General features: G+C 59.4%; 52 protein-coding genes and 9 pseudogenes (1 of these 61 cut by a window edge). 27 read left to right on the forward strand and 34 right to left on the reverse strand.

Translation table 11 applies throughout. The features are described from left to right. A partial coding sequence (locus G8O24_RS46995; RefSeq protein WP_497717859.1) for a transposase occupies positions 1–174 on the reverse strand: 174 nt, incomplete at its 3' end. Positions 175–410: 236 nt separating this feature from the next. Between G8O24_RS46995 and G8O24_RS28895 the strand changes: the two genes are divergently transcribed. From G8O24_RS28895 to G8O24_RS46390, 4 genes are all read left to right on the forward strand, one after another. Next, positions 411–1,301, forward strand: coding sequence for an IclR family transcriptional regulator (locus tag G8O24_RS28895; RefSeq protein WP_188105311.1), 891 nt, complete (start codon positions 411–413; stop codon positions 1,299–1,301). Between the two features lie 130 nt (positions 1,302–1,431). Then, positions 1,432–2,208, forward strand: a complete 777-nt coding sequence (locus G8O24_RS28900; protein WP_188105313.1) for an SDR family NAD(P)-dependent oxidoreductase — start codon at positions 1,432–1,434, stop codon at positions 2,206–2,208. Between the two features lie 152 nt (positions 2,209–2,360). Beyond that, on the forward strand, positions 2,361–3,086 hold the full coding sequence (locus G8O24_RS46385) for an IS66 family transposase (RefSeq protein ID WP_438503271.1): 726 nt from the start codon (positions 2,361–2,363) through the stop codon (positions 3,084–3,086). Between the two features lie 33 nt (positions 3,087–3,119). Beyond that, a complete protein-coding gene (locus tag G8O24_RS46390; RefSeq protein ID WP_438503272.1) occupies positions 3,120–3,452 on the forward strand; it encodes a hypothetical protein in 333 nt (110 codons plus the stop codon). 372 nt (positions 3,453–3,824) lie between these two features. On the opposite strand, the pseudogene G8O24_RS28915 reads toward G8O24_RS46390, so the two are convergent. Next, a pseudogene (locus tag G8O24_RS28915) lies at positions 3,825–4,701 on the reverse strand (IS256 family transposase); the annotation flags it as partial. Between the two features lie 122 nt (positions 4,702–4,823). Here G8O24_RS28915 and G8O24_RS28920 point away from each other — a divergent pair. After that, positions 4,824–5,912: an IS110 family RNA-guided transposase gene (locus tag G8O24_RS28920; protein WP_188105403.1), complete on the forward strand. Its 1,089-nt coding sequence runs from the start codon at positions 4,824–4,826 to the stop codon at positions 5,910–5,912. Positions 5,913–6,197: 285 nt separating this feature from the next. Here G8O24_RS28920 and G8O24_RS28925 read toward each other — a convergent pair. Next, positions 6,198–6,386 (reverse strand): annotated as a pseudogene (locus tag G8O24_RS28925) (transposase domain-containing protein); the annotation flags it as partial. 98 nt (positions 6,387–6,484) lie between these two features. Here G8O24_RS28925 and G8O24_RS45690 point away from each other — a divergent pair. Further along, positions 6,485–6,871, forward strand: coding sequence for a hypothetical protein (locus tag G8O24_RS45690; protein WP_368736622.1), 387 nt, complete (start codon positions 6,485–6,487; stop codon positions 6,869–6,871). Beyond that, on the forward strand, positions 6,868–8,835 hold the full coding sequence (locus tag G8O24_RS28935; RefSeq protein ID WP_188105315.1) for a recombinase family protein: 1,968 nt from the start codon (positions 6,868–6,870) through the stop codon (positions 8,833–8,835). The genes G8O24_RS45690 and G8O24_RS28935 overlap by 4 nt, the downstream gene beginning before the upstream one ends. An 86-nt stretch (positions 8,836–8,921) precedes the next feature. Here the strand turns inward: G8O24_RS28935 and tnpC are convergent. From tnpC to G8O24_RS28975, 8 genes and pseudogenes are all read right to left on the reverse strand, one after another. Then, positions 8,922–9,559, reverse strand: a pseudogene (gene tnpC / locus G8O24_RS28940) (IS66 family transposase); the annotation flags it as partial. 74 nt (positions 9,560–9,633) lie between these two features. Continuing rightward, positions 9,634–10,842 (reverse strand): ABC transporter substrate-binding protein, encoded by a 1,209-nt coding sequence (locus G8O24_RS28945; RefSeq protein ID WP_188105317.1) that lies wholly within the window; start codon positions 10,840–10,842, stop codon positions 9,634–9,636. Positions 10,843–11,262: 420 nt separating this feature from the next. Further along, the gene (locus G8O24_RS28950; protein ID WP_188105319.1) at positions 11,263–12,429 is read right to left on the reverse strand and encodes an acyl-CoA dehydrogenase family protein; all 1,167 of its coding nucleotides are present in this window, start codon (positions 12,427–12,429) and stop codon (positions 11,263–11,265) included. 276 nt (positions 12,430–12,705) lie between these two features. Then, positions 12,706–13,869, reverse strand: a complete 1,164-nt coding sequence (locus tag G8O24_RS28955; protein WP_188105321.1) for an acyl-CoA dehydrogenase family protein — start codon at positions 13,867–13,869, stop codon at positions 12,706–12,708. Between the two features lie 42 nt (positions 13,870–13,911). After that, complete coding sequence (locus tag G8O24_RS28960; protein WP_188105323.1) at positions 13,912–15,711, reverse strand: acyclic terpene utilization AtuA family protein; 1,800 nt, start codon at positions 15,709–15,711, stop codon at positions 13,912–13,914. Beyond that, a complete protein-coding gene (locus G8O24_RS28965; protein WP_188105325.1) occupies positions 15,708–16,535 on the reverse strand; it encodes an enoyl-CoA hydratase/isomerase family protein in 828 nt (275 codons plus the stop codon). Before G8O24_RS28965 ends, G8O24_RS28960 begins: the two co-directional genes overlap by 4 nt. 38 nt (positions 16,536–16,573) lie before the next feature. Beyond that, on the reverse strand, positions 16,574–18,565 hold the full coding sequence (locus G8O24_RS28970) for an acetyl/propionyl/methylcrotonyl-CoA carboxylase subunit alpha (RefSeq protein WP_188105327.1): 1,992 nt from the start codon (positions 18,563–18,565) through the stop codon (positions 16,574–16,576). Positions 18,566–18,575: 10 nt separating this feature from the next. Then, positions 18,576–20,198, reverse strand: coding sequence for an acyl-CoA carboxylase subunit beta (locus tag G8O24_RS28975; protein ID WP_188105406.1), 1,623 nt, complete (start codon positions 20,196–20,198; stop codon positions 18,576–18,578). A 289-nt stretch (positions 20,199–20,487) separates the two neighbouring features. Here G8O24_RS28975 and G8O24_RS28980 point away from each other — a divergent pair, with 289 nt between their 5' ends. The 8 genes from G8O24_RS28980 (at position 20,488) to G8O24_RS29015 (ending at position 27,927) form a co-directional block, all read left to right on the forward strand. After that, a complete protein-coding gene (locus G8O24_RS28980; protein WP_188105329.1) occupies positions 20,488–21,261 on the forward strand; it encodes an IclR family transcriptional regulator in 774 nt (257 codons plus the stop codon). A 107-nt stretch (positions 21,262–21,368) separates the two neighbouring features. Continuing rightward, a complete protein-coding gene (locus G8O24_RS28985) occupies positions 21,369–21,698 on the forward strand; it encodes a hypothetical protein (RefSeq protein WP_188105331.1) in 330 nt (109 codons plus the stop codon). Between the two features lie 511 nt (positions 21,699–22,209). Next, positions 22,210–23,031: a type IV secretion system DNA-binding domain-containing protein gene (locus G8O24_RS45695; protein ID WP_188105332.1), complete on the forward strand. Its 822-nt coding sequence runs from the start codon at positions 22,210–22,212 to the stop codon at positions 23,029–23,031. Positions 23,032–23,056: 25 nt separating this feature from the next. Then, positions 23,057–23,350: a hypothetical protein gene (locus G8O24_RS28995; protein WP_188105334.1), complete on the forward strand. Its 294-nt coding sequence runs from the start codon at positions 23,057–23,059 to the stop codon at positions 23,348–23,350. 227 nt (positions 23,351–23,577) lie between these two features. Further along, a complete protein-coding gene (locus tag G8O24_RS29000; protein WP_188105336.1) occupies positions 23,578–24,318 on the forward strand; it encodes a FadR/GntR family transcriptional regulator in 741 nt (246 codons plus the stop codon). Further along, on the forward strand, positions 24,305–25,456 hold the full coding sequence (locus G8O24_RS29005; protein ID WP_188105338.1) for an acyl-CoA dehydrogenase family protein: 1,152 nt from the start codon (positions 24,305–24,307) through the stop codon (positions 25,454–25,456). The genes G8O24_RS29000 and G8O24_RS29005 overlap by 14 nt, the downstream gene beginning before the upstream one ends. Then, positions 25,453–26,679 (forward strand): CaiB/BaiF CoA transferase family protein, encoded by a 1,227-nt coding sequence (locus G8O24_RS29010; protein ID WP_188105341.1) that lies wholly within the window; start codon positions 25,453–25,455, stop codon positions 26,677–26,679. The genes G8O24_RS29005 and G8O24_RS29010 overlap by 4 nt, the downstream gene beginning before the upstream one ends. Positions 26,680–26,712: 33 nt before the next feature. Further along, on the forward strand, positions 26,713–27,927 hold the full coding sequence (locus G8O24_RS29015) for an ABC transporter substrate-binding protein (protein ID WP_188105408.1): 1,215 nt from the start codon (positions 26,713–26,715) through the stop codon (positions 27,925–27,927). Between the two features lie 216 nt (positions 27,928–28,143). Here the strand turns inward: G8O24_RS29015 and G8O24_RS47000 are convergent, their stop codons facing one another. Beyond that, complete coding sequence (locus G8O24_RS47000) at positions 28,144–28,716, reverse strand: NAD(P)H-flavin reductase (RefSeq protein ID WP_497717860.1); 573 nt, start codon at positions 28,714–28,716, stop codon at positions 28,144–28,146. On the opposite strand from G8O24_RS47000, the gene G8O24_RS47005 reads away from it, so the two are divergent. Next, the gene (locus tag G8O24_RS47005) at positions 28,675–29,049 is read left to right on the forward strand and encodes a hypothetical protein (RefSeq protein ID WP_244646054.1); all 375 of its coding nucleotides are present in this window, start codon (positions 28,675–28,677) and stop codon (positions 29,047–29,049) included. The two genes, G8O24_RS47000 and G8O24_RS47005, sit on opposite strands and share 42 nt — an antisense overlap. On the opposite strand, the pseudogene G8O24_RS47010 reads toward G8O24_RS47005, so the two are convergent. The 4 genes and pseudogenes from G8O24_RS47010 to G8O24_RS29035 all read right to left on the reverse strand — a co-directional run. Then, positions 28,987–29,154, reverse strand: a pseudogene (locus G8O24_RS47010) (2Fe-2S iron-sulfur cluster-binding protein); the annotation flags it as partial. The gene G8O24_RS47005 and the pseudogene G8O24_RS47010 sit on opposite strands and share 63 nt — an antisense overlap. Further along, a complete protein-coding gene (locus G8O24_RS29025; protein WP_188105344.1) occupies positions 29,151–30,155 on the reverse strand; it encodes a PdxA family dehydrogenase in 1,005 nt (334 codons plus the stop codon). The gene G8O24_RS29025 and the pseudogene G8O24_RS47010, both read right to left, overlap by 4 nt. Next, positions 30,152–30,619: an aromatic-ring-hydroxylating dioxygenase subunit beta gene (locus G8O24_RS29030; protein ID WP_188105346.1), complete on the reverse strand. Its 468-nt coding sequence runs from the start codon at positions 30,617–30,619 to the stop codon at positions 30,152–30,154. Before G8O24_RS29030 ends, G8O24_RS29025 begins: the two co-directional genes overlap by 4 nt. Before the next feature lie 13 nt (positions 30,620–30,632). After that, complete coding sequence (locus G8O24_RS29035) at positions 30,633–31,892, reverse strand: aromatic ring-hydroxylating dioxygenase subunit alpha (RefSeq protein ID WP_188105348.1); 1,260 nt, start codon at positions 31,890–31,892, stop codon at positions 30,633–30,635. A gap of 113 nt (positions 31,893–32,005) precedes the next feature. Here G8O24_RS29035 and G8O24_RS29040 point away from each other — a divergent pair, with 113 nt between their 5' ends. Beyond that, positions 32,006–32,836, forward strand: a complete 831-nt coding sequence (locus tag G8O24_RS29040; RefSeq protein WP_202988781.1) for an IclR family transcriptional regulator domain-containing protein — start codon at positions 32,006–32,008, stop codon at positions 32,834–32,836. On the opposite strand, the gene G8O24_RS29045 is transcribed toward G8O24_RS29040, so the two are convergent. The 6 genes and pseudogenes from G8O24_RS29045 to G8O24_RS29070 form a co-directional block, all read right to left on the reverse strand. Next, positions 32,828–33,763: an electron transfer flavoprotein subunit alpha/FixB family protein gene (locus G8O24_RS29045; protein WP_188105350.1), complete on the reverse strand. Its 936-nt coding sequence runs from the start codon at positions 33,761–33,763 to the stop codon at positions 32,828–32,830. The genes G8O24_RS29040 and G8O24_RS29045 overlap by 9 nt on opposite strands. Beyond that, positions 33,763–34,512, reverse strand: coding sequence for an electron transfer flavoprotein subunit beta/FixA family protein (locus G8O24_RS29050; RefSeq protein WP_188105352.1), 750 nt, complete (start codon positions 34,510–34,512; stop codon positions 33,763–33,765). Before G8O24_RS29050 ends, G8O24_RS29045 begins: the two co-directional genes overlap by 1 nt. 35 nt (positions 34,513–34,547) lie before the next feature. Further along, positions 34,548–34,907, reverse strand: a complete 360-nt coding sequence (locus tag G8O24_RS29055; RefSeq protein WP_311972257.1) for an acyl-CoA dehydrogenase family protein — start codon at positions 34,905–34,907, stop codon at positions 34,548–34,550. Between the two features lie 17 nt (positions 34,908–34,924). Next, a pseudogene (locus G8O24_RS29060) lies at positions 34,925–35,068 on the reverse strand (ABC transporter substrate-binding protein); the annotation flags it as partial. A 283-nt stretch (positions 35,069–35,351) separates the two neighbouring features. Beyond that, positions 35,352–35,771 carry a hotdog fold thioesterase gene (locus tag G8O24_RS29065; RefSeq protein ID WP_188105354.1) on the reverse strand — a complete coding sequence of 140 codons (420 nt, stop codon included), beginning with the start codon at positions 35,769–35,771 and terminating at the stop codon, positions 35,352–35,354. Next, on the reverse strand, positions 35,768–36,646 hold the full coding sequence (locus G8O24_RS29070) for an alpha/beta fold hydrolase (protein ID WP_188105356.1): 879 nt from the start codon (positions 36,644–36,646) through the stop codon (positions 35,768–35,770). The genes G8O24_RS29065 and G8O24_RS29070 overlap by 4 nt, the downstream gene beginning before the upstream one ends. A 302-nt stretch (positions 36,647–36,948) precedes the next feature. Here G8O24_RS29070 and G8O24_RS44105 point away from each other — a divergent pair, with 302 nt between their 5' ends. The 6 genes from G8O24_RS44105 to G8O24_RS29095 all read left to right on the forward strand — a co-directional run bounded on the left by G8O24_RS44105 (position 36,949) and on the right by G8O24_RS29095 (position 41,999). Then, positions 36,949–37,107 carry a hypothetical protein gene (locus tag G8O24_RS44105; RefSeq protein ID WP_210324912.1) on the forward strand — a complete coding sequence of 53 codons (159 nt, stop codon included), beginning with the start codon at positions 36,949–36,951 and terminating at the stop codon, positions 37,105–37,107. A 137-nt stretch (positions 37,108–37,244) separates the two neighbouring features. After that, the gene (locus G8O24_RS29075; protein ID WP_188105358.1) at positions 37,245–37,844 is read left to right on the forward strand and encodes a PepSY domain-containing protein; all 600 of its coding nucleotides are present in this window, start codon (positions 37,245–37,247) and stop codon (positions 37,842–37,844) included. A gap of 258 nt (positions 37,845–38,102) precedes the next feature. Continuing rightward, the gene (locus G8O24_RS29080; RefSeq protein ID WP_376708081.1) at positions 38,103–38,342 is read left to right on the forward strand and encodes an acyl carrier protein; all 240 of its coding nucleotides are present in this window, start codon (positions 38,103–38,105) and stop codon (positions 38,340–38,342) included. Between the two features lie 463 nt (positions 38,343–38,805). After that, complete coding sequence (locus G8O24_RS29085; protein ID WP_188105360.1) at positions 38,806–39,288, forward strand: MarR family winged helix-turn-helix transcriptional regulator; 483 nt, start codon at positions 38,806–38,808, stop codon at positions 39,286–39,288. After that, on the forward strand, positions 39,281–40,450 hold the full coding sequence (locus G8O24_RS29090; RefSeq protein ID WP_188105361.1) for an HlyD family secretion protein: 1,170 nt from the start codon (positions 39,281–39,283) through the stop codon (positions 40,448–40,450). The genes G8O24_RS29085 and G8O24_RS29090 overlap by 8 nt, the downstream gene beginning before the upstream one ends. 4 nt (positions 40,451–40,454) lie before the next feature. Beyond that, the gene (locus G8O24_RS29095; RefSeq protein ID WP_188105363.1) at positions 40,455–41,999 is read left to right on the forward strand and encodes an MDR family MFS transporter; all 1,545 of its coding nucleotides are present in this window, start codon (positions 40,455–40,457) and stop codon (positions 41,997–41,999) included. Between the two features lie 226 nt (positions 42,000–42,225). Here the strand turns inward: G8O24_RS29095 and G8O24_RS29100 are convergent, their stop codons facing one another. The 4 genes and pseudogenes from G8O24_RS29100 to G8O24_RS29115 form a co-directional block, all read right to left on the reverse strand. Next, a complete protein-coding gene (locus G8O24_RS29100; RefSeq protein WP_188105365.1) occupies positions 42,226–42,756 on the reverse strand; it encodes an IS630 family transposase in 531 nt (176 codons plus the stop codon). A 61-nt stretch (positions 42,757–42,817) separates the two neighbouring features. Next, positions 42,818–43,093, reverse strand: a complete 276-nt coding sequence (locus tag G8O24_RS29105) for a hypothetical protein (protein ID WP_188105367.1) — start codon at positions 43,091–43,093, stop codon at positions 42,818–42,820. Positions 43,094–43,475: 382 nt separating this feature from the next. Beyond that, positions 43,476–43,787 (reverse strand): hypothetical protein, encoded by a 312-nt coding sequence (locus G8O24_RS29110; protein WP_188105369.1) that lies wholly within the window; start codon positions 43,785–43,787, stop codon positions 43,476–43,478. Continuing rightward, positions 43,765–43,971 (reverse strand): annotated as a pseudogene (locus G8O24_RS29115) (hypothetical protein); the annotation flags it as partial. The gene G8O24_RS29110 and the pseudogene G8O24_RS29115, both read right to left, overlap by 23 nt. Here G8O24_RS29115 and G8O24_RS29120 point away from each other — a divergent pair. Then, a pseudogene (locus G8O24_RS29120) lies at positions 43,971–44,420 on the forward strand (IS630 family transposase); the annotation flags it as partial. The pseudogenes G8O24_RS29115 and G8O24_RS29120 overlap by 1 nt on opposite strands. A gap of 106 nt (positions 44,421–44,526) precedes the next feature. On the opposite strand, the gene G8O24_RS29125 reads toward G8O24_RS29120, so the two are convergent. Next, on the reverse strand, positions 44,527–45,117 hold the full coding sequence (locus tag G8O24_RS29125; RefSeq protein WP_188105371.1) for a hypothetical protein: 591 nt from the start codon (positions 45,115–45,117) through the stop codon (positions 44,527–44,529). Between the two features lie 75 nt (positions 45,118–45,192). Continuing rightward, a pseudogene (locus tag G8O24_RS29130) lies at positions 45,193–46,512 on the reverse strand (efflux RND transporter permease subunit); the annotation flags it as partial. Between the two features lie 399 nt (positions 46,513–46,911). Between G8O24_RS29130 and G8O24_RS29135 the strand changes: the two are divergent. After that, positions 46,912–47,580, forward strand: coding sequence for a TetR family transcriptional regulator (locus G8O24_RS29135; RefSeq protein WP_188105373.1), 669 nt, complete (start codon positions 46,912–46,914; stop codon positions 47,578–47,580). 226 nt (positions 47,581–47,806) lie between these two features. On the opposite strand, the pseudogene G8O24_RS29140 reads toward G8O24_RS29135, so the two are convergent. From G8O24_RS29140 to G8O24_RS29170, 6 genes and pseudogenes are all read right to left on the reverse strand, one after another. Continuing rightward, positions 47,807–48,370 (reverse strand): annotated as a pseudogene (locus G8O24_RS29140) (class II aldolase/adducin family protein); the annotation flags it as partial. A 366-nt stretch (positions 48,371–48,736) separates the two neighbouring features. Next, complete coding sequence (locus tag G8O24_RS29150; protein WP_188105378.1) at positions 48,737–51,193, reverse strand: FAD-dependent oxidoreductase; 2,457 nt, start codon at positions 51,191–51,193, stop codon at positions 48,737–48,739. Positions 51,194–51,279: 86 nt separating this feature from the next. Beyond that, a complete protein-coding gene (locus G8O24_RS29155) occupies positions 51,280–52,551 on the reverse strand; it encodes an MFS transporter (RefSeq protein WP_188105380.1) in 1,272 nt (423 codons plus the stop codon). 50 nt (positions 52,552–52,601) lie between these two features. Next, positions 52,602–54,176: a DHA2 family efflux MFS transporter permease subunit gene (locus G8O24_RS29160; RefSeq protein ID WP_188105383.1), complete on the reverse strand. Its 1,575-nt coding sequence runs from the start codon at positions 54,174–54,176 to the stop codon at positions 52,602–52,604. After that, positions 54,163–55,341, reverse strand: coding sequence for an HlyD family secretion protein (locus tag G8O24_RS29165; RefSeq protein ID WP_202988782.1), 1,179 nt, complete (start codon positions 55,339–55,341; stop codon positions 54,163–54,165). Before G8O24_RS29165 ends, G8O24_RS29160 begins: the two co-directional genes overlap by 14 nt. Next, positions 55,338–55,790: a MarR family winged helix-turn-helix transcriptional regulator gene (locus G8O24_RS29170; protein WP_188105385.1), complete on the reverse strand. Its 453-nt coding sequence runs from the start codon at positions 55,788–55,790 to the stop codon at positions 55,338–55,340. The genes G8O24_RS29165 and G8O24_RS29170 overlap by 4 nt, the downstream gene beginning before the upstream one ends. Positions 55,791–55,910: 120 nt before the next feature. Here G8O24_RS29170 and G8O24_RS29175 point away from each other — a divergent pair, with 120 nt between their 5' ends. After that, positions 55,911–56,387, forward strand: coding sequence for a MarR family winged helix-turn-helix transcriptional regulator (locus tag G8O24_RS29175; protein ID WP_188105387.1), 477 nt, complete (start codon positions 55,911–55,913; stop codon positions 56,385–56,387). Next, on the forward strand, positions 56,384–56,887 hold the 5' portion of the coding sequence (locus G8O24_RS29180) for an FUSC family protein (RefSeq protein ID WP_188105389.1). The gene runs 1,581 nt beyond the window's last position; 504 of the gene's 2,085 nt are visible here — the first part of the coding sequence; the start codon lies at positions 56,384–56,386; its stop codon lies off the right edge, out of view. Before G8O24_RS29175 ends, G8O24_RS29180 begins: the two co-directional genes overlap by 4 nt.

Raw genomic sequence — 56,887 nt, forward strand, 5'->3', positions numbered from 1 at the left:
AGGGATCGAGGGACGTCCCTCGCTGGAGTAGAGCTTCCCAAGACTACGGTCCAAATCACTCAAAACATCCCGAACGAGTTCCCGCACCTTCCGGAGCGGATGGTTGGCTGGCACACGCTTATCCGGCGCAATATACGAAAACAGGCCGCCCTGATCCGCAAACCTGCCGCGCATGATCGCCTCCGCCGATTCGAGATGACAAAGTGAATCATCGAACCCGCTCCACGGCGAGGGTTTTTCAGCAGACTGCTAGACCGAAGGCCGGCAACCTCCGCGTGATATCGAGACCAAGCGCTCAAGCGCGCGCGGAACGGCTGATTTTGCTTGCGCGCCGGCCGATCTTCGTCCATTGCGTGCACGCTGCGTGCGAGCAAAGAGTTCACCTGCATGGGCAGCTCGGAGCGATTGAAATGGTCGAGCTGCAGTCGAGGATCACCGGTGGTGAAACGTCCAACGGGCGCCACAGAAAAATGCGAGATACAGGTGTGCGTGACAAAGCGGCAAACGCCGGACCGAGATCGCTAAAGCGCATGCTGGGGATTTTCGACGCGATCGCGCATTCCCCGGACGGACTGTCGCTCGCCGAACTTTCAAGCCGTCTTGGCTCGCCCAAAAGCAGTCTGCTGACATTGTTGCGTCCGATGGTGGCCGACAATTTCCTGACGCATACGAATAGCCGCTACACCCTCGGCAACGAGAGCTTTGCCCTCGCCACCAGCATTCTGTCGACCCGAAAATTCGGCACAGTGGTTCGAGGCCTGATGGTGGAGTTGCAGCAACAATGCCCCGAGACCATTATCCTGGCCGTCATCGACCGGGCGGCGCAGACAGTAGTCTACACCGATGTGCTCGAGAGTCCGCAACTCATCCGGTATTCGGTGCCGAGCGGTTCGGCGCGCCCGCTCTACACTTCGGCTGCGGCACAGGTCCTGCTCGCCCATCAAGACGAAGAATGGCGCGAGCAATATCTGAAGCGGACCAAGCTCAAGCCTCTGACAGCCCACACCATCACCGACGTTGCACAGTTGCGCAAAAAGCTGGCAACGGTGGCACGAACGGGGATCGCTGTCAGCGTCGCTGAGGCGATCGAAGGCGCGAGCGGTGTCGCCGCGCCGATATTCGGCGCCGATGGCAACGTTCTCGCAGCGCTGCTGATCGCCGGCCCCGTTACCCGTTACAATCGAGATGGGCAGGACTGGCGCAAGCTCGCCAAGGAATTCGCCTCGCGGGCTTCTCGCGCCATTGGTTACTCAGGCACCGGCAAGCTGGACGATCACCCGACCGACGACGACAAACTGTAGTCCAAACTGTAGTCCTGAATTCGGACGCGGCCGACAATTCGCATATATGTGAGATCAAGCCGCGTTCCCTTTGCCTTCGGGCAATTTCAGGGTTTTCTGCTGAACCTCGGGCAATGAAGGATAACGAGAGATGATGTTCGGGCAGGCTTTCAAATCACGCGTGGCGGTCGTTACAGCGTCGACTTCCGGCATCGGCAAGGAGACGGCGCGGTTACTTGCGCAAGGTGGTGCTGAGACCGTCGTCATCAACGGCCGCAATCGCGATACCGGCGCGAAGGTACTCAAGCAATTGAGCACGGCATTTCCCGCTACGAATTTTCGGTTCATCGCGGGCGATCTGAATATTCCGGAACAGTCGCATGCGCTGTTCGATCAGATTCAGCGCGAGATCGGGCGTCTCGACATTTTCGTTCATTGCGGCGGCTCTCAGGTCAGGCCGGAATTCTTCACCCGGATGGATCCCGGAACCTACCAGGAGCAGATTGACGGCCACTTCAAGAGCTTCGTCATATGTTGTCAGCGAACGATCCCGATGATGGCCCCCGGTGGATCGATCGTTGCGATCGCGTCGGACGCAGGAAAGGTCGCAACACCAGCTGAGACCATGATCGGCGCCATGAAAGCAGCCGTCATCATGTTTTCGCGCACCCTTGCCATGGAGGTTTCAAGGCAAGGTATCCGCGTGAACGTCGTCACACCGTCGCTGGTCGCAAACACCGTATCTTATGACCGCGTCATGTCGGGCGAAACGAGCAGCAAGATCTTCGGTAAAGCGACCTCGAAGGCCAAGCTTGGCCTTCCGACGCCTGAGGATGTCGCGCCGCTCGCCGTGTTCCTTTCGAGCCCCTATGCTTCGAAAATCACCGGACAGGCGGTAAGCGTGAATGGCGGGATTTCCGCGGCCTAATCTCCCAATTCACGAATTTTCAACCGAGGCTGGTTAGCCTAAGCGATAAGATTGTCACGGGGCGCATCAATGCGCTCGGGCATATCGCCGTTGATGCCTCGTTCAATCTCGAACATGAAATCGACTCCGCACACTGCTTTTGCGGACGCTTCCTGCAATGCGACGCCTATGACGGTTATGACCGGCTAACCGAAGTCGCTCGACCGCAAGGGCCGTGGACGCTCGTGCATTGCGGGAGCCATTTGCGCCGGCGCTTCGTCAAATTGGCCCGTAACAGCAAATCGCCGATCGCCGAGGCCGCCGTTCGGCACATCGCACGGCTTTACGCCATCGAAGCCACGGTACGCGGCTCATCGCCGGACATCCGGCTGGCCGCGCGCAGGGAGCACTCGCTACCCATGGTCGCCGCGTTAAAGCCATGGTTCGAGAAACAGCTGTCGATGATCTCCAGTGGTTCGACGCTCGCCGAAGACATCCGCTACGCGCTCAGTCACTGGCAAGGGCTGACCCGCTTCCTCGAAGACGGGCGCCTCGAGCTTGATACGAACCCGGTCGAGAACGCCATCCGGCCAGTCTGCCTGACCAGAAAAAATGCGCTCTTCGCCGGTCATGAAGTCGGCGCGGAAAACTGGGCCCTGCTACGTCGATCGTCGCCACCTGCAAGCTCGACGACGTCAACCCGGCCGCCTACATCGCCGAAACACTCGAGACGATCATCGACGGCCATACCCATAGCCGCATCGAAGACCTCATGCCGTGGCGATTCCGCAAAACGTCAAGCTAGCCTCAATAGGGTTGCGACTAAGCGCTTACGTTTCAACAGCCCGCAGAAGCTGGTGAGCTATTTCGGGCTGAACCCGCGGGTGCGGCAGTCCTGACTGGGAGCCGCCCATCACGGCCGCATCAGCAAGATCGGCCGCAGTCACGCGCGCGCCATGCTGGTCGAGGCGGCCTGGGCAGCGGCCAAGGCGCCTGGTCCACTGCATGCTTTTTTCGTGCGCATCCGCGCCCGGCGCGGCCATCAGATCGCCGCGGTGGCCGTGGCTCGCAAGCTCACTGTGCTCTGCTGGCATTTGTTAACCAAGGGCGAGGACTACCTGTGGGCGCGCCCGGCGCTGGTCGCCAACAAGACCCGCGCGATGCAACTTCAAGACTTCAAGCCGGACATCCGCAACAGAAAGGCAGCCGGCGTGGACCAGCCTATGCCTACAACATTAAGGCGCTGCGCGACCGCGAGATATTGATTGCCGCCCAGGCAGAGCGAAACTACGAACAGTTCGTGTCGCAATGGAAACCGCGGCGGCCAAAAACCGGCGCGCAGGCGCCTCAGGTCGGCAGGACAAAATAGGCAGTCCGGTGACGTTTGCAGCCGATGTCACGCTTCGCCACGAGGTATCCCGCGCTCCCAGAACCATAATCGCGGCTGACGGCAAGTGCCAGCCAGGAATGCAGTCCCGATCCACGCCAGCATGCCGTGCTTGGGCCGGGCAAGGCCAAGCCTTGCGGTGGCCGCAAACGCGGCCAGCCTTGACCGCCCCTGCGCGCGACGGCTGCGAGATCGGTGGCCGGGACGGAAGAATGGCCCGCAGCGCGACCGAACAAAAGAATGGACTACGGCGATCTCTGCAATCGTTGCTTCGGCCATGAAGAAATCGCTTGTCCATCTCATCCGTGGTGCGCAAGTGATCCAATGTTCGGCCGGGAAGTCGTAGAAGGCCAGCAGCGCGTCGCGATCCTTGACCAGGCATTCGACCGCTCCGCCGTATTTGGCGCGGTATTTCTCGGCGAAGACGTCGATCGCCGCTTCGGCGGACGCCCGGCTCGGCGCCCAATAGACCTCGCGCAAGTCTTTCTTCATGGTGGCCTGCACCGAGAGTGGGACCTTGTCCAGGACATTCACGGTCTTGTGCACCCAGCAGCGCTGGTGCCGTGTGCCGGGAAAGACGTCGCCGAGGGCCTTCCAGAAGCCGAGTGCACCGTCGCCGACGGCAATTTCGGACGCGATCTGCAATCCGCGCTGCTTGACGTCGATCAGGAGCTCGCGCCAGCTCTGCGCGCGCTCCCGCACGCCGACCTGAAAGCCGATCAGTTCCTTCCTGCCTCCGGCGTCGCGCCGATCAGCACCAGCATGCACTCGCCGTGATCCTCCATACGGTCTTGCAGGAAGACGCCGTCGGCCCACACGTAGACGTATCGCCGCGCCGACAGATCGCGCCTCTGCCAGCGCTCGTACTCGCCTTGCCACTCCCCGTCAGGCGGGAAATTACCGCGAGCGACAGGTTCGGCGCGCCCTTGCCCAGCAAGGCCGTCAGCGCCTCCTGGAAATCACCGGTCGAGATGCCGCGCAGATAGATCACCGGCAACAGCGCATCCAGACTTCGGGTGCGCCGTGCCCACAGCGGCAGGATCGCCGAGGAGAACCGGATCCGCTCGCGGTCACCGGCCGCCCCGCGGTTCGCGAATCTTCGCCCGCGCCACCTCGACCGGACGTAAGACCGTATGTCCGCCTCTGTTGATGAGGCGGCTCGCCCTACACTGCGAGTCCGAGGGTTACTCGGGCGTACCGAGCCGATCCTCATCACAGGAGGACGAGCCGTGGCAGATTATAGAGAAGCATTTGTCGGATCGACGTCGCGAAGCTGAAAAACGCGATCGCGATCGCGGAAACAGGCCGGGAGGGAGAGGTTCGCTTCTTCGGTGAGGTCGACGCGTCGGCGACCGGCATGCGCCGGGTCGTTGAACGGATCGCCAGCCGGTTTAATGGTGTGCATTTCTGTTACGAGGCCGGTCCGACTGGCTATGGCCTTTATCGCCTGATCCGGTCGCTCGGCCATGAATGCACCGTGGTAGCGCCGTCGCTGATCCCAAAGAAGCCGGGTGATCGGGTAAAGACAAACCGCCGGGACGCGGTTTCCCTCGCCCGGTTGCTACGCGCCGGCGAGCTGACGGCGGTATGGGTTCCAGATGAAGGCCACGAAGCGATACGCGATCTCGTCCGCGCCCGAGCGGCGGCGGTTGAGGCGCTGCGGGTCCACCGCCAACAGGTGAGCGCCTTCATGCTCAAGCATGGCCGCACCTATCCCCGCAAGAAGGGATGGACGATGCGCTATCTGCGTTGGCTTCAGGAACAGCGGTTCGATCATCCCGCGCATCAGATCGCGCTCCAGGAAATGGTCGAAGCGGTTCGCATCGCCAGGGAGCGGGTCGAACGTCTGGAGCGCACGATTGAAGAGTTCGTCTCAGCCTGGTCCTTGGAGCCGCTCGTGCGGGCGCTCCAAACACTGCGAGGTATCGATCTAATCGTCGCAGTGACATTTGCCACCGAGGTTGGTGACGTGAGCCGTTTTGAGACCTCACGTCAGCTCATGGGCTATCTCGGCCTGGTGCCGGGCGAGCGATCGACCGGGGAGACGGTCAGGCGTGGCGGCATCACCAAGGCCGGCAATGGCCGCGTTCGCCACATGTTGGTCGAGAGCGCCTGGACGTATCGGCACCCGCCGAAGATCGGAAAGGCAAAGCTATACCGGCTCGAGCAGGCACCGCCAGCGGTGCGAGAGATCGCATGGAAGGCGCAGACCCGCCTGACTGCTCGCTACCGAAAGCTCGCTTCGCGCGGCAAGCGAACGACGGTGGTCTGCACTGCTATCGCCCGGGAACTGGTCGGCTTCATGTGGGCGGTCGCCAGGCAAGTGCAGGCAGCCTGATCAGGCGCTCTCATCATCGCGCATTGGCGGAGGCGGGACCACGGTAGAGGGAATGCCTGTCAGACGCTTTGTGGCCGGCAAGAACACCGACGCCCGCAGTAAGATCGGAGCAGACCTCGGACGCACAATCGGGAATGCGGTAGCCAACCCGCGCATCAGAGCTTGATCACCGACGTCCTTCGGTTCCGCCTCCACCCATGCGCGATCATCAGTATCAACAGCCGATCAACGATCGGACGAACCTTTGCGTTCTGAGCCTTGACAACGGACATCAGAGCGTTGTTCTCAGGCCACGGCTTTGAAGGCTTGAGCGCGGTAGGCCCAGGGCAGTGCCTGGTCGATGTCGCGGTTTGGATGCCCGTTGACGATCCTGGTCAGGACGTCGGTGAGATAGGCGAGTGGATCTACGTCGTTGAGCTTGCAAGTCTCGACCAGGGACGCGACGACAGCCCAGTGTTCGGCGCCACCGTCCGACGCGACGCCATAATGCCCGGAGTCTGGGGCGTGAGATTGAAGTCTTCTACCCATTTCACCCTCTTTCCGGGCGGACCGCGACGATCGTCGGCGACCAGATCCATTTTGATCGTCGGCACTTTAACCTCCGATCGGAAGATGGTTCGTCGTTTCTCGTCCCGGCCTGGATGACGCAGGCAGAAGCAGCATCTGTCAAGATCGTTGATATTCCATGTCTTTTGTTGGCCTCGCTCCTTGAGCTGCGAGCACTGATCGACTCGGTTTTAGGCTCCCAGGCGGGGGAGATGCCCCCTGATCATGGAGGCTTGGATCGCGATGCGTCAGACCTTTCCACAACCAGATCTATTCGAGGCGCCGGCGCCTCGGACGAGGTTCACTCCGGCAGAACGGACAAAGTTGGTGGATCATCTGCTCTTGCTACTGATGGAGGCGATGACGCAGCCGCTCGCCGCACACAGCTTGGATCGGTCGGAGGTGGACGATGACAAAAATCACACCTGACCATCTCGCGCGCAGCGCCTTCGTTTACGTTCGTCAGTCGACAGCGATGCAGGTCACGCATAACTTAGAGAGCCAGCGCCGACAGTATAGCCTGGCGGACCGTGCCCGCCAGCTGGGTTGGGAGAACGTTGAGGTAATTGACGATGATCTCGGGCGATCTGGCGGCGGCGTCCGTCGTCGGGGATTTGAGAGACTGCTCGCCGCGATTTGTGAAGGCCGCGTCGGCGCTGTGCTTTCGGTCGAAGCCTCTCGCTTGGCCCGCAATGGGCGTGACTGGCACACACTGCTGGAGTTCTGCGGCCTCGTTGGCACGATTATTGTCGATGAGGACGGGGTTTATGATCCAGCCTCGCCTAACGATCGGCTTCTTCTTGGTATGAAGGGCACGATGAGCGAGATGGAGCTTTCGGTTTTTCGCCAGCGTTCCATCGAAGCCATGAAGCAGAAGGCGCGCCGGGGCGAGCTCTTTCTGACCGTGGCCGTGGGCTATGTTAAATCTGGGCTCGACAAAATCGAGAAGGACCCCGATCGGAGAGTTCAGGAAGCGATCGCACTTGTATTCCGGAAGTTCAACGAGTTGCAGACGATCCGGCAGGTTTTGGTGTGGCTCCGGCAGGAGAAGATTCCACTTCCCGCACTGACGGTTGGTGATGCGCCCGATCGGATCATTTGGCGAGCGCCGGTGTATCCAACCGTCCATCACATCTTGACCAACCCGGTCTACGCCGGCGCATATGCCTTTGGACGCCGCACCATGCGCGTCGTCATTGAGAATGGACGTAAGCGCGTAGTTCGCAGCATGCAGCGTGACTGGCGTTGCTGGAGTGTTTTGATCCAGGATCACCATGAGGGGTATATTCCCTGGGCCGATTTTGAGAGGAATCAGAACCTGATCGCCGATAACGCCAACGGCAAGCGATTCATGAGTCGCAGCTCCATTCGTCGCGGCGAGGCGCTGCTTGCCGGTCTTCTTCGCTGCGCACGCTGTGGGCGGAAGCTTCACGTTCGATACAGCGACGGAGCGGCCCGTTACCAATGTGTTGGCGCATTTAACCAAGTCGCCGCGGCAAAGTGCATAATTTTCAGTGGGAATCGCCCCGATCGAATGGTGTCCAGGGAGGTGGTCGACCGCCTCCAGCCCCTGGGCATAGAAGCCGCCCTCGCGGGTATCAAGGCGCGTAGCCAGAAGCGCTCAGAGAAGCGGGACCAGCTTGACTTCGCGCTCCGACAAGCCCGTTTCGAGGCGGCTCGGGCGCACCGGCAATATGACGCGATCGATCCTGACAACCGGCTTGTGGCCGAAGAGTTAGAGAGACGTTGGAACGAGCGACTCGCCGCCGTACGAAGTCTTGAGACCGAGATTAACCAGCTCGACGCCGGGACTGAGTTGCTTCTCACCAGCGTAGATCGGGAACGGCTCATGGCACTCGGGCGCGACGTGGCCGCGGCCTGGGATAGTCCTGGAGCCACGCCCGAGACGCGTAAAAAGATAATCCGGGCCGTTATTACGGAGATCGTCGTCGATGTGGTCGGCGACAAACTGGAGATGGTCGTTCACTGGCGGGGTGGCGATCATACCCGCCTGACGGTAAAGAAGAATCGCACTGGCCGAACCGACTGGTGCACGGAGGAGGATGTAATTGAGCTTGTGCGAGCCCTGGCGCGGCACATGCCAGACCAGACGATAGCGGCCGTTCTCAATCGCCTTGGCAAATCCACAAGCCACGGGCATAGCTGGACCCGCGGCAGGGTCTGCTCCTTGCGTCATCAATACGACATCGCCATTCATCGGCCAGGTGAGCGCGCGGAACGCCAAGAGACGACGATCAATGAAGCGGCGACGGTTTTATCCGTCAACACGACCACGATACGGCGTCTCATCGCTAACGGAACACTGCCGGCAACCCAACCATGCAGGGGAGCTCCTTGGATAATAAAGCAATGGTGACCTGATGGCCGACTCCGTCCGAGCTGGCGCTAATGCGCGCCGATCACGACGGCCGCAGCCTGACGATCGTCAACAAAATCTGCTGGATCTATAAGGGGATGATGAGATGAGCAGTATGAAGCGCCCTCGTCGGATCCGGCAAACAACGCGTTCTTGCGACTGAGCTTGATGCCACGGATCGATCGTTCGACCGTGTTATTGTCGAGTTCGATGCGGCCGTCATCGATGAAGCGCGTCAGCCCCTGCCAGCGCGAGAGGGCGTAGCGGATGGCGGCGGCGAGTTTGATCTTTTGGCTGATGAGAGCCAGCTTGGCGCGCAGCCAGGCTTCAAAGGCTTCGGCCAGCGGCCGGCTCTTCTGTTGTCGCACGAGGCGGCGCTCTTCCGGGCTGCGACCGCGGATCTCCTTCTCGATCGCGTAGAATGCGGCGATGTGCTTCAGTGCTTCGCTGGCGATCGGCGCTGGGCCGGCGGCTGCAAGTTCGTAGAAGTTGCGCCGCATGTGCACCCAGCAGAGGCAAGCTCGACCTCTCCGCGATCAGCAAGCTTTGGGTAGGCGTTGTAGCCATCGACCTGCAGGACGTCCTTGAAGCCGGCAAGATCGCTGAACAGCCGCTCCGCTTTGCGGTCGGGCGCATAGACGTAGGCGATGCCAGGCGGATCGAGGCCGCCCCAAGGCCTGTCGTCGGCGGCATAGGCCCAAAGCTGGCCGGTTTTGGTGCGGCCCGTCACGTCCGACTTAAGCGTATGGTCTGAACCAAGCCGGTGCTGATTTTTTGGAGACCGGCTAACCCAGATTTCTAGTGATTACTGCTGTCGATGACGTCGCCGAACAAGACCCATCTCGTTCCGTCGAATTTTTGCAGCCACATCTGCTTCATCGGACGCAAATCGGAGGGACTTGTCGTGATCTTTACGCCCGGCAGCAGCATGGGAAGGTCAAAATCGAGGTGGCTCGCTTGCTTCATCAGATTCTCGCGGCTCAGATCGTTCCCACACAGTTCAAGCACTTTTACGATCGTCTGAGCGGAGTTGTAGCCATAGACATTCAGGATATCATTCTTGTTGGCGCTCGGATTGTACTTGTCCATCCAAACATTCCATTCGCGAACCGCCGGATCATCTTTCCATTGCGGATCGCTAGGATCCTTCTGGTATGCGGACGAAATGATCCCCTTCGCGTTCTCAAGTCCGGCCGGCGTCAGGACGGCGCCTACCGAAGCCGAGAAGTTCACCAGAAACTGGGTGGGATTCCAGCCAAGGCTGCTGACCTTGCGAATAGCCTGAGCCGCAGCCTTTGGCGTGGCAACATTGAAGAATACATTAGCGCCCGAATTCTTCAGGATCACGATTTGTGAGTCGATTGTAGGTTCGCTGACTTCATAAGGCACCTCCTTCACAATAAGCGAAGCCGCCTTCGCACCAAGCGCCTTCTTGAAGCCATTCAGATAGTCCTGTCCGAGGTCATCGTTCTGGTAAAGAATGGCGATCTTAGCATCCGGCATATGGGAAAGAATGTATTTGGCGTAGATAGCGCCCTCGGATGCGTAGTTCGGAGACCATCCAGTCGTGTAAGGAAAATGTTTCGGATCATTGAAACGGGATGTCCCCGACGCAACGAATAGCTGCGGGATATGTTTCTGATTGAGATATTTCTGCGTGGCCGCGTTTGATGCCGTGCCCAACGATTGGAAAATCGCAAAAACTTCGTCTTGTTCAATCAACCGACGGGTTTGCTCGACTGCTTTCGACGGGCTGTAGCCATCGTCGAGCGAGATGAGATTGACCTTGCGGCCGTTGATGCCGTCCTTCTCATTAATCATTTTGAGGTATGCGGCTTGTGCCTTTGCGATTGTCGCAAATGCCGAAGCTGGTCCACTGTAAGGCATCGTTTGACCGAGCTTGATTTCAGTGTCGCTCACTCCGGGTCCATAGCTGCTTGCGATACCTGAGCTGGTCAGAATTCCAAGAAACGCCAGGGCAACAAGCGCCCGTCGAACAAGAAACATCAATCCTCTCCCTAGATTATTGAACTCGTTTGATCCGAGATATCCTCTCCTCGGTGATCCAAGACCATGCAAGGCACGGCGGATGAGGCCATGCGCCAACACCCGTTTTGAACTTTGATAAGTTCGCATTCGCGAGGCCGAGAATGTCCAGCAACACGACCGGTGTGTCTCCGAATTCTGGCGAAGCTCCTGGCTCACGAATCAAGATGCACGGAGGAAAGAAAAGTCCATACATCCACCAAAACTAGCGATTCCATCGGTCGGCCGTCAATCTAAATTCTGTATAAAGATTATATATTTTGAATACAGAATATGCTCATCACGGGCATGAAGCCGATCCCATTCGGACCAGACCATCAAGCTCTGGATATATATTTCGAGAACTGGCTCGAGGTGAAACTCGCCGGCCCGTTCCAGTCATCAATATGACTTAACGAGACCAAGAGCCTTCTCGGCGATGAAACTGAGCGCCAGTTGCGGACTGACCGGCGCAATGCGCGGAATCATAATCTCACGCAAGTAACGCTCGACGTGAAATTCCCTGGCATAGCCGAAGCCGCCGTGCGTCATCACCGCTTGCTCACACGCACGAAAGCCAACCTCTCCCGCGAGATACTTCGCGGCATTGGCGGCTGTGCCGCATGGCATATCGTTATCATATTGCCACGCAGCAGACATCGTCATCAACCACGCCGACTCGAGTTCGATCCAGTTAACTGCGAGCGGGTGCTGAATGGCTTGGTTCTTCCCAATCGGCCGATTAAACACGATGCGGCTACCCGCATATTCTATTGCACGAGATAGCGCCAATTTTCCTAAGCCGACTGCCTCAGAGGCGATAAGAATCCGCTCCGGATTCATGCCCTCCAGGATGTACTCAAACCCACGTCCCTCCTCGCCGATGCGATCTTCAATCGGAATCTCAAAATCTTCAAAGAACAGCTCGTTGGAATCGACGACGTGCCGGCCCATCTTCTCGATCTCGTGGACCTTTATCCGCTGACGGTCGAAATCCGCATAGAACAGGCTAAGCCCTTCAGTTGGCCGCTTGACCTCCTCCAATGGCGTAGTTCGCGCGAGCAGGAGAATCTTGTTTGCGACCTGCGCGGTCGATATCCAGACCTTCTGCCCGTTGACGACGTAGCGGTCATTCTTCCTCACCGCGCGCGTCTTGAGCTGTGTCGTATTGAGACCTGTGTTCGGTTCCGTGACCGCGAAGCAGGCCTTGTCCTTACCTTCAGCCATCGGCGGGAGCATACGCTTGCGTTGCTCTTCCGAACCGAACACGACAACGGGGTTCAGACCAAAGATATTGATGTGAACCGCGGAGGCTGCCGACATTCCGCCGCCGGTTTCAGCGATTGTGCGCATCATGATCGCGGCCTCCGTAATGCCGAGGCCCGATCCGCCGTACGCCTCCGGTATGCAGATGCCGAGCCAGCCGGAGTTCGCGAACGCCGCGTAGAAGTCCTGCGGAAAGCCGCCTTCACGATCCTTCTTCAGCCAGTAATTATCATCGAATCCATCACAGACCTTTGCGATCGCGCTGCGAATGGCCTCTTGCTGCTCTGAAAGTGCAAACTCCATACGAATAACTCCTATCCAACGTTATCACGCTCCTCAAGGGCGGCGCTGGAAGCGTGCTAGTTGCACAACAGTGTCGCGACGGAATGCGGATCAAACTTTGTCGCGCTCGCTAGAACACTGCATTGCGCGCAGCGAAACAGGCGAGATCAAGCCGCAGTGCGTCCCGACGCCGCTGGTGAGAAGTCTCTCGCGGCGCGAAATACTCACGTTTCTCCCAGAAAGTGCTGACGGCTAGGGGCGTTAACTTTTGAACTCACCCTGATTTGCCGCGCGGGTTTAGCGCCGACCTGGCAGCGTCCCCATGTGCTTACAGATAATAGTAAGCATGATCTCATCCGCACCGCCCCCGATCGAGATCAAGCGCAGGTCGCGCCACGCGCGTGAAACTGAGTTCTCCCATGTGAAACCCATACCACCCCAGTATTGCAGGCAACCATCGGTGACTTCGCGGCAAAGCCGCCCCGCGGTCAGTTTCGCCATGGAAGCGAGCTCCGTCATATCCTGGCCTCTCATGTGGACCTGAGCGGCTCGGTAGATCAGAGATCGCAGCAGTTCGACTTGCGTCTTCAGTTCGGCAAGGCGGAAGTGCACGGCCTGATTATCCAGGATGGATCGACCAAAAGCCTTGCGTTCGCGCGTATACGCGACGGTTTCCTCGATCACGTTCGACAAAGCGGTAACGCGCCGCGTTGCACCGCTAAGTCGCTCTTCCTGAAACTGCTGCATCTGATAAGTGAAGCCATGCCCCTCTTCACCGATGCGGTATCGCTGTGGTACCCGCACATTGTCAAAAAACACCTGCGCGGTGTCTGAGGACCACATGCCGACCTTCTTGATCTTCTGCATCGTGATCCCCTCGCGGAGCTTCCCATTCTCACGCAACGGCAGGCAGATCAGCGATTTGTTCCGGTGAACATTGTCGCCGCCAGTATTGGCCAGCAAGCACATCCAATCCGCTTGCGTACCATTGGTGATCCACATCTTCGACCCATTGATCACATAATCGTCGCCGTCCTTGGTGGCAGTGGTTTTGACCGAAGCGACGTCGGAGCCAGCGCCCGATTCAGAAACTCCGAGACAGACGACATAGTCGCCGGCGATCGTGGGCTTGAGGAAGAGCTCCCGTAGTTCATCAGAACCGTGTCGCGCCAATGCCGGCGTCGCCATATCGGTTTGCACCGCGATTGCCATCCCGACACCGCCGCAACCAATCTCACCGATCGCTTCGCAAAATGCGATCTCGAATGTGTAGTCGAGACCCATGCCGCCGAACTCAACCGGCTTATTCACGCCCAGAAGGCCAGCACTACCAAGTTTCTTGAAGACGGTATGAGCCGGGAATATCTCATCGCTTTCCCACTTATCGATATAGGGTGTGATCTCCCTGTCGATCAATCGACGAACCGTTGCCTGAAGTTCCAGATGCTCCGGTGTAAACATTGATGTCTCCCGTTATGATGGTTGCAACTTGGATGGCGCACATCAGCTCTGGTTCATGAGGACCGCCGGAACGCGCACCGACATAGCGAGGATCTGCTGACCATAGGTCTTTCCCAACTTATCTAGATTGAGTGACGACGTGCCGCCGCCGCCCAAGCTCTCGTGCATCAAAACATTAATCGCGTCGAAACCAGGCGCGGGGAATACATGAACGGTGCCCTTGGTGACGTGATTGAAATACTGCTTCACGCGCTCCGGTGTCAGTTCGCGACATAGCGTGTCATAAAATTCGGGCCTCCGCGCCATGACACCCACATTGGCGCTGTTGCCCTTGTCTCCGCTCCGCGCGACCGCAATGCGCATGAGCGGCACGTTGACCATTTCACGCTCATCGGACAAGCAGGCGGGGCCCATCGATGGTTCGGGGATTCTTGCGTCACTGAAGAACGCCGGCATCAAAATCGATTGGCCGACGTCTTGACCATCGATCCGCACAATCGGCACAACCGCGCTCTTTTCAATCAGGAAGGCAAACTGTGCGATCACGGGCGTGACTTCCGGACGGCCCGCAGCACCGACTCCGGCGCGGCCGGTCGTCATCGACAGAGCGACACCCGTAACCTCTCGCGAGAACATTTCGATTGCATTGCGATCGCTGTGGCGCACCTCGATCTGCGCCACCACCTCGCGCGCCTCCTCCGCCCGCTCGGTGCGATTCTCCCCCCATAGCGTCTCGGCGCCGATGATATGCACGGCGGTTTGCGTGTAGTTGCCCATCCCTCGTTCGGCAAAAATGCGCCGGGTGCGCGCGATGATGGCTTCGCCATAGCGCCGCGCCTTGGCGACGGCATCAAAACCCGTGATCAGCGTTATCGCGGTCGAGCGATAACCATCGTGATGCGTCGCCGAGACCTTATAAAATCTGGTCGGCGCCCCGCCGCGTGCACCTGTGACAACAACGCGATTTTGACCAACATCATCGAGTTTAACCTGCGAGAAATCGCAGATCACATCGGGCATCACATAGGCGCGCGTATCACCTATCTCGTAGAGAATCTGCTCACCGACGGAAAGGCGGCTGACGAGGCCGCCGGTTCCCGGTGGTTTCGTGATCTCGAAGACGCCATCAGGCCGACAGACCGCGATTGGATAGCCCATGTCCTCCCAATCGGCGGCGACATCGCTCCAATCGGAGAAATTGCCCCCGGTCGCCTGCGCGCCACATTCGAGAATATGTCCAGCGAGGGTGCCGGCGGCGAGCCGATCGTAATCGTCAACGCCCCAGCCGAATTCGTGAATCAGGATACCAAGCGTGACGGCGCTGTCGACACAACGCCCCGTGACGACTACATCGGCGCCTGCGTCGAGCGCCGCCGCGATGGGAAACGCGCCGAGATACGCATTCGCGCTGGAAAGCTTCTTCGGCAGCGGCTTGCCGGAGAACATCTCCGTGATGTTTTTCTCGCGAAGCTCGGCCTCGCGAGGCAAGAGGTCGTCTCCCTCGACGGTACCGACTTTTAGCGTAATGCCAAGCTTCTTGGCTTCCTTTGTGAGAGCAAGCGCGCAAGCCGAGACATTGACGCCCCCCGCGTTGACGACAACCTTGATTCCGCGCCTGCGAATTTCAGGCAGTAGCGGAACCATCACGCGCGAAACGAAATCGAGGGCATAGCCTTTCTCTGGATCCGCAGCCTTGGCGCGAACCAGGATCGACATCGTCACTTCGGCCAAATAGTCGAAGACAAGATAATCGACGTCACCCTTCTCGACCAATTGTCGCGGCGCCTCGGCGCTATCGCCCCAATACCCGCACGCGCCGCCGATACGAACCTCGGGCTTCATTGTCCCCTCCCGGATTGTGTAAGATGAGCTGCCCAAGCCGGCGGACGTTTCTCGACAAATGCGAGTTGCCCTTCCCGCCCTTCCGGTCCGTTGGCGAGTGCGGAAAAACGCTCGGCCGCGAATGCTGCCATCTCCGCATCCGGAATGCTGCCGACCGCCAACAGAATTTCTTTCGTTGCGGCGCTTGCCATCGGCGCGCATCTGGTGACCTGTGCCGCCACTTCCTCAATCTTGGCATCCATTCCGTTGTCGGCGCAAAGATACTGCGCAACCCCAAATTCGTAAGCCTCCCTACCGCCAAAGCGGGACGCCGTGAGAGCCAGTTGACGCGCGCGCGATAGCCCGACACGCTTGACGACGAATGGCGCGATCTGCGCCGGCGCGATGCCGAGCGTTACTTCCGGCATACCCATGCGGGCGCTCTCGGTGACGATCGTCAGATCAGCGCAGCACGCAAAGCCGAGTCCTCCGCCAAACGCCGAACCCTCAACTGCCGCTATTGTCGTCTGCGGCAAGTTTTGTAGCGTACGAAACATCCATCCGGCACGCTCGTTGCGCTCCTTCACCGGATCCGTGCCTGGTACTGCCGCCTCGGCAACCGCCTTGCGCTCCTTGATGTCGCCACCGGCGCAGAAATTACCGCCAGCGCCCCGCAACACAACAAGTCGGACGTCGCGTGTTGCATGGAGCCGGTTCAACAAGTCAGTCAGCTCTGCAGCCATCTGTGCGTTTATGGCGTTACGCTGCTCCGGCCGGTTCATGAGGATGTCAAGCCGCGTATTGCGCAGTGTCAGCTTCAACGTTTCGCAGTCCGGCAGTTTCATTCCCAAAGCCCTCTCACTAATTGCCCGTCATCAAAGGCTCATGCGGCTTGATCCGGCGTGATCTCGATCAGCAGAGCCTTGTCGACCACTTGATGGCCCGCCGTCTTGAGCACCGCGCTGACAACTCCAGACAATGGCGCCCTGATCTCATGCTGCATTTTCATGGCCTCAATTACCGCGAGCTTGTCATCGATCTCGACACGATCACCTTTGGCGACGCGCATCTCGATCAAAACGCCATGCATCGGCGCGAGGATACGTCCATCCCCGCCCAGACTCTCGGCTTGTCCGCCGGCGCGATGGCGTTGCAGCCGATAGATCTGACCCATCTCGGAAATATGCAGATCCCACTCTCCGATGCGGCGAACGAGCAGCACCCGCTTGACCCCGTCAAGCCGCAGCGTCACTTCGCCAGCCGTGCGGCGGATGACCGAACAGACATAGCGCTGAGCCCCCTCGGTCACCTCGAGTTGGTCCATATCAACCGAACGCACTGCAAATTTGTGCACGGCCTTGCTATTGCCGAACGCTATGTAACTCGTGATCGGCGAACCGCTCGACCAGCCGAGGAGTTCGTTCATCGGCTCAATTGTCCTGGCTAACGCGTGATCGCGCCCGTCGAGGAATTCCAATACCGCGCCCATCACATAGATATCCGCGGTTACGGGTGGCGGCGTATAGCCGGCCCGATACTCATCACCGATGAACGCGGTGGTGGCCGCTCCATCCAAAAACGCCGGCCGCTGCAGGATATCGATCAGGAAGCCGAGATTGCTCGGCAATCCAAAGAAGCGTGTCTGCTTCAGCGCGGATACCAGCTTCACACAGGCTTCGTCGCGATTGGGAGCGTGAGCGATAATCTTGGCGATCATCGGATCGTAGAATGGTGTTATGCTTTGGCCCGCTTCGATACCCGAATCCACGCGCACACCTTCGATCGGCGGCACGGCCCAATCCTCAACCCGGCCGGTTGCCGGGAGAAAGCCGTGAGCTGGATCCTCCGCATAGAGCCGCACCTCAATTGCGTGTCCGTTGAAGCGGACATCATCTTGCGTAATGCCGAGCGGTTGGCCATCGGCGACGCGGAACTGCATCGCGACCAGATCGAGCCCGGTAACCATTTCGGTGATCGGATGCTCGACCTGTAGCCGCGTGTTCATTTCAAGGAAATAGAAATTCGATTGCGCATCGAGCAGAAACTCCACCGTTCCCGCGCCACGATAGGCGATAGAACGCGCGGCCTCGACCGCTGCCGCACCCATGGCGGAACGCAGCGCAGGGCTCACCGCTGGCCCCGGCGCCTCCTCGACAACCTTCTGATGCCGCCGCTGCACCGAGCAGTCGCGCTCGCCGAGATGAATCACATTGCCATGTGCATCGGCAAACACCTGTATCTCGACGTGACGCGGCGCGATTACGGCCTTCTCGATAATCAGCGCATCGTCGCCGAAGGAATTCCTAGCTTCCGACCGCGCCGTCGCCAGCGCGTCCGATAACTCCGACGCGGAGTTGACCAGTCGAATGCCGCGCCCGCCGCCGCCCATCGTGGCCTTGACCATCACCGGAAAGCCGATCTGGTCGGCGGCCGCCATCAACGCGGCATCGCTTTGATCATCACCCTGGTAGCCCGGGACGCATGGCACTCCCGCTTCGATCATCTTCGTCTTTGCGGCGGCCTTGTCGCCCATCAGACGGATCGCCTCGACGCCTGGTCCAACGAAGACCAGGCCCGCCTTGGCGCACGCCTCCGCAAATGCGGCGTTCTCCGAAAGAAAGCCGTAGCCAGGATGGATTGCCTGTGCCCCCGTTCTCGCGGCAGCCTCCAGGATGGAGGCGACACACAGATAGGATTCAGAAACCGGCGGCGGCCCGATGCAGACTGAATCTTCCGCCAGCTTCACGTGGGGCGCGGCTGCGTCCGCCTCGGAATAAACCGCAATCGTGCGGAGACCGAGCACCTTCGCCGAACGAATGATTCGGACAGCGATTTCGCCGCGGTTCGCAATCAAAACGCTTTGAACGTTCTTCATTGTCACGATCCTACATCCGACCGACGCCGAAACTATTCGGCTGGACGTCGCGCGCCTTCGCTTCACGGCATGTTTGCAGACAGAATCCGAGTACGTTCCGCGTGTCCCTCGGATCGATCACACCGTTATCGAGCAGGCGGCCGGAGGTATAGAAAGCGTGCGACTGACGATCGAAATGCGCGATGAGTTCGGCGCGCTGGCGCGCGAGCTTATTCTCATCCACGTCGATTCTCTTGCTTGCAGCCGAGCCGCGAGCCACCTGCTCCATCGTGATCGCGGCTTGCTCGCCACCCATCACGCCCGACTTTGAGTTCGGCCACGCGAACAGGAAGTCCGGCTGATAGGCGTATCCCGCCATGCCGTAGTTGCCGGCGCCAAACGTCGCGCCGATATAAAAGGAGATCTTCGGCACGCGCACATTGGCGACAGCCTGAATCATTTTCGCGCCGTGCTTGATCATGCCGGCCTGCTCATAGCTGGTCCCGACCATGTAGCCGGTGACGTTGTGCAGAAACACCAGAGGCAGGTCCGCCTGATCGCAAAGCTGAATAAACTGCGCCGCCTTGGCGGCTCCATTGGTATCGATCGGTCCGTTGTTGCCGACGATCCCGACAGACTGCCCCATCACCGCGCCATGCAGGCAAACAAGTGAGGGGCCGTAGCCCGGCTTGAAATCCTCAAGTACCGATCCGTCCGCGATCCGCGCTGCCACCTCGCGCACGTCGTAAGCGATGCGATAGTCGACCGGCACCACGCCCGCTAGTTGATCGGCCGGATAGATCGGCGGGTCATAGCTTTGCAACGGCTTAAGGTCACAACGACGATTCCAATCGAGCCGAGCCACGATATCGCGAGCCAGCTCGATCGCCTCTCCGTCGTCGCTGGCGAGATACTCGACCAGCCCCGAAACGGTGGCGTGCATTTTGGCGCCCGCGAGTTCCTCTGGGTCGGCGTCCTCGCCGGTCGCGGCCTTCACGAGCGCCGCTCCGCCCAGCGACGCCCGCCCCATATTCCGTACAGCGACGACGTAATCGCTGAGTCCGGGATAGTAAGCGCCGCCGGCCGTCGATGGCCCGTGCAACACCGTAATCGTCGGCAAGCCGGCCGCCGATCGATTGGCCAGCCGACGGAAGACGCCGCCGCCATGCGCCCAACCCTCGACTGAATACCGCATCAGATTAGCGCCGGCACTCTCCACCAATTGGATGAATGGTAATTTGAAGCGAAGCGCGATATCGAGACAGTTGCGGAATTTCTCACCAGTTCGTGGCGTCGAAGCTCCGGCGTTGATCCCGCTGTCGAAGACGAACACCATAACACAGATGCCGTTGACAAAGCCGATGCCAGCGATCACCGAGGCTCCCGGTATGGAATGTTCGGGGTTGGGATCATCAACCAGGTAGTTGGCGAGGCCGAACAGTTCAAGCCAGGGCATACCAGGATCGAGCAGATGGCCCAGGCGCTCACGCGGCGTCAACTGACCACGCTTTTCAAAATTCGGCCTGCGCTTGTTCGAAGCCGTGACGGCACGCTCCTTCAGAGCATGCAGTTCGGCGACCAGCACCTCCATCTCTCGCCGATTTTTCGCGAAATCCGAAGAGGTTTCGTCGATCCTGCTCTGGAACAGTCCCATATTTTTCCTCAGAATCGTAAGATAGTAGTTCACATCCGGATCGAATGAATCGGGAAACGGCTTCGACAGGATCCGACTGTAGCCGCCGCCTTTGAGTCCGTGATTGGAGCGGGTTGAGAGGATCCGCGGCACCAGCAGTCCCGGTCGAGATCTGAATGGTCCGACTGAAGCTTACTCTCCTGACATGCGGCGGCGCCTCTACGTCGAAACTAATCACTCGATGCGTTACTCGTCAACTTGAATTCTGTATATAGATTTTGTATTCTGTATAACGAATATGGAGATTTGAATGGCACGAACACGATCAAAAAGTTCCGTCAAGCCGGTCGGCGCGGTGCAGGCGGCTATTGAAATTCTGCGCTATCTGGCAAATTCAACGACTCCTCTTGGCGTGAACAGAATCTCGGAAGGCGTCGAACGCTATCCGAGCACCTGTTATTCGATTCTCAAGACGCTTGAAGTCGAAGGACTCGTCACCTTCGACCGAGAGGCCAAAGTCTATGGCCTTGGAGTACCATCGCTATTGGAGTTGTTGCACAAGACCCGAAAGGACGACCGCCATTTTCAGCTCGCGAGGCCCACGCTGCTCGACATCGCCGCCCGATTCAACACCACCATCATGTTGAGCGAGCGGGTACGGCGTGACATGATGATCGTCATCGACTACGTCGTGCCCGATCGCGCATTCCATATCAACGTTACTATCGGTCAGCGTGTCCCGATCATACGTGGAAGCATGGGACGGGTCGTGCTGAGCCACGAAAATCTCAGTCGCGGAGAGCTTGAGGAATTATTCAACCAATTCAATCCGAAGGCGAAGAAGAGCGATCTCGAAGCATGGATCAGAGCCGTCGCCAATGCCAAAACCCAGGGATACGTCGTTGAGCCTAATAGTATCACCGAGGGTCTCACCGCCCTGTCGGTTCCGATCCTCAATAACTCTGGCCAATCGCATCGCGTCGTGACGGCCATTGGGCTCAGTCAGCAACTGACCAACGTCAAACAGAAAGAACTTGGCGCCGAGCTGATCAATCTACTGAAAACGACGAAAGCTAGTTCTTGAGGAGGGTGCCGTCGCGGAGTTGGTTGGACTTGGGGTTGGCATAGTCTCCGAGGTGAGAAACCTCGAATCGCCTGACGAAGGAAGCGTCCGGCAAAGGAGACTACGCCATGAGAATCGATATCACGACAAGCGAGGACATTCAGCCCGCCGCAGCGGTCACGGGCGAGCTTTTCGACAACTGGTTTGGCCCGATCGAAACCAGCATCCGCGCCCAGGCTCGTGGGCTGATCGAAGGGCTTATCAACGAAGAACTTGAACTCGCGCTGGCGCGCCCCCGCTATGGCCGGCTGAAGGATGCCGATCAAGCGAATGGAGTTGCTGACCATCGCCACGGAAGCCGGCGCCGAACACTGACGGCGACCTTCGGCAAAATGGACATAGCTGTTCCGAGAGCGCGGCTGGTCGAACCGGATGGCCGAACAAGCCAAACGTGCTGACAGGCTTGAACCAAAACGGTACGCGGTGAGGAGTGGTCTTTGAAAACTGGGCCACCATGGACGATCAGCCGCCGGCGAAGAGGAAGGGTCCGCCCCGCTCGGAGATTCATGCGGAACAGGGTAAGCCCATAGGGCCGCCGGCAACGGCAAGCGAACTGCAAGGAACGCTGTTGGCGCTGTAGGTAAAGGAATGCGAAAAAAGTGAACGCCCGGCTGTAATGGACGGGATACGGGCTGAAACATCGCCTGACGCGAAAGCGGGCAGACTTCCGCGCGGTCAGCCGTTGCTGCGCGCGAGTTTCGACGACCCCACGCTTGCAAAAACTGCTGCCTCAAGCCCATCCAACGCCATGTTCGCGATCACCGGCGAGATAATCCCCCCTTGCGGGGTGCCCGCCGACGTCTCGAATAGACGACGCTCGTCGTCTGGCGGCATCGCGGCCAACTCTACCAGGAGCACTGAAATGAAACTCGCGAGCTACGAAAAGCGCGATCTGAAAGCGACCAGCGCGTGCGCTTCCCCGTCGGCATGGTCATGCTGGTGATGGCGGTGTGGGTGGGGTTTTGGGTCGTTCCCCCGGTCGGCTGGTACGCTGATGCGCCCTGGATCGGATCGGGTCCCCTGGTGTGGGAGGCCTTGAGTGGGTCGTACTCCGGCGTGCTCGCCGAATGGCCCACGGTCATTCCGGGCTACACCCACGTGCTCGCAGCTTTCACCACCGCCTGGCGGATTCCGATCGCGACCGGCATGGTGTTCGAGTTCTACATCCGAATCGGCGGCTGCCTGCTGGCCTGGTTCGCGGCCTCGCGCATCATGATGCGCGAGGCTGCAATCGTGGGTACGCGCAAGCACTACGAAGGACTCGAACTCCAGCAAGGCAGTATGGCAAAGCGGAGTGCTTCGGCGTTTATGGCCCAAGAGGATCGCGGGCAAGGCCTCGGAATCGCGCTCGCGCCCGGGGTGATCCTGTCACGACTGCGGGAGATTCGCGGGGTACTGCTGCTCGGTGCACCGGGACCGGCGAAGACCCGCATCATCTTGCATCTGTTGCAGGAAATCTTTGCCGCGATGTACCGCTGGCCCAACCGCAATGTTCGCGTCCTCATCCATGACACCACGGGCGAGATTCTGAGCGGGCTCCCGCTACCTGATGCCGCCTTCGCGGTGCTGCACGGCCACCGGCCAGGCGGCTATGCCTGGGCGGTCGGGCGCGACGCGCTGACCAAGAACGACGCCGAAGCGTTCGGCGCATTGCTCGCGCCCCGCACCGACGAAAGCATCTGGGAATCCGGCAGCGGTACCCTGCTCGGCGGATGCGCCGTTCAATGCTGAGAAGATCGACGCCTTCGCGCGACTGATGAACGCGAAGCTGGATGCGGGCGACACCAACACCCGCAAAGGCTATATCCGCTCGATCATCGACGCGGTCGAGGTGTTGATGATCAAGCCATCCGGATCATCGGCAGCAAGGACATTCTTCAGGCCGCCATTGCCGGCAGACAGAACGAGAACGGAAATGTTCGTGGTTTTGTACGCAAATGGCGCGCCATTCAGAATGAAACTACGAACTCATATGTTATTGATATTTCGCTATAATTCTGCCGCTGACCTGAGACCTGCTGGCATTCTTGCACATCATTCCAGCAATTGAGGGCAAGATGAACAATTTTGGATCCGGCAAGGCTGACGCACGAACGCACTTTGAGGGAGAGCGCGGCGTATCTGAGGGTAATGCTGGGTGAAGAATCAAGTGCGCCTTGGCTTTGACACACGTCGAGAACTACTTCGGCTATGCAGGTTCCAGCTGACTAAAAGGTATTTTTATACCTAAGAGTATATAAACTTGAAATGGTCAAACCATTATAGTATTCGTCCGAAATGACCTTTCATCCGGTGAAGCCGTCGCGGCTATTTGAAGAAATTTCCCGCCAAATCGGAGATCAAATCCGTTCCGGACAATTGAAGGCGGGGGACAAGCTCCCGAATGAGCGGAAACTGGCGTCAACGTTTGCCGTCAGTCGCCATGCCGTGCGGGAAGCTCTGCGCTCGCTCGAAACGATCGGTCAGTTGGAATTCAAGAAAGGCGCTTCGGGGGGAGCATTCGTTGCCAAGGACAACCCTCTGCCGTTCACAAAGATCATGCGGGGCATGTTCGAGGTCGGCGGCATTTCCCTTGAGCAATTGACGGAAGCCCGCCTGGCGATTGAAGCCGCGGTGATCGCAGTGGTGGGAGATCGCTTTGACGATCTCGATCTGACCTCGCTCGAGGCCAATGTGGATGCCGCGGAGCGAGAGACCATTGCCGGCAATTTGGCGAAAAAAACTCAACTCAACGTCGAATTCCACACCCTGCTTTCCGATCTGACGGGGAATCCGATTCTCATCATGATGACGAAATCACTGATGAGCATACTTCTCGATTTCATCAAGGCTGTCGGATCGGTGATGGGTGTCGACGTCATTCAGTCGCGCCGACGTTTCCTCAGGCATCTCAGAGATCGCGATATTCGAGGTGCTACCCAGGAAATGGAGAGGCATCTGAAGATACTGCATCTCCACTACATCCGGGCGGCAAGCAACAAGCTAGAAACTGCAGGAACGAAAAATGGCAACCAGTGATGTTCTGCGCGCGATGATAGATGAGACGCGGCGTTTTGTGCGTCAGGATCTGCTGCCCGCCGAGGAGTGGGTGGAAGAGCACGACGACATTCCGGCGCCCCTCGTCAAGAAGATGAAAGAGCTCGGCTATTTCGGGATGACGATTCCCGAACAGTATGGCGGGCTCGGTCTTTCCATGTTCGACGAAGTCAGCGTCGTCATGGAAATCGGCTATGCGTCGCCCGTGTTCCGCTCCTATTTCGGAACGAGCAACGGTGTCGGCACGCTGGGAATGTTGATTGACGGCACCGAAGAGCAGCGTCAGGCTTATTTGCCGCGAATTGCGAAGGGCGATCTGGTCGCGTCATTTTGCCTGACAGAGCCCGGTGCGGGGTCCGACGCAGCGGCGATCACGACGAAAGCGGTTCGCGATGGCGATCACTATGCGATCAACGGGACCAAGCGGTTCACCACCAACTCGCCGCATGCCGGGATTTTTACAGTCTTTGCGCGGACGGGGCCGAAAGATGCGAAGACCGCCGGAATATCAGCGTTTCTCGTCGAGCGCGGCACGCCCGGAATTACCGTAGCGCCGCATTATAAGAAAATGGGATTTCGAGGTTCGCATACGGCCGACGTCATCTTTGAAGACTGTCGTGTGCCCGCAAGTGCGTTGCTCGGCGGTCGGGAGGGGATTGGGTTCAAGACTGCGATGCGCTCGCTCGATCATGCGCGCCTTCACATGTCAGCCGTTGCAACCGGGCTGAGCCGTCGTCTGATCGACGAAGGCGTTCGGTATGCGTCAGAGCGCGTTCAATTCGGCAAGCCGATTGCACAGTTTCAACTGATCCAGGGAATGCTGGCGGACTGCGAAGCGGAAGCCTTGGCATCTCGCTCCATGATCGAAAACGTCGCGCGTATGAAGGACGAGGGGCGCGACGTCACGAAGGACACTGCTTGCTGCAAATACTTCACCACGGAGGCCCTCGGCCGCATCGCTGATCGGGTGCTGCAGGTTCATGGTGGCTATGGGTATATCAAGGAATATGCAATCGAACGTCTTTACCGGGACGCTCGGCTGTTCCGCATCTACGAGGGCACCAGCCAGATACAGCAGCTTGTCGTCGCGCGCGAAATGCTGAAGCAGCCCGCAGCATGAGTTCGGACGGGACCGCGGTCGCGAGTGGCCCGTTGTCGGGAACGCGCGTTCTCGATCTCACGACCGTTGTCATGGGGCCGTACGCTTGCCAGTTGCTGGGCGACTACGGAGCCGATGTCATCAAGGTCGAATCCCTTGATGGAGACGTCATGCGACTGTCGGGGCCCATGCGGAACCCCGGCATGGGCCATCTTTATATGACGACCAACCGGAGCAAACGATCGATTGCGGTCGATCTGAAAGCCGAGGAGGGACGCAATGTCCTCCTCGAGTTGATCAAGACGTCGGATGTCCTACTTTACAATATTCGGCCGCAGGCAATGGCCCGCCTCGGTTTGTCGTATGACGACGTCAGGTACGTGAATCCGAAGATCATCTATGTGGGAGCCTTCGGCTTCAGCCAGCGCGGTCCTTATGCCGCACGCCCTGCCTATGACGACCTTATTCAGGGGATGTCCGGCCTGTCCTGGCTTGGGCTGAAAGGTGGTGCCACGGAGCCTCGCTACGCACCGGTGATCCTGGCGGATCGGATCGTCGGCCTGCAGGTCGCGCTTGCGACGGTCGCTGCATTGAACCACAGGAACATGACGGGTGTGGGTCAACGCATCGACGTCCCGATGTTCGAGGGGCTTGCATCGATCATTCTCGGTGAACACCTCGCCGGCGCGCTGTTCGAACCGCCGATCGGTGAGGTGGGTTACCAGCGCAGCCTCGCCTGGAATCGCAGGCCGCACCGGACGCAGGACGGTTACATCTGCACGCTGGTTTATTCGGATAAGCACTGGAAAGCCTTCTTCGAATTGATCGGAAAGCCAGACGTTTTCACGAACGACGCCAGGTTCTCGTCTCAAGCGAACCGCCTGAAGCACATCGACGAGGTGTACGGCTATCTGGCCGACGTGCTGGCCACCAGAACCACGGATGACTGGCTGGCGGTCTTCACCGAAGCTGATATTCCGGCGGCGCGCATGAATTCACTTGAGGACATCTTGGACGACGAGCATCTCAATGCAATCGGTTACTTCCGATCGGTGGACCATCCGAGCGAAGGTCGGATCAAAGATATCGCGGTGCCGACCGAGTGGTCGGAATCACAGCCTCGCCCTCCGCGACATGCGCCACGGCATGGTGAGAATTCGGTCGAGATTCTGGAAGAGGCTGGTTTCGGCCGCGAGCAAATCGAGGATCTTCTGGCACGAAAGATCGTCAAACGATCAAACTAACAAGCTACGCATCGGGAGAGGAACATGAAAGCAATGGTTCAATTGAGTCGTATCGTGGTCGTGGCGGTCGCGCTTGGTATCGCGGGTCCCTCGGTCGCGGCTGAGATGTCCGACAATACGGTCAAAATCGGCGTGCTTGATGACATGAGTGGCCCCTATGCCGAGAATTCGGGTGCGGGGGACGTCCTTGCAGCAAAGATGGCGATCAAGGATTTTGGCGGCAACGTGTTGGGCGTCCCGATCAAGCTCGTTTCGGGAGATCTTCAGAACAAGACCGACGTTGGCATGGCGATCGCGCGCGAATGGTTCGACGTCGGCAAAGTCGATGCAATCTTCGGGCTCGGCAATTCATCGGTCGCGTTAGCCGTTCAGGGGCTGGCACGCGATAAAAACAGAATTACGGTGGCTACCGTGGCCGCGACGTCCGAACTCACCGGGAAATCCTGCTCGCCGAACAGCGCGCACTGGGTCTACGACACCTATTCCTTGGCAAAAGGAGCGGTGAAGGCGGTCGTCGGTGCCGGTGGAAAGAATTGGTATTTCATCACGGCGGATTATGCATTCGGACACTCACTTGAGGCAAACGCGACGACATTTGTGAAATCGCTTGGTGGCACCGTTCTCGGGTCGGTCAGACACCCAACGGGCACCGCTGATTTTAGCTCCTTCCTGCTGCAAGCCCAGGCATCGAAGGCGCAGGTCATCGGCGTCGCCAATGCCGGCGCAGATACCGTCAATGCCATCAAGCAGGCCGCTGAATTCGGTATCGGTCTGCATGGTCAGAAGATGGTTGGCCTTCTGATGCAGGACACCGAAATCCATGCGCTTGGGCTGAAGTCAGCGCAGGGGTTGCAGTTCGTAGAGGCCTTCAACTGGAATCAGAACGACGAAACCCGCGCTTTTTCCAAGCGCTTTTGGAAAGAGTACGGCCAGCCGCCCACCGAGGTGCAAGCGGGAATGTACAGCGCGGTCACGCACTATCTCAAGGCAATCAAGGCGGCGGGAACCGACGAAGCAAAGGCCGTGATGGCAGAAATGAAGTCACTGCCTATCAACGACTTCATGACGAAGAACGGCCATATCCGCGATGACGGTCGCGTCATTCGCGACATGTATTTGATGGAGACGAAGACACCAGCAGAATCGAAAGGTGAGTGGGATCTTGTAAAGGTTGTCGCCACCATCCCGGGTAATGAAGCATTTCGGCCGCTGTCTGAAAGCGCTTGTCCGCTGGTTAAAGGCCACTAGTCGACTTTGTTCATGGCGTTATCTCACGACGATCTGCGGCGGGCGCCTTGTATGTCGCCCGCTGGGTTGAGCTGACAATCTTGATAGCATGCGGCAGCTAACTCCCGACATTCTCCGCTCCGAGAGAGCGTCGCAGGCATTCACGTCATCAACGCAGGAGCAGTCACCGCGAGTGTGGACGCCCTCACGATAGTCCTTCCGTCGCGCCTTGATTTGCTAAGCGTCGATCTCGGCGGTCACGCTCGCCTCGACAAAGGCATCTGCAAAGAATTGCGCTTCCGGCAGATCGTGATGCGACGTGAATTCATGTTGCGCGGCGGATACCATCAGGGGATTGCCGCAGGCGTAGACATCAAAGGGTCCGAGACTGTTGTAGTCTTCGAGAACGGCATCGTGAACGAGACCGGTCCGTCCCCTCCATGATGACGGTGGTTCAGACAACACAGGCGTGAAAGAGAACCAGGGCAAGCGTTGGACCCATCGCGTCGGTAGATCGGAGAGATAGATATCTTCGCGCTTGCGCGCCCCCCAGTAGAGATGCACGGGGCGGCGATCGCCGGCGATGATCGCGGTCTGGATCATCGACTTGATGGGAGCAAATCCGGTGCCGCTCGCCAGCAAGATCACAGGCCGTTCCGTCGGGCGCAGGTGGAAGTCACCATACGGCGCTTCAATTTGCACGGGATCGCCAGGTGACAGCTTCGCCAGCGTTCCGGTCGAGAATTTTCCCCCCGCCACGTGACGGATATGCAGTTCGGCAACGTCGTTGTCGCGCGTCGGATTGGCCATCGAAAAATTGCGGCGATCTCCATCCGTCATCAGGACCTGCAGATACTGGCCGGCCTTGAATGGCGCACGGAGGCCGATCGGAAAGCGCAAGTGCAGGATCGTGACACCAGGTGCCGGCTGGACCAGCCGATAAACCCGCGCCGTGATGGTCTTGCGCCGGAAGATATCGATGCGCTCGAAGCGCTTCGGGCCAATGGTCAGGTCGGCGCGTGGCTGGGCGCGGCACATCAACGCGGTACCGTCAGCGACGGTCCGCCGTCCACGGCCACGTTGTTCGACTTCACCGTCGATCAGCCTCGCTTCGCAGGTGTTGCAAGCGCCCTTGCGGCATGACGACGGCATGGCGTAACCAGCCCGCTCTGCAGCATCGAGTATGAATTCGCGCGGCTCACAAGGAAACGTGACGTTGCTCTCGGCAACACGGATCGTGAATGTCATGCCGCGCTCGCCGCTGCTGGTTGTGCAGGGACGTTGCCGATCAGGCGCAGCGTCCGCAGGACCGCCGCGGGATCCGCCTTGTTCTGGCCGGCGATATCGAACGCACTACCGTGGCCGACACTGGAAAACAGGACGCCGGCACCGACCGAGAGTGCCGATGCCTCGCGGCCGGCCAGAAGCTTCACCGGAATATGTCCTTGATCGTGATAGATCGCGACGAACCCGTCGATATCCTTGCGCCCGAGGATGATGTCGGCGCCGATCGGGCCTTCGACCGATAAGCCTGCGGCGCGCAATCTTTGCACGGCTGGAGTCGTGATCCGATCGTCATCGTCGCCGAACAGGCCGTTCTCTCCGGCGTGCGGATTGATACCGAAGATGCCGATCCGTGGATTCGCTACACCAAGCTGTCGCAACGTAGTGGCACAGGCCAGCCCGGCTTGCTCGATCAATTCAGGTGTCAGGCGCGCCAATGCGTGATGGATGCGTTCGTGCAGCGTGGCATGCAGGATGCGCAGGCCGCCGCCAATCAGCATCATGAACACCCTCTCTTCAGGCGTATGGGTGAGGCGTGCGATCAGGCCGGGATACCCCGAAAAAGGAATGCCGGCAGCGTTAACGGCGGTCTCGCTGTGCGGACAACCGACGATGGCATGCGCTTGTCCGCTGCGAATTAGGCCAATCGCTGCGTCAACATAGGCAACGGTTGCGCGGCCCGCATCGGCGTCAACCTGTCCGGGGCGGAAGCGGTTGGAAGGGAGTGCAGCAACCGGATGCAGCAGAATGCTTCCATCGCTGGAGGGCTGGCCGGTGAAGCTTTGGAATAGGACATCGGGTGCACAAAGGCCGCCATAGTGACGGATGATATGTTCGTCTCCGATCAGGATCACGCGCAAGTCTTCGCTGTTGCGCATAGCGACCGCCGCCTTGACCGCGATTTCCGGGCCGATTCCATTGGGATCGCCGATCGTCAATGCGATCGTTTTTGCGCCATGCTTCATAGTGGCAGCGCCAGCAGGGTATCGAAGCGTGAGCTGTCGCAGACGACGATGCGCTCGTGAAGCTTAAGGTCACGCTCTCCCATTGTGTATGCATCGAGATACTGTCCTGTCGCATAAACATCCGTCGTTCCGTCGCGCATGATACGGACAACGAAGAATGAGGTCTCGCAGCGCACCTCGTCCGTTTGCTCGGATACGATCCAGGGTTGGCCGAGGAAATGGCGATAGGCGTGACGCTCGTAGATGTTGGCTTCCCGCAGCGAGGCGATGCGGTCGCGGAGCATGCCTTTGGAGTTGGCGAAAATGACTCCGGCTTCAAGCCCACGGCTGTGATTGTCAGCGGTGGTGATCTTGTAGAGGCAATTGTCTTCGAAAAAGTCCGGCCATGCTTCAATCTGACCGTTGTCGATGCAGCGGACATAGGCGTTTTGGGCACGGGCGATCAATGCAACGATATCGGTCACGGCGGCGCTTTCCTTATAAGCTCATCTGATTGCGATAGGCTTTCCAGAAGCCGCGAACGGAAGCCTCGGTCACGCGGCTTTCGCTGCTGTCGGTGCTCGCTCCACCCATCTCGATTACGGCTTTCTCGCCATCGGCACCGGCAATACCGCGCTGGACGAAGCCGCCGACACAGCCGTCTTCCATTGAGATGTAGCCTGCCGGCCCGACGAGGTTTGCCTGCTTAAGCCTCGTCAAGCGCTGCTCGGGTGTGTCCTCGGCAAATCCCAAAAGGGTCCAGTGCAAATCGGTGCGGTTGACTCCGCGCGGCACGATCTGGCGCACCGCGATGGCATTCTGGATCTGCTGCAGCACGAAGGTCGGAAATACCGACAGGATTTGCAGCGTCACGTTGTCGGGGAATTCCTTGAAACTCTGCAGCAGCGAGGGGTCGGCGAGACTGAATTCGCTGTCTGAGCGGATATTCTGCTCGGCATATTCGTTGTCTTGTTCTGCCGTTGCATTCACGGCGGAAAAACTGACGTGATGTCCACCGGTGGGGTCGACGATAATACCGCCCGTTTGCGAGAGGCGGTTCAATTCGAAGGTGGTGAAGAACAGATGAAGGATGCTCGCGTGGTAGGAGTCCTTCACGTTCTCCACATAAAGTTTCCAGTTGTTGGGCAGCGACTGGGTGTAGCGGCCGAGCACCGCGGGCGTGCGGCCTCCCAGTACGCGGCCGATTCGTGAATGGATCTCCTCACCGAGATGCTCCTCAAGCGGCGGTACGTCATTCGAGAAGCTGCCGAACACTAGGCCGAAAGCTTCGGCGAGCCGCAGCTTGCGCGGGTTGTGATGCTCCATGCAGAAAGACGGTGACATGCCGCCTTTGCCCTTGATGCCATCCTTGAATGCGACCTCCTTGAGGTTGCCCTGCCGGTCATAACTCCAGGCGTGATAGACGCAGGTAAAAGCCTTCGTGTTGCCGCGCTCTTCGAGCGCGATCAGCGCGCCGCGGTGCGCGCAGCGATTTTCAAAAGCGTAAAGTTCGCCATCGGAATCACGGGCCACGATCACCGGAGTATCTCCGATAAAGGTCGTGATGAAATCGCCGGTATTTTTCACCTCGACCGCGAGGCAAAGGAAATTCCATGAAGGGCCTTGAAAGATTCGCTTCTGCTCGGCTGCGTAGATCGCGCGATCCTGGAAGACCCAATACGGCACACGGGTCACGCCGTCCGTAGGCCAGGCTGGGAAGCCCGCTTCAATGGCGGTGCGCGCGACTTGATCGAGCATGAGACCTCCCCCCTTGTATGGAAGGCAATAGTTCTTGACGATGAGTTCAGTTTGTTCGAATATCGAACAAGCGTTCAAGTTAAAGAATTGCTCTCAATAACCGGGTTGTCAATATGACGGACGGTGCGTCGTCTTCCTCAACGCGGGATCAACGTTTGCCGGAGGGCATGGGAGGGCTCGCGAAGGGACTCGCTATCATTGAGGCTTTCTCGCCGCATCGCACACGCATGACCGTATCGGATGCTGCGTCGGCGTCGGGCACCACGCGTGCGTCGGCGCGCCGTTGCCTCCTGACTCTGACTGAACTCGGCTATCTCGACTTCGACGGAAAGTACTTTCGGCCGCAGCCGCGGTTGCTGGCACTCAGTTCAGCTTATTCGGGTCCACGGTCATTGCCGCAATTGGCGCAGCCTTTTCTCAAGGCTGCCCGAGACGAGTTGCACGAGTCAGTTTCGCTGGCCGTGCTGAGTGGAGATAAGGGACTATTCGTCGCACGATCAGAAGCCGAGCGGCTGGTCACGACAGGTATATCACTCGGCACGAGGATCGATCTCTATTGTTCGGCAACCGGGCGCGTACTGCTGTCGGCCTGGGATGATGAACGTCTTGCGGCCTATTTCGACCGGATCAAGCCCGACGTGCGCACGCGACATTCGATCGTCAAGAAGGCCGCTCTGCGTGAGGTCGTGAAGAATGTCCAGAAATTGGGTTACGCGACAATCGATCAGGAGTTGGAGATGGGCCTGCGATCAATTGCCGTTCCGGTTGTGGACGAGCGCGGTAACGTTGTAGCCGCCATGAGCGCAAGTACCTCCACCGCCCGCGTCTCAACAGTGCAAATGATCAATTCCTTTCTCCTCGTCCTGAAGGCAAACGCCGCGGGCCTCGGGCGCTTAACGGCGTCATTGATCACGAATCGCGACGACCGTGTGGATTTAGCCTAACTTCGCGGTCAGTTCGGGCACCGCCTGATAGAGGTCCGCTACCAGACCGAAATCAGCCACCTGGAAGATCGGCGCGTCCTCGTCCTTGTTGATCGCGACGATTACTTTGGAGTCCTTCATGCCGGCGAGATGCTGGATCGCGCCGGAGATGCCGATGGCGATGTAAAGCTCCGGCGCCACCACCTTGCCGGTCTGTCCGACCTGCCAGTCGTTCGGCGCATAGCCCGCGTCCACCGCGGCGCGCGAGGCGCCAACGCCGGCGCCGAGCTTGTCGGCCAGCGGTTCGATATACTTGGTGAAGTTCTCGCGGCTCTGCATGGCGCGGCCGCCGGAAACGATGATCTTGGCCGAGGTCAGTTCGGGGCGGTCGCTCTTGGCGACTTCCTCGCCGACAAAGGTCGAGAGGCCCGGATCGGCTGCCGCCGCGGCGCTCTCCACCGGCGCGCTACCGCCCTCGGCCGCCGCGGCGAAGGTCGAGGTGCGTACGGTAATGACCTTCTTGGCGTCCTTTGACTTGACGGTCTGGATGGCGTTGCCGGCATAGATCGGCCGCTCGAAGGTGTCGGGCGCGACCACCTTGATGATCTCGGAAACCTGCATGACGTCGAGAAGCGCTGCGACGCGCGGCATTACGTTCTTGAAGCGCGAGGTCGCGGGCGCGACGAAGGCATCGTAGTTGGGCGCGAGCGAGACGATCAGAGCGGCGAGCGGCTCGGCAAGATCATGCGAATAGGCCTCGCCTTCGGCGAGCAGCACCTTCTTGACCCCGTTGAGCTTGGCGGCGGCATCGGCTGCGCCCTTGGCACTGGCACCGCCAGCGACCAGCACATGCACGTCGCCGCCGAGCTGGGCGGCCGCGGTCAGCGCCTTGTTGGTGGCGTCCTTGAGGACACCGGCTTCGTGTTCGGCAATGAGTAGCGTAGTCATCAGAGAACCCCGGCTTCGATCTTCAGCTTGGAGACGAGTTCGGCGACGTCCTTTACCTTGACGCCTGCCTTGCGGCCCGCCGGTTCGGTAGTCTTGAGAACTTCGAGATGCGGCGTGAGGTCGACGCCGTAATCGGCGGCAGCCTTCTCATCGATCGACTTCTTCTTCGCCTTCATGATGTTGGGCAGCGAGGCATAGCGCGGCTCGTTGAGGCGCAGGTCCGTGGTGACGATCGCCGGGCCCTTGAGCTTGACGGTTTGCAAGCCGCCATCGACTTCGCGCGTGACCTTGAAGTCAGAGCCGTCGACCTCGAGCTTGGAGGCGAAGGTCGCCTGCGACCAGCCGAGCAGCGCGGCCAGCATCTGGCCGGTCTGGTTGGAGTCATCGTCGATCGCCTGCTTGCCGAGAATGACAAGCCCCGGCTTCTCCGCATCGACCACCGCCTTCAGGATCTTGGCGACCGCGAGCGGCTCCACATTGCCGTCGGCCTTCACCAGGAAGCCGCGGTCGGCGCCCATGGCCAGGCCCGTGCGGATGGTTTCGGAGGCCTGCTGCGGTCCGATCGAGACCACCACCACTTCGGTTGCCTTGCCGGCCTCTTTCAGGCGCAGGGCCTCCTCGACGGCGATTTCGTCGAACGGATTCATCGACATCTTGACGTTGGCGAGTTCGACGCCCGATCCGTCACTCTTGACGCGGACCTTGACGTTGTAGTCGACGACCCGCTTTACCGGCACAAGAACCTTCATCGATCCTCCTTCCTCCCGTTGCCGAACTGCAACGTTTACTTCCTGACACCACCGATGGACATTAGTTCACGGGCTATAACAAGACGCTGAATGTCCGACGCGCCCTCGTAGATGCGAAGGACGCGTGCGTCGCGAAAAAGACGCTCCGCCGCATGTTCCGCCACATAGCCCGACCCGCCGTGGATCTGAACCGTTCGGTCAACCGCTCGGCCACACATTTCCGTGGCAAACAGCTTGCAACAGGACGACTGTAATGTGATGTCCTGTCCATTGTCATGAAGCCGCGCCGCGTCGAGCACCATGCATTCGGCCGCGTACAATTCGCTTTGCGTGTCCGCAATCATACTCTTCACCATCTGGAAGTTGGCTAAGGGCTCCCCGAATTGCTTGCGCACCTGCGCATATGTTATCTATAGGGCATGATGTTGCCGACTTTGATCTCAGTGTCCGTGGCACCTGTGTCATACCTCTTCTGCGCCAGCGCGGTGCACGTCGAGAGACCGAGCAAGGTGAGCGCAATAGAAGCAGCGGCGAGTTTGTCGGTAACGGCAGTCATTTTTATCTCCCTTTAGTCTCGATGAGTATCTTTTCTTGTGACGCGACGGCGCCGCATAACGTTCCGCGGGCCTCGCCGCTTGTCGCTGAGGCCAGGCACGCAGCAGGCACATAGTTTGTCAAGCCGCTGGGCGAGTCGAGCGTTGGAGCCGGGATCTCGACCCAGGCACCCGAGAGCAAGTTGCTGTGGCACCGAAGCTTCTGACGCGCGATCAGCTTGTTGGCTCCGATGCAAAGCGAGTGGCATCTTGGTCGAACGCAAAAAGCCGCGCATCGCAGCCAGCCTAGCCGCCAACATAAGCGCCTCTCCCACTCGCCAGTAGGGCGCCGTCGCCACTGACGATTCGTGTTGCGGCAACGCTCATCTGGCGCCCAATTTTGACAGGTCGACCAATTGCGCGCAGCGGGCCGGGTGTTGCAGGTCGGTGGAAATCCACGTGCAAATCAATGGTCGCGCGCGCTGACCCTCCAAATGCGAGAATTGTGTACAGCCCCGTCAGGTCGATCAATGCAGAAAGAATGCCGCCATGCGCGGAAGCGATCTTGGGATTGGACACGATCTCGTCACGCCAAGGCATTTCGAGGATCAGCTCATCCCGGGTTAGGGTAACCAGATTGAGGCCCAGCCAGCGATGGAAGGGCGCGACCTGCAGGCGCTCGCGCAATTGCTCGAGATCGTAAGGCTTGGTCTGCTCCGAACTCACCGGGCCACCTCAGCCCCGTGCGTACGAACCAGAAATTCAACGATGGCCTGGCCAAAGGCGTCGTTCTTGTCTCCGACCACCATATGTGTGGCTTCCGCAATGTCGCTATAGTCGGCGTGTGGAACCAGGCTCCTGAAATGCGCCACGGCCTCGGGCGAGACCAGATCGCTTGACCCTCCCCGGATCAGGTGCACCGGCAAGCGCAATTGTGAAGCTGCGGCGCTCAAAGTCGCACGCCGACGATCGATGAGTTCGACGTCCGTTATTCGAGCCTGCATTACGCCTTCGATAAATGCGGGATCCCAATGCCAGTAGTACCTCCCGTTTTCCCCCAGACGAAGATACCGCTGAAGCCCCGGCGAAGCCTTTCGGCTTGGTCGGTGCGGCAAGTATTGAGAGATGATGTGCGCAGCCTCCTCCGGCGATGCAAAGCCTTCGCGCGCATGCGCGGCCATAAAGCCGACCACCCTGGCCACGCCTTCCGGCTCCATTTGCGGGGTGATGTCGACCAGCGTGAGCGATGCAAAACTGTCACGGCTGAGCTCGCCCTCGGCGATAATGCCTGCCAGCCCTCCAAGCGAAGCACCAATTAGAGCTGGCTTTCGGGCGCTGGCTTGCGCAATGGCCACAAGGTCGCTTGCAAAATCGCGGATATCATAGGCTCCGTCCGTGGCCCAGGAACTGTCGCCATGCCCGCGCATGTCGATCGCGATCGCGCGAAATCCATGACTCGCCAACAGTTTTGAGACAGCTTTCCAAGCGCGACGGGTCTGCCCTCCGCCGTGCGCCAGGACGACCGGGAAGGCCTGCTCACCCCCTTCGATCGAGGCCGCGATCGGGTGGCCCTGGTGCCCGGTGAGCATCGTTGGCGTCATGTAGCTACCCGATACCGCCGAGTTGTTGCCCGACTAAACGATCCACAGAGAGCGCGGCATCGCTTCCTGCTTCGATCATATGTCCTGGCCATGCCGACCTGGGATTCGGATTTCGAAATGCGTTCGATTGTTGTGCAACGCCTTTCATCGCCAATCTCTTCGACCCCAGCCATTGCTCGTCACCCGGGAAGTGGCAGGGTTTCGCTCCCACCGCAAACAAAGAGGCTGGCTGAGCTGTTGCGCGAATTAAGGATTGGCGATCGGCTCATACAAACAGGATACAAGCAAGACCAAGGATTGCGATGGCAATCGCGAAGACCAGCCGAGCGCCAATTAGCGTGGAAATTGATACCGGGCTGAATTCGGCTTTCTGGTTCATGGGCGCATCCCTCATCGCTTCCACCTATTTTTCATTGGACGATGGACTGGGCGAGCGCCGCACCCAAGGCCCGACTTTTTAGGCCCGAACATCAATAGGCTATTTTGCTTAAACAAGCAAGCTTATGATAGGCTTGCATATAAGATGCCGCAATGGAGCGAGCCCATGCGGAAGCGATTGGCTTGATTGGGTCAGACTCGATCACCGCGGAAATGACTGATGTCAAAGACAATCCTGTATCTCATCCCTCTCCTGCCGCTCGTGGCGCTCTCGCCGTCGCGGGCGATCGCTTGGCCCGACGCCACCCCGGTTCTCTTGCAGAAGCAAGCTGCAGCTCAAGTCGACAACGAGGATACCGGCAATGATGCGGCTAGACGTGAACTCGAGCTCTTCCGCGCAGCCAAAGTGCCCTTGCGGCGGGCGATTGCGATCGCGGAGAAACTGCACGCCGGATCGAGGGCTGCGGATGTCACCTTCGATAGCTCGTCGGGATCGGCCGTTTACAAGGTAAGAACGACCAGGAAATCTCGGATCTGGGAAAATGCAATCGATGGGAAAACCGGAGACGTTGCGGGCCGGGAAACTGTCCTGTCCCTGGAGAATCTCGATGCCAACGATCGGAATGATTTCGTCGCCCTGGAGGGCGTGGGGCAAAAATTGTCGGACGCCGCGCTTATCGCGGAGAAGGCGGCCGACGGAAAGGCTATTGGCGCAAGTCTTCTGAACAAGGATGGCAAACTGCATTTCCTCGTCTTGATCGTTAGCGGCAACCACTTGAAAGAGGTTATCCTCGAACCGCCCAGAGCAAGGCGTCCATGATCGGTCGCTACGATCCTGCTCCGTGGGGCGGCTAAGCGTCCTCGTCAATTGGCATCCATCGCCTGCATGGGAGTGGCGGCAGATCCGAGCACGCGGCCTACTTCAGCGTCGATCAATGCCCCCCTGGCTTTCACCGCGGCTTTCATTTGTGGCGGCTACAGGAACTCATTTGTGGCGGCTACGGGAATTGCTTTATCCCTTGACGCGTTTTCGGAATGCGCGGCAATGTTCGATAGTGCCGGATCGGGGACCCCAGCCGTGGATAGTCTTAGCCATCGGATCAGAGAAATAGTTGGCCGGCATTTGAGCGTTGCGCCGGAAAAGATCACCGAGTCGGCGCGGTTTATCGAGGATCTGGGTGCCGATAGCCTTGACATAATCGAGCTCATCATAGCCTTCGAAGAAGCCTTCGGCTGCGAAATTCCCGACGAGGTCGCAGAGTCGATCGTTACGGTGGCAGACGCGAGGCAATATCTTGAAGGCAAAGTAAAGACGTAGTCGGTTATGCGCACCGCGGCGCGTTGCGTACGGGGGCCTGCACGACGATGGGAATCGATCGCTCGCGGTCAGGGGTCCTCCATTGGTTTGCGGCAATTCTTCGCGAGGGGACGCCTTGCGAGGTGGGACCCGGCCATCGTTCCCTTTGCCGATCACGGTAGGGCCGCGTATCAATCCTCCTGCTTTGCGCGCAAGCAAGTGCTTGACCGCAGGCCGGCGCCCAGCCGCGGCGATCCAATCAGTCTTGGCCGAGCACCTGACGGCGGCTGGAGCGCCCATCCCGAGACGGGAATGATCGACAAAATTCCTGCTGAGCAGACGTCCGTCATCGCCAGCGCACTATCGCTTTGCCCCCTTTGGCTCTCATCCCGCCTGGACGTCCTCGCATTTTGTATGGTGCCGGCGCTTGACCGCTACATATGAGCTAGCTTATAATATAAGTTAGTTATTGGAGATTGAGCTTATGACCCGTGGTTCCGTAGACCAGTATTTCCTGTTCACCCTCGCCGAGTTGCAGCGCGTGCTTCGCGTCTATGCAGACAAGCAAGCCGCGCGCTTCGGTATCACCCGGGCACAATGGGCAGTTCTGGCCAAGGTGGAACGGAACGAGGGTATGAGCCAGGCGGAACTTGCCGAGCAGATGGAGATGCAGCCGATCACGTTGACGCGGCTGGTTGACAAGCTGTGCGAGAACGATTGGATCGAGCGACGCGGAGACGCAAACGACCGTCGCATCAACCGGCTCTATCTTCGGAAAGCTGGACGTCAATTGCTCGGGAAATTGAGCGGTCTGCGATCCGAACTCACGGCCACCGCGCTCGACGGCATTCTCCCGGCGGAAGCCCACCGTCTCTTAGCGCAACTCGAAACAATCAAGGACAACGTGCGAAACGCAATTCAAAATGCCGGCGCCGCGCAGGTACGCAAGGAGCCCCGCTATGGCTGATCAGGTCGTCAAATTCGCGCCTGAGCAGAAGGCCGCGCCGCCCGACGGTAAGCCGACCAGGAAGACCGCTGCCGAACCGCGCCGCCGTACGATGGCGGGTCTGCGCCGTTATCGGCGTTCTCTTCTGTTGGTGGTGCTGCCCATTGCTGCCGCACTCGGCGGACTGACTTTTTATCTGCACGGCGGACGTTATGTCGGCACCGATGATGCCTATGTTGGCGCCCAGAAGGTGCTGATTACACCCGACATTTCTGGCAAGATCATCAAGGTGCTGGTTAGGGAAGGCCAGACAGTGAAGCAGGGGGACGAGCTGTTCGAGATCGACCCCGTGCCGTTTCGCCTCGCAGTAGACGAGGCTAAGGCCCAGCTCGCCCAGGCAAAAACCAGCTACGACAATCTGGTCGCCAACGTGAATATCTATGGCCGGATGCTAGATCTCGCCCAGCAGGGCGTCGATCTGAAGCAGCGCGATGTCGAACGCAAGCAGCAACTCGTGAAGAACAATTTCGGGTCGCAGCTAGACCTCGACAACGCGGCCAATGCGATGGTGACCGCGAGCGCACAAGTGCAGTTCATCAAGCAGCAGCTCTCCAACGCCAGGACGCAACTGCTCGGCAATCCCGAACTGCCGCTGGAGCAGTTTCCGCCCTATGCCCAGGCCAAGGCGAAGCTGGAGGATGCCGAGCGTAACCTCGATCACACGGTCCTGCGCGCACCGATGGCGGGTGTCGCGACGCAGGTGGACCAGATCCAGCTTGGCCGCTTCGTGGCCGCGGGCTCACCGGTGTTTTCCGTCATCGACGTTGCTCATCCCTGGGTCGACGCCAATCCAAAGGAGAGCGACCTTACCCACGTCGCGGTCGGACAAAGCGTGACGCTCGAGGTCGACGCATTCCCTGATCATGTGTTCAGGGGCACGGTCGGTTCACTCGCGCCCGGCACTGGCGCGCAATTTGCGATCCTGCCGCCCCAGAATGCCACCGGCAATTTCGTCAAGGTGGTGCAGCGCGTGCCGGTGCGGATCTATTTCGACGAGAACGACAAGTACGTGAAGAGGCTGAAGGCCGGCATGAGCGTCTATGCCACCATCGACACCGGTCACAAGCGTACGCTCGCCGGCCTGCTCGGCCTGTCGGCGACCGCCAACCAGGACAAGGACTGACGTCATGTCGGGTCCGCTGCCTCCGGGCCTGCGCCGGAACATGGTGACGATCTGCGCCATGACCGCAACGATCATGCAGGCGCTGGACACCACGATCGCCAACGTCGCCCTGCCTTACATGCAGGGCACGCTGTCGGCATCGCAGGACCAGATCAACTGGGTGCTGACCTCCTATATCGTGGCTGCCGCCATCATGACTGCGCCTGTGGGGTGGATCGCCAACCGCTACGGGCGCAAGCGCATCTTCATCATCTGCTCGGCCGGCTTCACCCTCGCGTCAGTCCTGTGCGGGCTGGCGCAAGACATCAATCAGATGGTGCTGTTCCGCCTGCTGCAGGGCGTGTTCGGCGCGGCGCTGGTGCCGCTGTCGCAGGCCGTCATGCTCGATTCCTACACGCTTCAGGAGCGGGCGAAGGCGATGTCGATCTGGGGCATGGGCGTGATGATGGGCCCGATCATGGGGCCGTCGCTGGGCGCCTGGCTCACCGAAACCTATTCCTGGCACTGGGTGTTTTTCGTCAATCTTCCGTTTGGCGCACTGACGGTGCTCGGCCTGATGGCTTTCATGGACGAGACCAAGAAGGATCTCACCTTGCGGTTCGACTTCTTCGGCTTCGCGGCACTCGCAGTCGCCATCGGGTCACTGCAGCTCGCGCTTGACCGCGGCGAGCAGCTGGGTTGGCTCGAATCCAACGAAATCGTTGGCGAGTTCATCGTCTCGGCCGTGGGCTTCTACTACTTTTTCGCCCACTCCTTCACGACCTCGCGTCCGTTCATCCAGTTCGCGCTGTTCAAGGACCGCAATTTCGTGACCGGCTGCATCTTCATGACTGTGATGGGGCTGGTGCTGTACTCCACCATGGCGCTGGCGTCGCCGTACCTGCAGAACGTCATCGGCTATCCGATCATTACCGCCGGCATGTTGCTTGCGAGCCGCGGCTTCGGCACTTTCCTGGCCATGATGATGGTCGGTCGCCTCATGCGCTACTTCGAGGCGCGCACGTTGATCATTTCGGGACTGGCACTGACGGCAGGCTCGCTGTTCCAGATGACGGGCTGGACCGAAATGACTCAAGTTCCGGAGATTGTGACCGTCAGCGTCTTCCAGGGTTTCGGTTTCGGCCTCGTTTTCGTGCCGCTATCGACCGTTTCGTTTCTAACGCTTCCAAACCATCTGCGCACCGACGGCACCTCGATGCTGACGCTGTTGCGCAATGTCGCAAGCTCGATCGGGATCTCGATCGTGATCGCCCAACTCACCCAGGGAACGCGCCGCACTTATGCGATCCTGTCCGAACACATCAACCCGTTCAACCACGCCCTGCAGATGCCTGACGTCAGGGGCATCATCAACCTGTCCACCGACGCTGGACGCGCCATGGCGGACAAGATGGTCGCCGTTCAGGCGCAGATCATCGCATTCTCACAAGACTATCAACTCGTCATGCTGTTCATCCTCGTCTCGATCCCGCTCGCCATCATGATCGGATCGACCAAGGCCGCTCTGCGCAAGCAAACGGCAGGGCCAGAGCACGCAGTGATGGAGTGACGACACGCTGCTGTAAAGCATTCCCAGACTTCGGTAGTTGTCGTTCTCATGCGCTGATGTTGCCAACCAGGTGAAAGTTTTAGCGTGAGGTCACGATGAAGGTGCGGGAGCTGGTCAAACTTCTTCAAGATCTGCCTGATCAGGATGCCCGGGTTGTCATAGGAGAGGGTCAGCAGCCCGATGTCTGGCTCCTAGCCAGGTCAGCGTTTTCGTGGTTCGAATCATATCAAGCAGCCTCAGCGAGCTTGTAGGACCAGGTATGGATGATGGGGTGGCGATTGACGTCGTCGATGCCGGCCATGATGCGCTCCGTGAGCTCGTGTTTTGATGTCACCCGGATGTGACGCAGGACGGAGCGGGCGAATTTAGAGAAGAAGCCCTCAATGAGGTTGAGCCAGGAACCGTGCTTGGGCGTGAAGGTAAGTTCGAAGCGGCCTGCGGGTCGTGTGTCGAGCCAGGCTTTGGTTTCTCTCGATATCTGTGCGGAATGATTGTCGAGGATCAGCTTGATCGCCGTGCCGGCCGGATAGGCCGCGTCGAGAAGCTTGAGGAATTCGACGAACTCGCGGCTGCGGTGGCGGTCTCTGACAAGAGCGTGAACCTTCCCCGTCAGCAGATCGATCCCCGCCAACAGGCTGAGCGTGCCATGGCGTCGATACTCAGAATCGCGCATGGACGCCTGGTACGGGAGGCAAATCTGGCACCGTCGTCGCGATGCCTGAATCCCCGGCTTTTCATCGTAGGAGACGATCGCCACCGGCTTGTCCGACCCAAGGCAAACAGGGGAGCAGGTCAGGTTACATGCATCGCTAGAACCGTTATTCGTATAAGCGGTTCTCCAGCATCGCCACATCGGCGACAAGGGAATTCCAATCTCTATCAAACTCCTCTCCGATAGAGTCCCAATTGCCAGCTCTTTCGGCGTTGGAGCATTTCACTTCCAGCCGCTCCCTATGTTGCTGAATCTGGTCCAGGAGGGCCTGATTCGCATTGGAAAGTTTGCCGCGCTCGCGAAGGGCCTCTTTCAAAGCACGCAAACGCTGGGAAAACGACTCTATTTCTTTTCGCATAACTTCGGATCCAGGGTCGATCATTTACTTTACCCTCTTTTCAAAATCTACACGAGAGAATGAAGTGAACGCCATCCTCCGCTTTGATCCGAATCAACGAATCAACGGAGGCGCGGTTCACAAGCTGCCAGCTAGAATTTGAGGCCGGCATTGGTCCTATAGCTTAAAGAATCTATCGCAATTGGCGGCCTCGCTGCTGGCAATGTGATCGAGCAGTTACCAAATCTCGGGTTGAATGCCATTTCGCCCAGCTTCACATTGGACGTGACAAGCCACAGCGGCCAGTAAGTTGCCCAGCAGAATGTCTCAGGCCCCGTTGTTCCGAACGGATTGACGGCACTGCCGGTCGCTATGCGCATCTTGATTTCGGGGCGTGCGCCAGAAACGCTGGCCAAGCGCGGAAGCATCAATCACAAAACCGTTGGTGTCGTCGATCGACAGTCCATTCGAAACGCGGGCGCAGATCTTCGATAAAATTCCAATAACCTTTGACGAAGTTCCAGCCGCATTGCTCTGCCGTCGTCCTTATCACTTCTGGATTGGTCCACGGAAATTCGATGGCGAAAAGAGCCGCGCGCCATTCCGCCCCCTCGTGCTTGCGCTTCGGCTTTGAAGGTGGCGAGGCAGACGATTTGAAAGAGCATGCGTTAACCAGCCACGGTTCGGCCCACAACCATCGGCGACGCAGGCAACGTTCAATTTCCGGCATGGTCATCATGTGGCTGGGTCTCCAGTTTGAGGTGAGAAGATGCAGCGGGAGCGCTCGTGGCGCCGGAGCTGGCCGGGGTTGCGCAGTCGACACGAGCGCGGCTGTCGTGAGCTTCGGCCTGCCGGCCATTGTCGCCGGCATCGTGCCGCACGGCACGGCTGAAGTGATCGCCGTATTCGGCCGGGGCACGGATATGACTACAAAAGGCATGGCACCACATCGCTGTTCGCCGCCCTCGACATTGCGACCGGACGGGTCATCGGCAAGTGCTACGGACGCCACCGTGCCGCCGAGTTCCGCAAGTTCCTCGACGAGATCGAGGCCGCCGTGCCACGAGAACTCGATGTCCATCTCGTCATGGATAACTACGCTACACACAAGACCCCGCTGATCCGGCGATGGCTGGCTAAAAGGCCGCGTTGGCATGTGCACCTCACCCCGACCAGTTCGTCATGGCTCAATCAGGTCGAGCGCTTCTTCGCGCTCCTCACAGATAAAAAGATCAGGCGCGGCGTCTATCGCAGTGTCGCTGCCCTTAGGGCCGACATCACTTCGTTCATCGACCGACACAACGCCGATCCCAAGCCGTTCCGGTGGAGCAAATCCGCCGATGACATCCTCGCTTCCATCGAGCGCTTCTGCCGCCACAATGCCCCAGCCGAACACAACGCGATATCGAAAGCGCACAAGAAAGCGCGAGTGAAGAGACGGTTTTTTGAACTGGAAAAACGGAATGACGCCGCCATGCTCATCGATCCTCCCTAAGGGAGATACCGAACCCAACGAGCGCAATCCCCCCGAACAACGCATCGAAAACGAAGATCAGTGGCGCGATCGTCGTCGACATGACGAAGAACCATGCGAAGGTGATCCAGAAGCCGCAGAGCATGGCGACCAACCCAGAGCACAAAATCCAACTTGCGCCCTCCTCCGGAGAAGCTGTCAAACCGATCCAGATTCGGACCACGCCACTCGCGAACATTAGGGAGAACACGTAGAGCAGCGATGACGCGTGCGTGAAGTTCTCATCCCTGGAAAGAAACAGACCGGCGAGCAGACAGGATGCACCGCCCAGCAACCAATCAACGTAGAGCGCTCCTCTCGCGATTCTTGTGACGAATAATATGACTGCAATTCCGCCGAATATCGCCGAGCTACCGCTTAGATGGCCCGGCAGATGTTGAGCTGCGACGAGTGCATCGATGAGGGCGACGGTGCTAAGTGCGATGAGAATTCCGCCGAGAAACAGGAATCTCAGCCAATCGTTGCTGCCGCGAAACCTGTTTTCAAACAGCTGCCGACGGCGTTCAATTACGTTTTCGATTCCACTGTCTCTCATTCGACGCATCCATGACTGAGGAAATCGCCTGAACTTCATCCGATCATTGTGATTTCACGAAGGAACATCAGCGCTTCACGAGGTGATAGTGACGTCGGAATGATGCTCACGATCGGCCTTGCTGAACCTCGCCTTGAGTTTTTCGCGCAGGGTCTGAAAGGTGACATACAGCATGGGAATCAGGACAATCCCCAGCGTGCTAGCGGCTATCATGTCGACGAATACCGGCGTGCTGACGTTACGCCGGGCGATCATCGATGCGCCAATGGCCCAGACCAGCGGCACAAGACCGAGGATGAAGGCAAAGGATGTCATCATCACCGCGCGGAAGCGCAGTTTTGCGCCGAGTATGGCTGCTTCCTTGATGCCGAGACCGTGCTCGCGTTGCTCTTTGGCAAACTCGACGATCAGAATGCCGTTCTTGGCCGCGAGCGCAATCAACACGACGAGACCGATCTGCGCATAGAGATCGAGCGTTACGTTCGCCAGCACGAGACCAGCGAAGGCGCCGAACACGCCAAGTGAAACGGACAGCAATACCGGGACAGGAATGGTCCAACTCTCGTACAGGGCGACAAGGAAGAGGTAAGCGAAAAACAGAGCGAGGGCGAGAATGATTGACGTCTGTCCCTTGGCTTTCTGCTCCTGATAGGCCGTTCCGGTCCATTCGAAGGCATAACCAGGAGGCAATGCGCGGCCTGAGACCTGGGTCATCGCATTCATGGCGTCTCCGGACGAGACATCCGGCGCTGCCGAGCCGTTGACCGTGACGGCACGGTAATTGTTGTAGCGGGTAATGACCGCAGGCCCCGTTATCGTCCTCAGCTCCGCGATCGACTGTAGAGCGACCATCGTGCCACTCGCATTGCGAACATAGATGTCCCAAAGAGCCGGGATATCCCTTCGGCCCGTAGCGTCGGCTTGCAGGTTGACCTGCCAGGTACGGCCGAAGAGATTCAAATCGTAGAAGCCGCCAAGCGTGGCTTGCAGCGCGGCGAAGATGTCATTGATACTGACCCCAAGTTCTTGCGCCTTTTCCCGATCAATATCGAGATACAGGGAGGGAGCAGCTGCACTATAGGTACTGAAGACCCGCGTAAGACGTGGATCCTGATTGGCTTGATCGAGCAGCCCCTTTGCCACGCTACCGAGCGCCGTCGGGTCGGCACCGTCAAGGGATTCGAGCATGTATTCGAAGCCGCCGCTGGTCGACAGTCCGACGACCGGCGGCAGATTGAACGGAAAGACGGTAGCCGCCCGGATATTCTGGGCCTGACCGAACACTTGCGCGATCAACATTTGCGCTTTGTCCGCCGCTGCCTTGCGATCCTCGAACGGATTGAGTCTGACGATCATGAAGGCATTGTTGCTGGCGGAATAACTGTCGAGCAACGAGCCCGCTCAAGACTAAACAAAAGGTCTTCCTTCTTGACTTCGGCGCCTTCGGCAAAATGTCGTTCATCGATAAAGGCTGTCACGCGGGCAACGAGATCGACGCGGTTCGGCGCAGCATACGCCCGTTGATCTCGGTGGTCTCCGTGATTGCCATGACCCCGGCCTTGGAGACTCCGATCGTTGGAGGCGCAACTGGCCCCGTTTGAGCAATGGCTGAAGGAATGTTCCAAGCTGCGGTAAGCCCTATTCCGAAAAGTACCGCTTTTGATGAGGATGGAAACATGAGGGTCGATTCCGAAGGGCTGCATCGGGTAAAGGGCGCAGCAGGTTTATACAAACGATCCGTATGTATGTAAATAGAATGCCCGATCTACTCGAAAAGGCTAATTGATTCAAAGAATGAGACGGACCAAAGAACAAGCGGAAGAAACCAAGCGGGCTATCCTGAAGGCCGCTGAAATGCTCTTTCTCGAAAAGGGCTACGAGTCTGTCTCCCTCGATGAAATCGCCTGCGCGGCCGACGTCACCCGCGGGGCCGTGCATTGGCACTTCCGCAACAAACAGGGCCTGCTGTTCGCAATTCGCGAAGAGATGCGGATGCCGATGGAGGAACTCGCGGAACGCCTCTCCGCCGACACGACGCTGGCGCCCCTGGATGCTTTAGCCGAGGTCATATCGGCTACGTTCAAGCGACTTCAGGCTGATCCTCGCCAACGGCGCCTTCTCAAAGTTCTACTCAATCTCGACAGCACGGATGCCGAGGATTCGAACCGAGGCAATTTGTTCGAACAGCGACTGCGCGCATCGCTCCAAACTGTTTTCGAGGCGGTGGCACGCACACGCAAGATGCCGGCACCCTGGACGCCGGCCTCGGCGGCTTTGGCATTTCAGGCTACGGTGAGCGGCCTCGTGAACGAATGGGCACGCGGGAAGACGAACTTTGAACTCGTGCCGGATGCCGAAGCAATCATGCGAACGATTCTTCTGGCGTGGGATGTGATGACGAGGCCGGAGTTTCCTGAACTGGCAAGAGATCACAAGCTACTTCGCGGAAACGACAGTGACTGAGATTTGTTCAGAATGTTCTTCCGTGACGACTAACAAGCCCCTCGAACCTCCATGCGGTCGGTGTCACAACTAGAGTCCAGCATTCGAAGGTACTTCGCTTCCGCGGCGATGGGCCCCCGGCATCGTCGGGCGAGTTCCTGCCGGGGGAGGTGCGGGGGCAATGATGTGCCGGAACGCCGTGGCTTTCTACAAGTTCTGCTCCATAGCTCGTAGGCGTTCATGACTTTCAATAAGCCTCCAGAGCCGCTTTGCCGTATTTCTGATAACGTTGCCGCACGGTCCGCATTTCGGCTTCGTCCAGAAGCTCGATATGACCTGCCGCTTTGGCAAAACAGAACTGCCGCGCCAGCATTTCCAGTTTTATGGTCTTGGCCAGCGCCTTGGACAAGGTTTCTGCGACACAGACCATTCCATGGTTGGCCATCAAGCAGGCCGTGAAGCCTTCGAGTGTTGCAACGACCCGCTCTGCAAGGGCGACTGTACCGAATGTCGCATAAGGAGCGCACGGAATTTGCGATCCACCGAACGCAGCCACCATATAGTGGAAAGCGGGTATCGGCTGGCGCAGACAGGACAGCGCAGAGCAATAGTCCGGATGGGCGTGGATCACGGCGCTCCCCCGGCCAGCCTTGTACAAGCCTGCATGGATCGCCCATTCGCTTCAAGGAATACCAGGCGAAAGCGCCTGTCCCGCCAGATCTGTCGGGACGAAATCTTCGGGACGAATGGTGCTGGCTTCGGCCCCGGTGGGACTGATCAGCATGTCATCGCCGAAGCGTACGCTGATGTTGCCGGCACCCGCATGTCAGTCCGGCTTCTTCGATCTTCCTATAGACATCGTACGCATCGTTTCGCGCGGACGCTTCCAGCCTCGCACTTTCGCCCGGCATTACTGCTCTCCCCGCTCCATCGTCGACAACATATCCATGAACATATTTTCGGGGCCGAGCTTTCCACCCTTCAGGCAAAAGGCAGGAGGTGCTGTGGGAGGGGTGGCGTCGCGAGACGTCCCCCTATCCCGATCAATCCTGAGAATGAAATAATGAAATTGCAGGGTTCCGATGCCCGAACATCAAAATCCTGCAATCCCAAAACCGTCCACAACGACGAATGCGATTCTGGCTCAGTCGCTTAGCCGCTCTTCACGGACGACGCATTACTTCGGAAAACCGGTCCGTCCGCAGACGCCGCATTTCGACTTCATTTGTGTTTTTTTGTCTTCTCGATCTTCATGGTGACGAGGACCCACCAGACGCTCACTTTCGCCGATTGACGGCAGCGAACCACGAGGCAGCGGACGGCGTGATGCCGCGGATAGGTCGTCTCCTGGAGGGCCTTGCCTGGCAAGCGTATCCTTCACCAGCGCGTAGCCCTGCTCCTGATTATAGCCGATCGAGATGTCGGAAAAGTCGTAGTCGCGCGATGAGGACTCGCCGGTTCGGCCCTCGCGCACGAAACGGGTGATGCTGGTGGCGGCGCCATCTCCCATCAGCTCGATATAGAGTGGCCGCTGCCTGATCTTGCTCCCAATCGCGGGATCGACCAGATCGAGGATGCCCTCGACCAGTCTGCGATAGCCGCCGACGAGCTCGCGCAAACGCAAGTCGCTGCGCACACGCTCGGAATAGACGATCTCATCGCGCCGGGCCATCACCTCCATCATGTTGGTGGGCAATGGACGCTGTCCGGCAAACAGATCGACGATGAAGACGCGCTTGCCGTCGGGCCCGCAGCGGTCGATGACGATGTCGAGCGGCGAATTGCTGACGATGCCGCCATCCCAATAGGCTTTGCCGTCGATCTCGGTCCAGGGGAAGCCCGGCGGCAGGCTGCCGCTGGCGAGCACATGATCGGGCGTCAGATCGTCCACATAGCTGTCGAAGACCTCGAGTTCGCCGGATGTGACGTTCACCGCGCCGACCAACAGGCGAACAGGGCTCGCCTTCAGCGATGAGAAGTCGACATAGCGGGCGATCATTTCACGCATCGGACCGACGTCATAGAAGCTGGTCCAACCGGCCGGCGGTGTCATCGGCGCCGAAAAGGACGGTATCCAGCGTGGGCGAAAGAAATGAGGTACGCCGAACGTCAAAACCCCCATGGACGCAACGGCACGCGCGGCGTCCTCTCCCAGAGCTGCGGGTGAAGCGACGGCGATCTCCGACCAGAAGGCTTCCAGTGCCTGCGTGGCATGGCGTGGATTGCCTGCGATGATAGCCCCGTTGAGCGCGCCGATGGAGATCCCAGCGACGATGTCCGGGAAGATTTGCTCCTCCTCCAGCGCCTTCACGACGCCGCATTCGAATGCTCCCAGCGCACCACCGCCCTGCAACACTAGCACCGTCTGGGTCGGGATGGCATCGAGCGGAAAACCGGGATCGTGAAGCCTCTCCTTCACCTCGCGCAGATTGACTCGATAACGGATCAGCCCCTCGATGCTGCGCGTTTCCTCCACAGGCCGGCCGACCGAGAAGAGCGCGCGTGGCACGTCGTCCTTGAGATAGACGAGAGCAAGCGATTTGTCGGCCAGCGATCCCCGCGCGATGCGCTCACGAGTGCCCTCGGGCGCGCCGAGCATGCTGAAGCTGATATCGCCGATGTCGCAGAAGAAGTAGGACACCTCGTCATAGCGCAGCCGGTGCCCGAGCATATTGTGCGCAGCCAACCGTCCCTGCTTGACCGCACTATCCCAGTGCTCGATGTGCCGACGGCTGGCGAAAACCGGGTCAAGGAAGCTCGTCACGTCGCCGGCGGCGAAGACGGATGGAGCGCTGGTTCTGAGCTGATCGTCGACGACGACAAGGCCCGCATCGAGGCTGATGCCGGTTGCCTTCAGGAAGTCGGTGGCCGGCTCTACGCCGATGCTGACCACCATGAGGTCACAGGGCAGAGCCAGGCCGGAGGCGGTCACGACCTCATTGATCCGCCCCGCTCCATGGATGGCAGCGACGGTGTCCGACAGCAGCAGCTTTGCACCGCGCTCTTCCGCGTGGCGCCTGAAATAGTCCGACACCCGTCCCGACTCGAGGTGGGGGAGCAGGAGGTCACGGCATTCGATGATTGTGACGTCGAGACCGAGATCGAGCAGCGACATCGCGATTTCCACGCCGAGGAAGCTTCCGCCCAGCACCACGGCTTGTTTTGCGCCGGCTGCGATCTCGCGCCGGATCGCTGCGCATTCGGTCATGCCGCGCAGGTGATGCACACCATCTAGTGTCCCGATCGATAAATTCGCCTTATTCTGGCCTGATATGGCAAGATGCGTGGGCCGCGCCCCGGTGGCGATCAGGAGGCGATCGTAGCGGATGGATTTTTCCTGCGACGACCAGACGATCCGGGCTGCCGTGTCAAGTGAGACTGCTTCCGCGTTCAGCACCAGCTCAATCCGCCGTTCGCGATAGAACTCGGCCGGATGGAGAAGAGTCTTCTCCTCGGGCCAGCTTCCGACCAGGAACTGTTTCGACAGCGCTGGCCGATAGTAAGGCGGCCGATCGTCAGCCGAAAGGACCATGATCGAGGCCGATGGATCCTGAAGCCGGAGCGTGGCGGCCGCGGCCGCCCCGGCCGCGCCGCCTCCCAGGATTAGATGATCAATCTCGATTGGAGCTGTCATATCTTTCTCTGCTCGAAGTAAGCGACGATCGAGGTTTTGGCAAAGCGACACCATTCGCCGCGGCATCGGACACATCAAGTGTACCGTCAGACCGATCCGACACACATGTCAGACTTTTCCATATTCCGGCTTTGCGCACCAGGAGGCTGGAGCACCCCGGCGGCCATCAGGGCGCCTGCGGCCACGATGGTGACCATCGTGAGAGCCCAAGCGACATAAAAGCGATGGCCGATCAAAGCACCGCTCATGAGGGGAGCCACGATGTTGGCACCTGACATCAGTGATTGATTGAGGCCCATCATCACGCCTTGGCGATTGATGGCAGCACTTCGCGACAGCTCGGCGGTCAGGGTGCCGCGGATGAATATGGCGCCGAGATTGATCATCGTGAGGAAGACCGCGAGCAGACCGACGCTGGTTGTGACGGCGATTCCGCAGAAGCCGGTCCCCATGCACGCGAACGCGGCTACGACGATCGTTCGGTCGGATGCCAGTGCGTTGGCGCGGGTGATCAGAAGGCCCTGGACGATCATGTTGATGAAGCCGGCATAGGCGAAGACGCAGCCGAGCTCTCTGGCTCCGAAGGAATGCCCATTCCAGCTGAAGCGCGCCGAAAGGAACAGCGCGATCTGGGACAGAAACATCGAGTTGACGAAGAAAAATATGATCAGAAGACCGAGTATACCCCATGCATAGCGCATCCCGAGCATGGTCCGCGCGGCCTTCCGCTTGGAAATGCGCTGCATGTAGAGCCGCTCGGAGGCATCCGCCGGCAACAGACCGACGGTCGCCAGGATGCTGATCAGCGACAGCAGGGCGGCCGCCCAGACCGGCGCCGTGCTGCCGTATTGGACAAGAAATCCAGACAGCGCCGGCCCGACCAGGAGACCGGTGCCAATGGCGCCAGAAGTTGCTCCGAGCGCCTGCTTGCGAGTGTCGGGTGTCGAGTGCTCGGCTGCATAGGCATAGGCCACGGAGATGTTGCCGGAGGTCAGTCCGTCGACGATTCGCGCCAGGAATACCAATGTCAGGCTGTTGGCAACCGCGAGCAGCAGGAATCCGGCCAGCGTTCCGATCTGGCTGACGACCAGAACTTTCCGCCGTCCATAGCGGTCCGATAGCATTCCGACCACGGGGCCGGCCACGAGCTGGCATACGGCATAGACGGAGACCAGGGCACCGATCACGAGCGGCGTGGCCCCCAACCGTTCCGAGTAGAATGGAAGCAGCGGCAGGATGATTCCCAATCCGGTCGCGTCCACCGCCACGACGATAAAGGTTGGGATCAGCGAAAGGCCCCGCGCGCGACCTCTCCTCGTGAGATCGTCTTGCAGCGGGAGAAGATAATCTGTGTCCATCGTGGCTTTTTGTTTCGCTTTTTTTGCCAGGCGCGGCGGCCCCATAACGGTTACCCGCCGATCGCGGTGCTCCCGCGTCGCATGGCAAATGCCGGGATGACGGCAAGAAAAAACAGCATGGCGACGACGTAAAAGCCGTCCTGATAGGCGAACAGCCGCGCCTTTGGCACCAGGACCGTCTCCAGGAAAGCCATGCTGCCCGGGTGGACCCCCGTCGGCAGTCGGGCGCCGAACGGGTTGCCCCAATGGGAAAAGATGATTGCGAGTCGGGTCAGCACCTCGATCCCGGCAGGGTTGGCCGGTGTCAAAGCCTGGGCCAGCGCCTCGCCGTGGAAGGTCGTGCGCTGATCGATCAAGACCGACAGGAGGTTCACGCCGAAAGCCCCGCCGAGCTGACGCACGAAATTGAGACTGCCTGACCCCTGCGCCAGGCGATCCTGTGGCAGGGCTCGCAACGCGCCGGCGTTGAGCGCCGGGAGCATCACGCCGAGGCCGACTCGGCCGAGCACGACCAGGAGCGAAAGCGTCCAGAACGGCGTATCGACATCGACCCCGCCCGAGAACCAGCACGAAAGACCGAACAGGACCAATCCGATGATGATGGGAATGTGAGGTGACAGACGGTCGCTGAGCTGGCCCGCGACCGGAAAGACGAGAGCCAGGATGAAGCCGGCCGGCATCAGCAGCAATCCCGAGCGTGTCGGCGTATAGCCTTGCACCGATTGGACGAACAGCGGAACGATATAGGTCGAGCCGTAAATGCCCGCTCCCAGCGCGAACGCCACGAGGCAGCCCGCCGCGAAGCGACCGACGGCAAAGACACGCAGGCTGAGCAAAGGATCCGGCGTGTAGAGTTCGTATCCAATGAAAGTGGCCGCGGCCACGGCGGCGGTCGCGAACATGGTCAGAATGAAATTCGAGTCCCACCCCTCCCGTTGCCCATTGGACAGTCCGGTCAGCACGGAGGTCAGGGCGATCACAAGAAGCGCGAAGCCGATCGCGTCGAATCGGCGGTGCAGCGCTTCCGCACGCTTCTCCCGGCCGGGCAGAATGAAGAACGCCATGGAGATACCGGCGATGCAAAACGGCACGACAACGAGAAATACGTCCCGCCAGTCGTATTGATCGACCAGGATGCCGCCAGCGGTCGGGCCGAGTGCCGGCGCGAGCACGATGCCGACGCCATAGATGCCCATCGCCTTCCCGCGCTGGTGGGGCGGGAAAACCTGCGACATGACCACCATTGCCAAGGGCTGAATGATGCCTGACGCACCGCCTTGCAGGACACGCGCCAAGATGACCTCGGCGCCGCTGCTGCTTGCAGCTCCCAGGATGCAGCCGGCGATGAAGACCACGAGCGCACCGATGAAGGTGGAACGAAAGCCGAAGCGGTCCAGCATCCATGCCGTGATCAGCATGGTGGCGGTCATCGCCGCGAGGAAGCCGGTCGAGAGCCATTGGACCTGGTCCTGACCGAGCCCGAAGGCCCCCATGATGTCGCCCATGGCGACGTTGACGATCGTGGCGGTGGCCGTGGTTGCGATGGTGCCAAGCATCACCGTGGCGGTAGCGAGCCAGCGGTAAGCGGGACCGATCCGCTCGGCCTGGACTTCAATGGGGGACATCGATGGAGACCTCCACCATCAACCCCGGCTTGAGGCGCGCATCATGGCGGTCCAGGGCAATGCGCACCGGCACGCGTTGGGTGATCTTCGTGAAGTTGCCCGACGGGTTGGGGCTCGGCAGAAGCGCGAACTGGTTGGTCGCGGCGTTGCCGACCCGCAACACGCGTCCGTGCAGCACGAGATCGGGATAGGCGTCCACAGTGACCTCGACGGGCTGGCCGACGGCGACGCTGCCGATGGCGGTCTCCTTGATTTCGGCCTCCACCCAGACGTTGTCGGGGTCGTGGACCATCATCACCCATTGGCCGGCCTGGACGAAGTTGCCGACCTCGGCCAGCGTCTTGTCGACCATGCCGTCGACCGGCGAGACAAGACGGCGGTCGGCGATCTCCTGGCGGAGCTGGTCGGCTTGCGCGGCGAGGGTTTGACGTTGCTGGCGCTGGACATCGATCTGCCGATCAAGAACCGCGAGCTGACCGCGCTGGGCCTGCGCGCTCTCGAGGGCCGCTTTGTGCGATAGCAGTTGCGCTTCGGCCTGGCGCCGGTCATCCTGCCGCTGAAGGAAGGTCGACTGCGCTTCATCCCAGGTTTTCTTCGGCGTATTGCCGGACTTCAGCAACTGGTCCTCTCGGTTGAAGTTGACTTCGGCAAGCTCGAGCTGATGCTGGGCGCTTGCAACGGTCGCTTCCTGGGCGACGATCTGGGCCTGCGCATCGTCCACCGCGGCTCCTGTGATTTTTTCCGTCGTATCCCGTTGCGCGATCGATTGCTGGATCTGTGCGTCCGCCGCGGCAAGGCTGGCCTCCAAGGCGTGCAGCCTCAGACGCGCATCACGGTCGTCGATCTGTGCCACAACCTGGCCCTTCTTGACCGGATCCCCTTCGATGACCGGCCGCGCCACCAGCCAGCCGTCGAGCCGGCTGGCCATGGTGACGACCTCACCCTCTACCCGTGCATCGTTTTCCGACACATGGGTCGCCCGCCAGCGCAGCCATTGGATGGCGTAGAACCCGCCGACGAGCACGAGCACACATCCAAGGCCGGCGAGGAGCATCCGCCTGCGGCTCGCTTTTGCGGATTTGGGCTGTTCAGAGCCCGGCTCGAGGACATCGAGCGGTTGAACTTCCCGCCCGCGCGAAGCCGGATTGGCGACATGCAGGTTCATGCGGCTTGCTCCCTGCTCGTGGGGTTGAGCGCGGAGCAGATCTGTTCGAGCATCGCCGACATCCGCACCACCTCTTCATCCGTAAAACCGGCCAGCGCGCGGTCCCGCACCTGGCGGGAAATTCCTTCGACGCGCTCGACTGTCGCTTCTCCGAGCGCCGTAAGATGAATCGCCTTGGCCCGGCGATCGGTGCCTTCCCGGCGCTCGACCAGGCCCATCGATTGGAGGTTGTCGAGAAGACGGACAACCGAAGAGCCATCAAGCGACAGCGATTCGGCGAGATCTTTCTGGCGCATCGGCTCCGGGGCGCGGGCGACACGCAGAAGCGGCAGCCAGGTGGCTTCCGTCAGGCCGTAGGGTTGAAGTTCCCGGTCAACGGCCCGCCGCCATTGCCGCGCGGTTTGGCCGATCAGCGCTCCGAAGAGACGACGATTGGTGGGGGAACTCATGGGGCCCGCCCTTAGATATCAATCAAGACACATAATTACATGATATATCAATTATAGATTTGTCAATAGATGAGAGAAGATTTAATTGTATCCACGTCATCCGTATGCGAAGGAAGTGCCATGAATGATCTGGGACCTCCCCGCTTCTGCCTGACCTCGACCCTGCTGGAAGCTGGTCGGCAATGGCGGCGGCTCGCTCAGCGCGTGCTGGTCGAGCATCAGATCTCGGAAGCCCGGGCTACCGTGCTGCTTTGGGTCAGGCGGCTCGGAGGGGTACGGCAGGTTACGCTTGCGGACTATGTCGGCATCCAGGGAACCTCGCTTGTCCGACTGCTGGACGAGCTCAGCACGCTGAATTTGATTGAGCGCCGGGACGATCGCGAGGATCGGCGCGTCAACCTGATTTGGCTGACACCCGCCGGCGAACCGTTGGCGGTCGCAATAGAACGCTCCTTGAGCGAATTGCGTGAGGAAGTGTTGAGCGATGTGAGCGATGCGGATGTGGAAGCAACGCTCAGGGTCTTTCGGGCCATCGATCGCGCGGACGAAAATTCAAGGACGCAGCCCGCGCCGCTTCTTACGAAGGCGATCCCATGACAATGCCGTCGTGGCGCGATTGGCTGTTTTCAATAAAGACCTTCGTCGCTGCGATGCTGGCTCTCTACATCGCCTTTGCCGCTGGCTTGCCGCGGCCCTATTGGGCGATGACTGCGGTTTATGTGGTAGCAAACCCTTTTTCGGAAGCAACGGTCTCGAAAGCATTCGATCGCGTTCTTGGGACCCTGTTGGGGGCAGCAGGCGCAGTCATTCTGGTTCCTCTCTTGGTCAATGCGCCGGAGCTTTTGATGCTCGCCATCGCGCTTTGGGCCGGGGCTTTTCTCTACATCGCTCTCCATGACCGCACGCCGCGCAACTATCCGTACCTTCTCGCCGGCTACACGCTTCCCCTGACCGTGTTACCCACCGTGAACGCACCAGAAACCATCTTCGATGTCGCTGTGGCGAGGAGCGAGGAAATCATCGTTGGTATAGTCGTTGCGGCTGTTATCAATACAGTGCTGTTTCCAACAAATATCGGGCCCGTTCTCAAGGCCTCC

This window comes from Bradyrhizobium campsiandrae, assembly GCF_014529705.1.
Taxonomy (GTDB): domain Bacteria; phylum Pseudomonadota; class Alphaproteobacteria; order Rhizobiales; family Xanthobacteraceae; genus Bradyrhizobium; species Bradyrhizobium campsiandrae.

Excerpts from the sequence above, each read along its gene's own strand:
- G8O24_RS29010 (WP_188105341.1), top strand. The coding sequence starts at position 25,453 with ATGAGTTCGGACGGGACCGCGGTCGCGAGTGGCCCGTTGTCGGGAACG.
- G8O24_RS29095 (WP_188105363.1), top strand. The coding sequence starts at position 40,455 with ATGTCGGGTCCGCTGCCTCCGGGCCTGCGCCGGAACATGGTGACGATC.
- G8O24_RS29075 (WP_188105358.1), top strand. The coding sequence starts at position 37,245 with ATGTCAAAGACAATCCTGTATCTCATCCCTCTCCTGCCGCTCGTGGCG.
- G8O24_RS29165 (WP_202988782.1), bottom strand. The coding sequence starts at position 55,341 with ATGAACCTGCATGTCGCCAATCCGGCTTCGCGCGGGCGGGAAGTTCAA.
- G8O24_RS29025 (WP_188105344.1), bottom strand. The coding sequence starts at position 30,155 with ATGAAGCATGGCGCAAAAACGATCGCATTGACGATCGGCGATCCCAAT.
- G8O24_RS29125 (WP_188105371.1), bottom strand. The coding sequence starts at position 45,117 with ATGAGAGACAGTGGAATCGAAAACGTAATTGAACGCCGTCGGCAGCTG.
- G8O24_RS28895 (WP_188105311.1), top strand. The coding sequence starts at position 411 with ATGGTCGAGCTGCAGTCGAGGATCACCGGTGGTGAAACGTCCAACGGG.
- G8O24_RS28935 (WP_188105315.1), top strand. The coding sequence starts at position 6,868 with ATGACAAAAATCACACCTGACCATCTCGCGCGCAGCGCCTTCGTTTAC.
- G8O24_RS47000 (WP_497717860.1), bottom strand. The coding sequence starts at position 28,716 with ATGGCCAATCCGACGCGCGACAACGACGTTGCCGAACTGCATATCCGT.
- G8O24_RS28970 (WP_188105327.1), bottom strand. The coding sequence starts at position 18,565 with ATGAAGAACGTTCAAAGCGTTTTGATTGCGAACCGCGGCGAAATCGCT.
- G8O24_RS29000 (WP_188105336.1), top strand. The coding sequence starts at position 23,578 with ATGACCTTTCATCCGGTGAAGCCGTCGCGGCTATTTGAAGAAATTTCC.
- G8O24_RS29090 (WP_188105361.1), top strand. The coding sequence starts at position 39,281 with ATGGCTGATCAGGTCGTCAAATTCGCGCCTGAGCAGAAGGCCGCGCCG.
- G8O24_RS29015 (WP_188105408.1), top strand. The coding sequence starts at position 26,713 with ATGGTTCAATTGAGTCGTATCGTGGTCGTGGCGGTCGCGCTTGGTATC.
- G8O24_RS28975 (WP_188105406.1), bottom strand. The coding sequence starts at position 20,198 with ATGGGACTGTTCCAGAGCAGGATCGACGAAACCTCTTCGGATTTCGCG.
- G8O24_RS28980 (WP_188105329.1), top strand. The coding sequence starts at position 20,488 with ATGGCACGAACACGATCAAAAAGTTCCGTCAAGCCGGTCGGCGCGGTG.
- G8O24_RS29040 (WP_202988781.1), top strand. The coding sequence starts at position 32,006 with ATGACGGACGGTGCGTCGTCTTCCTCAACGCGGGATCAACGTTTGCCG.
- G8O24_RS29150 (WP_188105378.1), bottom strand. The coding sequence starts at position 51,193 with ATGACAGCTCCAATCGAGATTGATCATCTAATCCTGGGAGGCGGCGCG.
- G8O24_RS28950 (WP_188105319.1), bottom strand. The coding sequence starts at position 12,429 with ATGGAGTTTGCACTTTCAGAGCAGCAAGAGGCCATTCGCAGCGCGATC.
- G8O24_RS29110 (WP_188105369.1), bottom strand. The coding sequence starts at position 43,787 with ATGATGACCATGCCGGAAATTGAACGTTGCCTGCGTCGCCGATGGTTG.
- G8O24_RS28965 (WP_188105325.1), bottom strand. The coding sequence starts at position 16,535 with ATGAAACTGCCGGACTGCGAAACGTTGAAGCTGACACTGCGCAATACG.
- G8O24_RS29160 (WP_188105383.1), bottom strand. The coding sequence starts at position 54,176 with ATGTCCCCCATTGAAGTCCAGGCCGAGCGGATCGGTCCCGCTTACCGC.
- G8O24_RS29175 (WP_188105387.1), top strand. The coding sequence starts at position 55,911 with ATGAATGATCTGGGACCTCCCCGCTTCTGCCTGACCTCGACCCTGCTG.
- G8O24_RS29035 (WP_188105348.1), bottom strand. The coding sequence starts at position 31,892 with ATGCTCGATCAAGTCGCGCGCACCGCCATTGAAGCGGGCTTCCCAGCC.
- G8O24_RS29135 (WP_188105373.1), top strand. The coding sequence starts at position 46,912 with ATGAGACGGACCAAAGAACAAGCGGAAGAAACCAAGCGGGCTATCCTG.
- G8O24_RS44105 (WP_210324912.1), top strand. The coding sequence starts at position 36,949 with ATGGCAATCGCGAAGACCAGCCGAGCGCCAATTAGCGTGGAAATTGAT.
- G8O24_RS29170 (WP_188105385.1), bottom strand. The coding sequence starts at position 55,790 with ATGAGTTCCCCCACCAATCGTCGTCTCTTCGGAGCGCTGATCGGCCAA.
- G8O24_RS28995 (WP_188105334.1), top strand. The coding sequence starts at position 23,057 with ATGAACGCGAAGCTGGATGCGGGCGACACCAACACCCGCAAAGGCTAT.
- G8O24_RS29070 (WP_188105356.1), bottom strand. The coding sequence starts at position 36,646 with ATGACGCCAACGATGCTCACCGGGCACCAGGGCCACCCGATCGCGGCC.
- G8O24_RS29085 (WP_188105360.1), top strand. The coding sequence starts at position 38,806 with ATGACCCGTGGTTCCGTAGACCAGTATTTCCTGTTCACCCTCGCCGAG.
- G8O24_RS29005 (WP_188105338.1), top strand. The coding sequence starts at position 24,305 with ATGGCAACCAGTGATGTTCTGCGCGCGATGATAGATGAGACGCGGCGT.
- G8O24_RS29155 (WP_188105380.1), bottom strand. The coding sequence starts at position 52,551 with ATGGACACAGATTATCTTCTCCCGCTGCAAGACGATCTCACGAGGAGA.
- G8O24_RS28955 (WP_188105321.1), bottom strand. The coding sequence starts at position 13,869 with ATGTTTACACCGGAGCATCTGGAACTTCAGGCAACGGTTCGTCGATTG.
- G8O24_RS29050 (WP_188105352.1), bottom strand. The coding sequence starts at position 34,512 with ATGAAGGTTCTTGTGCCGGTAAAGCGGGTCGTCGACTACAACGTCAAG.
- G8O24_RS28985 (WP_188105331.1), top strand. The coding sequence starts at position 21,369 with ATGAGAATCGATATCACGACAAGCGAGGACATTCAGCCCGCCGCAGCG.
- G8O24_RS29045 (WP_188105350.1), bottom strand. The coding sequence starts at position 33,763 with ATGACTACGCTACTCATTGCCGAACACGAAGCCGGTGTCCTCAAGGAC.
- G8O24_RS28945 (WP_188105317.1), bottom strand. The coding sequence starts at position 10,842 with ATGTTTCTTGTTCGACGGGCGCTTGTTGCCCTGGCGTTTCTTGGAATT.
- G8O24_RS28900 (WP_188105313.1), top strand. The coding sequence starts at position 1,432 with ATGATGTTCGGGCAGGCTTTCAAATCACGCGTGGCGGTCGTTACAGCG.
- G8O24_RS47005 (WP_244646054.1), top strand. The coding sequence starts at position 28,675 with ATGCAGTTCGGCAACGTCGTTGTCGCGCGTCGGATTGGCCATCGAAAA.
- G8O24_RS29105 (WP_188105367.1), bottom strand. The coding sequence starts at position 43,093 with ATGATCGACCCTGGATCCGAAGTTATGCGAAAAGAAATAGAGTCGTTT.
- G8O24_RS28960 (WP_188105323.1), bottom strand. The coding sequence starts at position 15,711 with ATGAAGCCCGAGGTTCGTATCGGCGGCGCGTGCGGGTATTGGGGCGAT.